The sequence below is a fragment of the Paenibacillus sp. FSL W7-1088 genome (genome assembly GCF_037969855.1).
Taxonomy (GTDB): domain Bacteria; phylum Bacillota; class Bacilli; order Paenibacillales; family Paenibacillaceae; genus Paenibacillus.
Map to the genome: position 1 here is coordinate 6,859,449 of NZ_CP150216.1, position 57,671 is coordinate 6,917,119.

Consider the following 57,671-nt stretch of genomic DNA (forward strand, 5'->3'; position numbering starts at 1 on the left):
AATCAGTTGTATTCCACGTTCTTACGGCATACGCTGCGCCTGAAAATAAACATCGAGCCGGGTCGGCTGATCCGGTTCAACCGATTGGATAACCAGCCGGGTATAACGCAGGAATCGCAGCGGCACCAGCGCTTTGGTCTGGCCTCCGGCGATCACCTCCTGGCTGTCCACAGCATAGTCCCTGGCATTAGGGCTGATCTGAATCTGCACAAGAGCCGGATGTTCGCCCCGATTTACAATGCCATATGTGTACATACTGAGCGATGAGGTGTCTTGAGCCGGAAGAGAATTCATACTACCGTTTGTCTCGGCTCCGACATACGTATGCTCTGTAAAACAGTGAGTAGCACCAGGGAGTGTCGTACGTGAGGAAGTACCCTGCTTGAACCGGGGACGAGTAATCCGAGAACAAGGAGGTTTCAGCAATTTAGCGCGGCAGGAACGACGGGTTTGGCGACGGCTGACATATTTAGTTGGTTGGTTCGTTCTCTTCTTGCTACGCTTCGCTGTTCGACTCATATCGATTTCCCCTTAAAAAATGTGCTTCCGCATCGTATGCCTGCATGTAAAATACGGGCACGGCATACGCCGTTATTTGAGGATTTACTGTTTGTATCCCAAACCCTTACCTCATCCCCCACATACACTGTAAGTACAACCTCTTCACGTTCCTATTTCAAAATTTCCATAAAAGCAGCCCATTCCAAAATTCGCTTTGGTTATCTTTATTCATGCAGATTGGAGGTGGATTAGTTGACCAATTCCAATGTATTTAATCAATCCAACGATCCTTTATATACTCAACTGACCAATACATTCTCCGCCCCCGGCATTGAGTCCTCTCCAGAGGGAGGAGCGGCAGCGGCAGGCAGCTCTTTTACACTAACAACAGGCAGTGTCAGCGTGGGAGCTGGACTAAATCTCCTGTTACAGGTAGTGAATGCAACGGGCAGCGGGCGCACACTTTACGTCTCCCGGATTAGCGGAGGCACAACGGCAGCGGCAACGCTTATTGTCTACTCCGGTGGAACCATAACGGGCGGCACTACATCTGCTCCGGTCAACACATTGCTAGGTAATGCCAATACAAGTGTAATGACAACGAGACAAAATACAGGAACGTTAACGGGAACATTCACAAGCCTGATCAGCATCCCCCTTACGGCAGGCATCTATATGTTAAACCTGAACGGCTCAATCATCGTCCCTCCAGGGCAGACGTTAACCATTAGTGTGGGAACGGGTTCCCAAACCGCGGCAATCAATCTTTCCTGGTGGGAATTCTGAATGGTATATTGAAGAAAGGGCGGTGTATGTACAATGCCGAATCATAACGTATTCAACCCGCAGAACAGCCCTGTCTATACTTCCATCACAAACACGTTTACTTCACCCGGCATTGTCGCTCCGCCTGAGACAAATGCCGGCAGTACGGGAAATCTGTATAATGCAGGTTCAACCAACTCTACGACACTAGGATTGCTGGGTGGCAGTGTTATTGCTACTGTACAACTGACAAACCCCGCCGGGAGCGGTAAAACTGTATATATATCACGGCTCTCCGGCGGAATAACCATCGCACTAAATCTGCTCTCTTCCTTTAGCGGCAGTATGAGTCTAAGCACAAACGGAACGATAACATCACCAACCACTCTAACACCCGTAAACAATAATTTATCAAGCAGTAACACCAGTATTGCAACAGTACGATTCTCCGCAGCTGCCCCCACGGGTAGCACAACCTTATTGGCTATGCCTTTGCAGGTAGGTCCTTTTTTATCCAATGAACTAGGACGCTACGTAATTCCTCCCGGTCAGTCCATTAACCTATCCGTTAGTGGTTCCCTCACTGTTGGGGGACTAATGGCCTCCACCTCCTATTTCTCCTGGTGGGAAGTATGATGTACTGCCCTATTCGATCGAAATAGCCGCTTACGGATAAGTCCGTAGCGGCTGTTGATCGTTTATATTCTTTTTACCGTAACGATGGTAATCATGGCTGTCAGACTGACTTCTGCCCAAGTTCTCCAGTTGACTCCGCCGGATGCGGTTGTTTCCCCTCCCATAAGATTCGTTGCAGCAGCATGCCTGCCAAACCAATAGCCAGTGTCGCCATTCCGATATATTGAAATGTGGGACTCGGTCCCACGCTCCGAATCAAGGCACCGCCTGCAAGTGGAGCTACGACCAGCACGACACTGGAAAGCGAGTTTTGAATACCGAATACACGACCTACATAGGTAGGAGGGGTTTCCTTTTGCAGCAAGTAATTCAACGTCACCATAAACAGGCCATTACCCACTCCGATGCATAAGCCCCAGATGATGATCCAGAACTCGGACGTTTGGGAACTGACCCAGCCAAGCGCAGCGATTCCGGCACCAATCAGTACATATCCTCCACCCAGCCCCCAGCCATATCCGATTCGGGGAAGTCGATTCAACAGTAGAATGATCACAACCGCACCTGCCCCAGCGGATGATCCCAGCCAGCCGATCAGGGCTTCGTTGCCCGGCTTGATCTCACGAAACAGCGTCGTAAACTGGTAATCGATCATCAGGATCGCCATTAATCCAAAGCAACCAAACAGAATCGTACTCAGAAGGGTGCGGCTGCTCTGGATAAAACGCCAACCCTTCTGCCATTGAGTGAATAGGGATTCCGTGGTCTCCCCCGTTTCCAAAGGACCTCCGTCCGATGAAGATGATTCTGGATTCTCTGTTAGACGCCGTAAAGGCCATAATACGGCTCCGGACAACAGACGTGTACAAGCATTGATTAAAATACAGACTTGTGGTGAAAATACGGCCACAATGACTGCACCCAACAGCGGCCCCGCTACTTTGGAGCATTGGTTCACAAAACCGTTCAGTGACGATGCCTGGAACAAATGCTGCTCTGCTACCACTTGGCGCGTAAGTGCCTGCTGCGCAGGAACATGGAATACCCCCATCATCGCTCGTAAAGCAAGAAGCGGCAGCAGCCAAGCCGCACTTGGCGCGAACAGAATTGCAACCGTTAATACAACGGTGATCCCATCACATATCATCATGATTTTCACCTTCTGCAAACGATCAGCCAATGCACCTGCCACCGATCCAAGTACAATACCCGGAACAGCCATACATACCGGAATAAGGGCAATGATCAGCGGATCAGCACCCCAACGATAAGCGACCATTACCTGGATGGCGAGCGCGTCAAACCAATCTCCAAATGTCGCGAGTGAATACGCAATAAACATCCGCATAAAGCGGAAGTTGGCCCATAGGCTTTTGGAGGAGCCATTGGACGAAATGGATGATGGATTGGGTTCATTTGAAATGACGGTCATACGTTATACTTCCTCCCCTGATTACAGCCTTGTTGCTGGCTTATATGTTCCTTGGCTGTAATCATAAGGGTGTTATATCAGAGGAAGATCAGAGGATGGAGCAAACGGGGATAAAAATGTGCGGATTTCATCCACAATTTGCTGTCCATAAACAGGCACGCCGTAACTTTTGGAGATATCCGCATAGACTTGACGGTATTTAGTTCGAAGACGCCCCTCTATGCGATGGTGTGCCATGAACAACAATATCTGGTAGGCCGAATTGAGATATAGCGGTGCGTTCAATGTCATTTTCAATACGTCCAGACCATCGTCCATTCTCGGCTCTGCCTCTCGGATCCTCCCTTGTCTAAGCAGCCATAGGCCTTCCATAACTTGAAAGCGTCCGATTTCCCGCAAGTATGGCGCATCTTTCAACCCGGAACGCAGAGCAGCCATCTTATCCTCTACCGCTTCTCCGCTGCCACCCCACAGTTCCACATACAACGCTGAGAGTTTTACCGGAAGTCTGAAATGGATCAGTTCATCTTGTTCCATCACATGATACGTTTCAATAAGTCGAGCTTTGGCTCGTTCATACTGGCCCACCTCTGCGTAGACTTCAACAATGTTCAGAATACGAAGTTCTCGAAGCTGTTCGGCAGACAATGCGGATGAATTCAGAGCCTTTTCGTACAAGGGCAAGCTCTCCGATGGTTCAATCAGGGTATGTGTAAAAATCAGCAGCCAGTACAAACGTTCCTCGAAGGGAATTTCCGTTGTGGTAATCAGCCATTCCAGATCTCCCTGAATAAAGTGGATATACAACTGATAAAATGGATCAATCTCAATACCCAGCGCTTCTTGCTGATCCAGCAGCGTGAGCATCGATTTGCCCTGCCCATACAGATGGTATTTGCGGAACAATCCATGTATCACTTCTCGCATCTCCTGATCTTGGGCGGAAGGGTTAGAAGGCAATATCGCAACATTCGATCGAATGTTAAGCCGGTAACCATAACCACGCACGGTCTCCAGTGCAATTTCTTCCCAACATTTCAGCTTCTTGCGCAGTCGATACACATGGTCGTCCACGGTGCGTTCAACCGGATATTCCAGGGGCCATACCCGGTCCAGCAGTTGGCTGCGAGTAAAGGCTTTTTCCTTGTTTTCATACAAAAAATGCAGCAGTGCAAATTCCTTCGCCAGCAGGCGAATCGAATCGGTACGCCGGGTTACGGTGTATGTTCCTTCATCGAATTGTAACGACATGCTCGGCCCTCCTATGTATGCTTACTACTTGTAGTCCTTATTCTGTTCAACATACCACAAAAACCCTTTGCGAGAACGCAAAAGGTTTCTGTACTGAGATGTACTGGCTCTCTTGGTTGATCGCAAGATGCTCCTGGATTTAACCCAGCACCACGCGATCATCGGCCATTTTTTTACCACTGATACGTTCAAACTCACCCAATAGCTCAGGTACGGTAAGTGTGCGCTTGCGCTCTTCACTAACGTCCAAAATAATCCGGCCTTTGTCCATCATAATTAGACGATTGCCCAAACGTATGGCCTGCTCCATATTGTGTGTGACCATCAACGTTGTGAGTCTCATCTCACGTACAAGCGTCTCTGTCAGCTCTGTGATCAGCTCCGCACGAGAAGGATCAAGCGCAGCCGTATGCTCGTCTAGCAGCAAAATTTGCGGCTGGGTGAATGTTGCCATCAGCAGGCTGAGCGCCTGGCGCTCACCGCCAGATAGAAGACCCACTTTGGCATTGGGGCGTTTGTCGAGTCCAATGCCGAGTTTCTCCAATTGAGCGTTGAAAATCTCCCGTCTGGCACGGGTCACTCCAAAGCCCAGTCCACGGCCCTTGCCGCGTTTGTACGCCATCGCCATATTCTCCTCAATGGACATATGCGGTGCTGTACCCGCCATCGGGTCCTGAAACACACGGCCAATCCAACTGCTGCGTTTATGCTCAGGCAGGCTTTTGATAGAACGGTCATTGATCAGCACATCGCCCATGTCGGGCTTCATGACGCCTGAGATAATGTTCATCAACGTTGATTTTCCTGCGCCGTTACTGCCAATCACCGTCACGAAATCCCCCGGATTCATGGTCAGATTTACACCAACCAGTGCGGTCTTCTCGTCCGTCGTTCCCGGATTAAACAGTTTGGTTACTTGTGTAATCTCAAGCATGATCACATGCCTCCCTTCGCCTGTTGGCTCGACGAGCCCATCAGCTCTTCGGTTCGTTTGCGAGCCAGACTTTTCTGCTTCATGGAGCGCTGCATAGTTGGGAAAACAAGTGCGATAATAACGATCACCGCGGTGATCAGCTTCAGATCGGATGTGTCAAACCATTCGACCTGGAGTGCGATCGCGACCACAATCCGGTAAATAATTGAACCGACGACGGCCGCAAGCGTGGCCCAGAATACGGTTCTTGCACCCAGAATGGCTTCCCCGATAATAACGGAGGCCAGTCCGATAACGATCATCCCAATTCCCATCGTAATGTCTGCAAAACCGGATTGCTGTGCAATAAATGCCCCAGACAGCGCAACAAGTCCGTTGGACAGACTGACACCAACGATGGTGGTCACATCCGTATTCGCGCCGAAGCTGCGAATCATGCGTTTGTTGTCACCTGTAGCACGCAGTGCCAGTCCGATATCGGTTTTCATGAATAGATCCAGCATGATTTTGAATACCAGCACAACCACGATAATGATAATCATGACATGCTCTCCCGAGAAGGGATTATCCATGCCCATAATGGATTTATTAGGTGCACCAAGAATACGCATATTAATCGAATACAAGGCAATCATCATCAGAATACCGGATAACAGCCCGTTAATTTTGCCTTTGGTGTGCAGCAGACCCGTACAGGCGCCAGCCACCATTCCTCCAGCCATTGCTGCCAAGCAAGCGAGCCAAGGAGAGAAGTCGTTGGATATCATGACCGCCGCGATTGCGCCTCCAGTTGTAAAACTTCCGTCTACGGTGAGATCGGGGAAGTCCAGTATGCGGAATGTAATATATACACCCAGTGCCATCAGTGCATACAACAATCCAAGCTCGATTGCCCCTTCAATTGAACCCCAAGTCAAATTCACATTGCTTCCTCCCTGTCTATCGAAAAGAATGAGGCGAACCCGTCTGCACGTCCGCCTCGAATCCCTACTGCCGGAGGATCTCCGGCCAGATTATTGAATAATGTTGGTATCCTGGTCCTTCACTTCTGCCTTCATCTCATCCGTAACGGTAATGCCTTGAGCTTCAGCCGCTTTCAGGTTCAGAATCAAATCCAGCTTGTCCGGCACGGTGACTTTCATGTCACCGGGTTTCGTACCATTTTTCAAAATGTCCGCAGCCATTTCACCCACTTGGTATCCGTGATCGTAGTATTTGAAACCTACAGTTGCGAAAGCTCCTTTTTCCACGGTATCCCGGTCACTAGAGAAGAACGGAATTTTATTTTTGTTCGCTGTCTGGATGATTGTATCCACTGCGCTAACTACCGAGTTATCCAGTGTGATATAGAAGGCATCTACTTTGCCAACCAGAGAATCGGTTGCCTGTTTTACTTCGGATGTGTTCGTAACTGGTGCTTTGACCAGCTTGATATTATGTGTAGCCAGTGCTTTTTCTGCATTGTTCGCCATCACAACCGCATTCGGTTCGCCCTCGTTAATAACCAGTCCTACCGTCTTCACATCCGGCAAATATTTGGCGATAAAATCAGCCAATTGCACAATCGCCTCCGGGTTCGTATCCGATGCACCTGTTACATTGACGCCTGGCTTGTCCATGTCATTCACCAGTTTGGCACCCAGCGGGTCCGTCACTGCCGCGAACAGCAATGGCTTATCCTTCACTTGTTGAGCCAGAGCCAGTGCGGATGGTGTTGCAATCCCCAGGATCAAATCATTTTTGGAATCCCCGGCAATCTTCTGGGCAATGGACAGGTTGTTCGTTGAATCGCCTTGAGCGTTATTGTAGTCAATCGTCAGATTCTTGTTCTCTTCAAGACCAGCATCCTTCAGCGCTGCAATGAATCCTTCACGTGTGGCATCCAGCGATGGATGCTCGACGATTTGCGAGATCGCAATGCGATACGATTTTTCTGCCGTACCTTCATCTGTTGTGCTGCCTGATCCCTCGGTCGTTGTGCTACCGCCGCTGTTATTTCCGCAACCTGCCGCTACGATCATAGATGCAACCATCATCAGAGACATTAAGAATTTCTTTTTCATGTGTGAGAACCCCTCTCCATCTTCTAAAATGTTGATGCCCTCATCGTTATCCAAGTGACACGATAGGGCGGGACAAAACGAACGCTTCAACGCATTGTTGCTTTGATCGACAAAAGCAGACAAATATAGACTTTTCTCATGCGACTGAAGTCCATGACTCGTGTTGGTATTTTATTGTTTCCCTAATATTAAGGTGCGACATGTTTCCCGTCAATGGTTGAACCGCTTCCAATTTGGATTCATTGCAGATACGTGAGAGAAAACATTACATAAATCAAAAAACCACCCACAATGTTCTGTAGATGGTAATGTTGCACAGCTAATAGATAGGCTATTATTCATATATGTGGAGTATCGAGTCTTTTTCTAATTTCATGTATGAGCATTGTTTTCTCCGCATCCGATATGGCATCCGCGATCAATTTGCGTGCCGCAACAGGCGTAATCCAGGGTTCGATATCTGCATAACCAATACCGGACAGCTTCTCATATTCCTCCATAAAGATGTGGATACTTGCCTCTCTCGTAGCATCAAGAGCAACCATCGCCTCATGTGGCAGATGAGGTGGCAGTATGGCGTATCGAATCATAATGATATATTCGGCCAAGTCAGCTTCGGGATTTCCGGTAGAGGCATTGTTCCAGTCGATAATGACTGCATCATTGTCCCTAAGAAGTATGTTACCCGGATTGGGATCACCGTGACATAGCTGCTGCTTCATTGGTAATCGATCCAATTGGTCAATCACGGCAGCCTTCTCCGTTTCAGTCAGATATTGTGCTGCTAGAATATTATGCTTGAAATTTTCCCGCTGACTCGGCATATGGGCAACCGAATGCGAATGAATCTGGTGAAAGAGCTGTGCTGTAATTCGGGCATTTACAAAGTCCTCCCTGATATCCAAAGGCTGCTGCATACGGTACTGCTCTACTGATCTGTCTACAAAGCGCTTCATGATCGTCTCGCCATCAATCCGTTCAAATACAATACCTGATCGTCCCTCAACAGTCACCAGGTCATATGGCTGGGGAACCGGCAGCCCACACGAGGAAGCTATTCGACAGTGATGAAGTTCGGCCTCCAATGCAGCCGTAACGGTATTGGGCTTCGCCAGCTTGACGATCTTGCTTCCATCTTCCCATTCGAACACCTCCGCACATCCACCTTCACCAATTTTGTGGCCAAGCCTATGGACCATGCTGCTCACCCCTTCAACGGATTTAATAAGTGAGACCTTCCTTATGCAGCAACATCTCGTACATTTCCCGGATCATTTCAATCGCTTCCTTTATGTCCAGCTCCAAGGTGTGCGAGTTCAGAAGTGTTCCGATGCCGATTAAATAGATCATGAGCTTTAAGAAAATGCGCTTGAGTTGCTCGACAGATACATTCTGTAACCGTCTGCTATATCGCATATAGAACGTAGTTAACTCTTCGCCCAGAAACTGATCTGTGTGAGGGTTATATTGCCGATAACCTGATAGATACAAGGCTCGAAATAGCTGCTTCTCGTTCTGTGCAAAGTACAGGAAACCGATGGTCAGGTTCAACGCAGGGGAATTCGCATCGTCCTTATACTCCACCATACTGTGACGGGCAAATTCGGCAGCCTTGTCATACACGTTTGATTTCAACTCTTCGATGTTATTAAAGAGACTATAGATCGGTTGGGTGGAACAATGGAGCGCCTGAGCAACGTTTCGTGCAGTTAGCGCCTCCAAGCCTTGGGTCCGTACAAGCTCAAAGGCGGCAGACAATACTTTGTCCTGCGTAATGTCGGATTTGGGTGGCATTTCTTTCTCCTCCCCTCGTTGATAACATATGTTATATAACGTATGTTATTACGGTTTAATTCATGTGTCAAGTCAACTTACTAGCCGAGATTTTTCATATTAAAAATCTTCAAAAAAAAGAGACTGTTTCGAGTGATCGAAACAATCTCCATACATGCTAATTCCCAGCCGCTTCGCGAATCTGGTACGTGCATTTTTTGCCGCCCTCTGCATAACATTCGGTGCGTTCCACATCAGCCTGTAGCAATGAACGGAACAGCTCCAGTTCACAACGGCAAGCCTGTTTATAGACACTCGCTACCTGCACAATGGGGCAGTTCAGCTCGGTAAGCACATAGGTGCCATCCTCTTCCTTGGAGGCATCCGCCATATATCCGTTTGCATTCTGTATACGCGCGAGTTCCTCGACACGTCCGGCCAGATCCTGACCTTCCATCTGCGGCTGTCCGCTGCGAAGCAGCTTGTCCCGACGGCTCTCGAACAATGCATCCACGACACCGCTGCCCGCTGAATCCGACAGTTCCTCCAGCAGCTCCAGGGTTAGTGATGAATATGATTTTGGGAAAAAGCTATCCCCGCGTACCGTCAGATGGTACACAGCCGATGGACGTCCTGCTGTCGCTCTGGCTTCCCGAACTTCTATCCATCCATCCTGCTCCAGTGCCGTGAGGTGACGGCGAATCGCCATGCCGGTCAGACCAAGCTCAGCTGTCATTTCCCTTGCGGTCATTGTGCCTTGCTGCTTCAGCATGAACAAAATCCGTTCACGCGTCGTTCGTTCCTCTTCGCGCTTCACGTTCAGCACCTGCTCTCCCTGCTTATGCGGTTACCGGTGCTGCCTCCCGGCAGGCATCCGAGCAAAAGCGGTTATGCGTCTCTTCGCAATCCTCACAGCATACATGCTGCAGGTTGCAGGTTGGACAATTAATATAACGGTCATGTGTCGTTCCACAGTGATAACAGCTAGCAATCACGATATCTTCATCCGTCCGGTTAATCGGCACGGAAATACGCTCGTCAAATACATAACATTTGCCATCAAACAGACGACCTTGTACCTCATCGTCCTTACCATAGGTAACAATTCCGCCATCAAGTTGTGCCACGTCCTGGAAACCTTCGTTAATCATGAACCCAGTCAGCTTCTCACAACGGATGCCGCCAGTACAGTAGGTAATGATCTTTTTGTCCTTCATGTCACCCAGGTTCTCCCGAATCCATTCCGGAAACTCGCGGAACGACTCAACGTCCGGACGAATCGCACCTCGGAAATGACCAATTTCGTACTCGTAGTCATTACGGCCGTCAATTACAATAACATCCTCCTGTTGAAGATGCTCGTAAAATTCTTTTGGGGACAACCGTTTACCGCTAATGACGTTCGGGTCCAATTCTTCGTCCACACGGAACGTAACCAGCTCGGCTTTGTGACGAACAAATATTTTTTTGAACGCATGCTCTTCGACATCATCAATCTTAAATACCATATCGCTGAACAGCGGGTTGGCATGCATATCCTTCATATACTGCTCGGTTTGCTCTGGTGTACCGGATACAGTACCGTTGATGCCTTCCGAGGCAATCAGAATACGGCCTTTTACCCCCAGGTCCTTACAGTATTGCAGATGCTCTTGCGTAAACGTTTCAGGGTCTTCAATCTTCACGAACTTATAATATAAAAGCACGCGGTACGCGCTGTTACACATGTGTATCACCTGTTCCTATTCCATGTTGTTATTGGCCGGATCATCCGACAAGACTACAACGTTGCAACCTTGCTTATTAAAAAGAAAAGAAACAGCCGTCCGAAACAATGTCTCGAACTGCTGCTTTGAACATTCGACTTTTATTCCTGCATTCTAGTTTATCGGAAGCGGAATAGCTTAGTCAATATAAATGTATAGAAAGGGATGAAAGTTATGGAACATATTTTACATATATGATGTGCTTCTGGAAAATCCGAAGAATTATTTTAAATTTGGACGAAAAATTTATTTTTTTTTGAATAGGGATCATTTAAACTAAGCTCATCCTTATATGGCCTACCCCTGTGAAATTAGAAAGTGCAGTAGACAGAACTAAGCATAACGTAAACATATTTGTTAGGAAAGCGGGTGTAAAATTGGTACGTTTATCACTATTCAAGAAAATAAGCATCATCGGGCTGGTATTCCTCATTGGACTGAGTGGCCTGTGGAATCTTTCGAGCATTGTACAGCCGGCGCACGCTGCGGCAGCAGTTCCCTATGTTGGTGAGATCCGTTTATTCCCGTATAGCGCCGGCCCGACAGGATGGATGCCCGCCAGAGGACAGACGCTCTCTATAGACCAAAATACAGAGCTCTACTCGCTGCTAGGAAATAACTATGGCGGTGACGGAAAATCAACATTTTCCTTACCTGACCTTACCCACGCTGCACCAGAAGGGATGGGCTATTACATAGCTATGAATGGTACATTCCCTCCCCGAAACACAGACCATCCATTCAGCCAAAATGCGGTGTTAGGCGAGGTTCGCCTATTTCCTTATGCCTACTCTCCTACGGGTTGGTTATCTGCTGATGGCCGGAGCGTTAATACATCCGTATACTCGGCTCTATATGAAATGATTGGTACAACCTACGGATCAGACAAACCGGATGAATTCAAGCTGCCTAACCTCCCAGAGATTAATGGTGTACATTACGCTATATTTACGGACCCAACCAACCAAGCCGAGAAAGGTACAGGTAATGAGTTCATAGGTGAGATTATTCCCATGTTAGTCAATCTTCCGTTAAAAAACTGGATATTGGCGAATGGTTCCACTCTTACCACCAACAATAATCAGCCCCTGTTTAGTCTATTGGGCACCAAGTTTGGCGGCAATGGTTCGAGCGAATTTAAAGTGCCCAATCTGAATGGCAGCCAGCCTGACCTCGTATATTACATTTCAAATGAAGGAACATTCCCCATTTTAGACGGTGTGCGACTTCCAGTAGCAGCCGAAGACACCTATACCACCAACTCAAACTCGGCTTTGGTTGTGCCTGCGCCTGGTTTGCTTGCCAATGATAGCGATGCATCTTCCGTTATTTTGAAAAGTGGCCCGATGAACGGAACACTGGTACTGCATGCGGATGGAGCGTTTACTTATACTCCAAGCACCAATTATGTGGGCAGCGACAGCTTCACCTACAGTGCCAAGAATCAATGGGATACAAGTATTCCAGTGTTAGTGACCATAAACGTTAAGCAAAGCATCCCCCCAATAGTCAGCGGTGTATCGGACGGCGGATTATATAATCATACGGTGACACCAACCTTTGATAACGGTACGGCTACGCTGAATGGCGCTGCATTCACGAGTGGCACTACAGTAATGGCCGACGGCGTTTATACTTTGGTGGTGACCAACAGTATTGGCAGTACAACGTTGACTTTTTCCATTGATACAGCAGCTCCTGTTGTATCGGGTGTCACCGATAATGGAAAATACAATGAAGGCCCAACAATCACTTTTAATGAAGGAACAGCCACTCTGAACGGTTCACTCTTCAGCAGCGGAGAAACGGTCCAATCTGAAGGAGAATATGTACTGATTGTTACCGATAGTGCAGGCAATACCACAAGCCTACATTTCAGTTTTTATACACCGCGTACTGTAATGTTTAACAGTAACGGTGGTTCTGAAGTAACCGAACAAACGGTATATTACGGTGACAAGGTTATTGTTCCAGCAGATCCAACTAAAGCAGGATACACTTTCGCTGGCTGGCATAATGACTCAGCTTTGAACCAAGTTTTCGATTTCGATAATACAACTGTCACCCACAATCTCACCCTGTATGCGAAATGGACGGTCAACTCCTATACCGTTAACTTCGAAACTAATGGTGGGTCAGTGGTTCCTGATCAGACAGTCACGTATGGTGAGTTGGTGAAAGCTCCTGACGTTCCAACCAAAGCAGGACACACTTTCGCTGGCTGGTATACTGAGCCTGAATGGAGTACGCCATTTGACCTGAATACTAGATCGATTGTCCAGGACACCACATTGTATGCAAAATGGACACCAAACACATATAAGGTAACGTTCAATACACTTGGAGGATCAGCAGTATCCGATGCAGCTGTTGAATACGAAAAGAAACTTTCAGCACCTGCTTCGCCAAGCCGTTCTGGCTATACGTTTGCAGGCTGGTATGCAGATCCCGAGTTGAAAACTCCATTCAACTTTACTCAAACAGAGATCACATCCGATCTGACCTTATATGCCAAATGGAGTGTTAATTCCACGCCACCATCAGGTGGTAATGATGGTAACAGCAGCGGCGGCGGCTCTGGTAACCAGAATAACAACGGGTCGAGCAGTCCCCCTTCGCCGCCTGATACCCTAACCCATTCGTCCACGAATGGACGTTTAACACTTGCAGCGGGGCACGCCGGGCAATTAAGTTTGGGCAATGACATTATGATATCCATCCCTGCCGGGGCGATGAACCAGGAACTCAAGGTTACCATTGAACAGATTGCAGATCCTTCTGCCTCGCTGACCCACCAGGTCCAGCTGCTCAGCCCGGTATATGAACTGCTCAAGAACGCTCCTCAAAACTTCACTGTGCCCGTAACCATAACCCTGACATTTGATCCATCAAAGTTGCAGAGCAATCAGCAGGCTAAACTATTCTACTTTGATGAAGAAAAACAGGTTTGGCTTTCCGCTGGTGAACCTACTGTGGAAGGCAAGCACATTCGGGTGAACGTAGATCATTTTACCAAATTCGCCGTGTTGGCGGTTGATCAGCCCAAAGAGCCAGCAGACATTTCGTTTCATGATGTCGAAGGACACTGGGCGAAAGAAGTCATCCAGCAAGCTACTCTTCAAGGCATCGTTAAAGGATATGCTGATGGAACATTCAAGCCGGATGCATCCATTACACGTGCAGAGTTTACGGTGATGCTGATGAATACCCTGAACACAGAGTACACGGAAGCGACATTATCTTTTACCGATCGTTCAAACATAGGAGCTTGGGCACAGTCTGCTGTAGCGCGTGCTTTACAGGCGGGATTTATTCAAGGAGACTCAAAAGGGGCTTTTCGCCCGAATGAAGCTGTCACTCGTGCAGAGATGACTGTCATGGTCGCCAACGCCATGCAATTAAAGGCAGACTCTGGCACCCAATCATCCTTTGCAGATGATGATCAGATTCCGTCCTGGGCCAAAACAGCTGTTGCTGGCTTGCAAAAGTTCGGGCTACTGAACGGCAAAGGGTTGAACTCCTTTGCTCCTAGAGACAACACTACACGTGCAGAAGCGGTTAAATTATTGCTGAGCATGCCAAAATAAAAAACATAGATAAAAGCCTGCGTTCTGGCAGTACCCTTTCGAAGTTTGAGAGGGGCTCCATAGAACACAGGCTCTTTGTTTTTCTAAGAATACTGAATGGCATTCGCAATAAGCATAAATACAATACCCATAGCGATCCACATCACCATCAGCGGCCAGAAGAATCTAACCCATTTCTGATACGGAATACCGGATACCGCGAGACTGCCCATCAATGCTGAAGACGTTGGCAAAATCATGTTGGTAAAACCGTCTCCGAACTGGAACGCCAGTACGGCAGTCTGACGGGTAACTCCGAGCAGGTCCGATAATGGAACCATAATCGGCATCGTTGTTACGGCCATACCTGTACCCGAGGTGATGAACACGTTCATGATATTTTGGAAGAAGTACATACCCAATACCTGCACGGAGGACGGCAATTCGCCAACCGCTGTAGACATCCCGTATACTACGGAGTCAATTACGTTGCCTTGATCGAGGACAACCATAATTCCTCTCGCCAGACCGATGATAAAGGCACCATAGGCAATGCCACTTGCACCTTTGACGAATTCACTCGCAATTCGGCTAGGACCGAACCCGGAGACAAGACCAGCGATCACGCCCATGCTCAGGAAAAGAGCCGCCAGTTCTTCCATCCACCAGCCTTCTTTGGACACACCCCAGATTAACAGGGCAAAGCCAGCTACAATTGTAATGATGGTCAGAATATGTGTGATGCGAATCGTTGGCAGTTTGTTCAGGTCGACCGCAGGTGTATCTGCTGCCTGCTCCTGTTCCAGCTCATGCACCAAACCGCGAGTTGGATCAGACTTCACTCTGGACGCGTACCGCATAATATAGATACTTGTCACGGCGATGAGGCACACCAGTATAATGGCGCGCAGCCACATGCCCGAGAAGATCGGTACTTCTGCAATGGCTTGAGCCAGTCCCACATTGAACGGATTAAGCAATCCCGCGGTAAAACCACACGAGGCCCCCAGCGAGATCATCGCCGTACCCGTTAAAGCGTCATACCCCAGCGCACGCGCAATGGCGATCCCGATTGGTACAAAGACCATGACCTCTGTGGACATCCCCATCGTAAAGCCACCAACTGAGAACAAGGTGATGAATACCGGGATGACCCATAATCCTTTATTCGCGAACGAACGGGCTACCCTACCTGTAAGAGCTTCAATCGTTCCCGTGCTCGTAATGATCTGAAATGCTCCGCCGATGATGAAAATAAAGAATACAACGTCCGCAGAATCAACCAGTCCGCGAACGATAGACTTGGGAATATCCCATAGTCCCGTTGGATTGGCCTCTACATGATGGTAAGAACCCGGAACGAGCAAAGATTTGCCTGTCGCCTCATCCTTGACCCGATCAAATTCCCCAGCGGGAATAATGTAGGTCAGCACGGTAGCTACCAGCACCAAAATGAACAAAATGACGAAGGTGTGAGGCATTTTGAACCATGTACGCCGTTGTTGTGTTTGTTTTGTTATGTTTTCCAATTCATCATCCCTCGTCCTTCTGTTGTTTCCATGCTTCAAACTCATCCCGTACCTGCTGCAATGCTGCCTTGTCTGCGTACAGGTCGAACGCTGTCAGTGCAAGGGCCTTCGCCGCACGGTTTAGCTCAATCATGCCTTCCTCTGCTCCGGCAAGCCGGGCAAATTCAGGTGTGTGTGTTGTCGCATCTCCTAACCGAATATACGGATGGATCGCGGCTGTGATCTGGCTTACGTTACCAATATCCGAGGAACCCACACCGCCTGTTTGCGGTGGATCATGCACTTCAATGCCCATATCCTCCAGGTTCTGCTGGAACAGACCCGCCAGAGTTTTGTTGTTATTCCGCTCGGCATAGATCAGACCTTCTGTAATATCTACCGTAGCGCCAACGCCTTCCGCAGCATGGCGCACGACGCGGTAAACTTTGTCCATGACGACTTTCAGTTCTTCAACGGTCTTCGCCCGAATGATATATACGGCTTCAGCCAGCTCAGGCACCACGTTGGGCGCATCTCCACCCTTGGTAATAATCCCGTTCACCCGAACGTCATCCTTCAAATAAGGACGCAGTGAATTTATTCCCGCGTACGCGTTGACCAAGGCATCTAGCGCACTAATGCCTTTCTCAGGAGATGAGGCAGCATGTGCCTGTTTGCCGTGGAACGTAAAGGTTGCGTCCACACAAGCCAGCGCACCTCTCAGTACCATCGTTTTTTGCTGCGGGTGACACATCATGACGGCATCCATCTCATTGAATACGCCATCGTTCACCATAATGATCTTACCGCCGCCCTCTTCTTCAGCCGGTGTGCCAAGAACGATGATCCGTCCCGGAAGATCAGGGCAAGCTTCCTTGAGCGCAAGTGCTGCACCTACAGCAGAGGTTCCGATCAAATTATGTCCGCAGGCATGTCCGATGCGGGGCAGTGCATCATATTCAGCGAGCAGTGCAATCGTGGGTCCACCTGGCTGGCCTTCCCATACAGCTCGGAACGAGGTGTCGAGGCCTGAAATGCCTTTTTCCACCTGAAATCCGGCTGCTTCCAGCGGTTCGGTTAACCATTGTTGTGCTTGGACTTCCTGAAAGCTAAGTTCAGGGTTAGCGTGAATGCGCAGCGATAATTCCCGCAAGTCGGGGTCCAGCCGATCTACAGTTTCTTTGATTTTTTGCTTCATATGAGCTGGGTCAGGATACATATTGTTTGGCCGCCTTTCTCCAAATACAGCATTTCTATATTCAATTCAATCGAATAAATATACAATTAGGTTGGATATATTGTATGTGCGGCCAAGCCATAAGTAAATTCAAAAAAATTAAGGAATAGCCCATAAAAAATTTTATGGACTCGCTAGATCATGACATATGAATATCATTAGATGTTAGTATAGGACTGGTTTATTTGCATGTTAGCTAAGACTAAACCGGTATACATTTTGATCTTATGTACATCCTTCGAACGGGTACTCCCTATGAAAACGACACTGTCCAATAGCAATAAATCACCCTTTTTCACAATAAAACACCGGATAATTATGCATAAAGCAATGCATCGATTCCGCTATGTCTGTACCTAGCTTCCGTCCACAACATGCTGTGTTCCAGCCGTTTTCATCAAGTCAACAAAGCGACCCACCGTTGCCTGCTGCAGCACACTTTCCTTATACACCAACCACGTATTACGCCGCACTCCCTGTCCATTCTGTCGGATTAGCTCCTGCTGATGAAGGCCATCCGAAGCAGATACGAAAATGCCCGGAATAATCGCATAACCCAGCCCATAACGCACCATTTCCTTGCATGTCTCATAGCTGTCCACACGCATCGCTACAGTTGGTGAACATTCATAGCGCTCATACCACCAGGCCGCCACTCCCTCGCGGAATGGGCTCACGGGAGATCCACCCGTTTTCGTCAAGGGCTCCTGAAATGCGATTTGCGGAAGCTCGGGAAGTTCATCTAGATTGATGGGTTCACGGGATACAATGCAGACCGGTTCATCGTGCAGCAGATGTTTCCCCTCATACCATGGATGCTCCCCCCGTGTGACACCTACCTGAATTTCATCCCGCATCAACAGTTCCATAACCTCCACACTCAGTGCACAGGTCACAGCAAACTGAACCTCAGGGTACAGCTCCTTGAACTGCTTCAATAAGGGAGGAAGCTTGTACAACGAATAATGATTGGCAATCCCGAGGCGCAGCGTTCCTTTGACTTCATTCCGAATGTTCGACAACTGCTCCTTGACCTGGTTAAGCTCATTGAGCATTTTACGGGCATAAATTGCGAGATGTTCTCCTTCGGGAGTGAACCTGGCGCCTTTTAACGTTTTATCGATAAGTGGCACGCCAAATTCCTTCTCCAATTGCTGCAAACGGTATGTCAAAGCCGGCTGGGTCATAAACATGCGCTCCGCAGCCTTGGTCAGACTGCTTTCCTCGGAAACGCTCAGCAGCAGACGGCAGTCCTTTTCATCCATGATCATGTTCCCCCTTCACTTCTCGTCTCTTCAGTATAACCCAGAAAACCAGCGTTACAGGTACAGAAAAAGCCCAACTCAATAGGAGTCAGGCCCGCCCTGCTGATTTGTTTCTTTTTCGATGATGATTTACTGCGAAATCGTAATGACCGAGGTGACAAAGTGGTACGATTCATTTTCCTGCACTGCCTGTGACAGCAAAATTCGGTTGCCCTCCGGACTCCAGCTCAACGGATCAGATGCGTTATCCATTTCGGCCGAGACCTGGAACTGCTCCGCCGATTCCGTATTGGAGACGAACAGCCCTTTCTCCTCATCACTCTCTGAATTGATCGTGTAGGCGATTTTGGAATCGTCACCAGACCAGCTCGTGCCGAAGATCTGCGTGCCTCTGGCAAGTGTGGCTTTTTCATTCCCTTCCAGATCGGTTAGCACCAGCGCCCGTTTGGTATCGGCTGTTTTTTTCACAATCGCCAGTCTTGAGCCATCGTTGGACGGGATTACCCTCTCTACACTTTTCAACACCTGCTTCACTTCCCTGGTCTTCGTATCGTAGCTATTCAACTGTCCGTCCGTGCCTGTGATGTAGTAAATCACATTCCCCGAAACGCTGACACTGCTTATATTGAAATTTCCCGTCTTGACCAGCGCTTTGGTCGTTCCATCTACACTTGCTGATATGATATCTCCATTCATGTTTGGAAAAACGACATGCTCCTTATCCAGCCATGCTCCTTCAAAAACAAATCCATCATCCTGGCCCACAGGTACCACTTCCCCGTTGTGCAGGTTCAGAATGAAGCCTTTGCCTGTCGATTCCTCTGGCTCTCTGTAAAAAATATACTGACTATCCGGTGACACCAGTGGTGAGCCCAGACTCACTTCACTTTCCTTCACGGGTGTATCTGTACCCTTCGTAAGATCGTACATGTATAAGTTATGCGGATAACGTTTCTCACCCTCAACCGTGACAGGCTTCATGGACTCGTTTTCTTTATCCGACAAAATCAAGTCATTACTCAGCCACGCTACCCCGCGCATATTCGGCAGTTTATCGATTTTCTCCAGTTTAAAGCTCTGGTATACCGACGTATTTGTATTATCCTTCACCGTAATATCCGTGCCTGATTTCCCGTTCTGTGTATGATCCCCTGGTTTCGCTGTTCCCCCGCATGCTGTTGCCGATAATAGGACGATTGCCCCGAGCGTGCCCATAGCCGCCTGCTTCCAATTCATCATGGTCCCTCCTGAGTGCTTTCTATAGACCAAGCATACACATCGCATACTTCCAAAGTTATTCAGACTTGTTTCCAACTTGTAAACTTGAATGCGCCAAAGGGAAAACCAGCTGGAACGTTGTTCCTTCCCCATGTTTCGGATCGCCCGGCAACAATGTAATCGTACCGCCCTGCTTCTCTACAAATTGCTTGACGAGGGATAGTCCCAGCCCGGTGCCCCCGGTTTTTCTGGCCCTGTCTTTATTGACGGTGTAAAAGGGTTCAAAGATTTTCTCGCGCGCCTCATCCGGAATGGGCGTACCCGAGTTGAAGATGCGAATCACCGCTTGTCGCTCCTGCATTCGCAGTTCATTGCTTACCCGGATGACACCTCCCGGCACATTATATTTGATCGCATTATCCAACAGATTGATGAAGATATGCATGAGGTTCTCCCGATCGCTGCGGATCACCGCAGGCAGTAACGCCAGCTCTATGTTCAGCGCAAACTTCTCGGCTTTGCCCCGCATGCGGCCACAGGCATCCTCCAGTAGAACTCGCACCTCCACGTCTTCTGCCTGATTCTCAAAATCATATTTCTCCAGGGCTGACAAATGTAATACCTTCTCAACCATCTCGTACAGCCGCTCGGTTTCCTTGCCAATATTGCTTGTGGCATCATCCAGCAATTGTGGATCATCCTTATACATGTCCAGCAGCTCCACATACGCCTTAATTGACGTAAGTGGCGTCTTGAACTCATGGCTGATGTTGCCGATATATTGTTTCTGCTGCTGCTCCAGGGCCTGAAGCTTCTCGATAGCGAGCTGGAGCTTCTGCTGCTCCGCATGCATGGCTTCAATATTTTGCTGAATCGATGTACTCATATAATAAATGCCCTGTCCCAGCTCACCTAACTCATCCTTGCGACTTACGGGTGATTTGGTAATATAATGCCCTTCACGAATGGAATCGGCAGACTTCTTCAAGCGGGTTATGGCAACGGCAAAGCGATTGTAGAAGAGATATCCCAGAATGAAGCTTAACCCAACAACCGCAATCCCCGCCCACATAAACAACTGAAGAATACGGGCATAAAATTCATGATAGCTCTGAACCGGATACTGCATGCGCACGACACCCATCTGTCCATCCGGGCCGTCGAGCGGTGCCATATATAGCAGGGTATCCCCCTGTTCGTGGTAAGCAATTTTATTTTGCAGCGCATAGTTCAGCGTCGCTGTGATATCTGGACTTTCTTCAGACATGATCGATGAACCCACCTGCTGTCCCTTCATATCATAAAGCGCGATGGGCAGACCTGTGGAGCTTGCAAGCTCCTGCGCCAGCCTGCGGCCATTTTGCTGTAAAAAAACCTCCTGCTCCAGACGAACAGACTCGGTATAGTACGACTGCCGCACATTCAGATTAACCAGACGGGTCTGCTGAGACAAAATGGTCTCGATCTGCGTCTGCTGGTTGCGCTCAATACCGCGCAGTACAAGAGAACTGAGCACAACGACGGTCAGGATCAGTAAGGCGGCCAGAAAAACGCTGAACTTCAGCTTGATGCTGACTCTCATACCGAGCCGCCCGGTTCAGGGGCTGAGGCCTTATAGCCAATGCCGTATACCGTCTGCAATTTTTGCTGGTCGGTATCGCCGATCTTTTTGCGCAGCCGCTGAATATGAATATCCACCGTGCGTGTGCCCCCGGCATACTCCATGCCCCACACCCGGTCCAGCAGATCATCCCGCGTGTATACACGCTCAGGGTTGGACATCAGAATGGTCAGCAAATCGAACTCTTTTGGCGTCAGATCCAGCTTCTCCTCATTCACCGTCACGGTGCGGTGGGCGATATGGATACGTAGCGTACCATTGACGATAGCCTGATTCTTGGAATCATCAGAGGGTGAACTGCTTTTCTCTACACGACGCATCAGTGCCTTTACCCGGGCGAGCAGTTCGCGGATCTCAAACGGTTTAGTCATATAATCATCCGCGCCCATTTCCAGGCCTACGATCTTATCCACGATGTCATTTTTGACGGTCAGCAAAATAATGCCGATATCCTCCCGATCCTCCAGCCTGCGGCATACGCCGTATCCGTCCAGTTTGGGCATCATCACGTCCAGAATCATGACCTGCGGATGGAATGAGGCCACCTTGACCAGCGCCTCTTCGCCGTCATTTGCTGTCTCTACTTCATATCCTTCGCGCCGCAGCGCGTAAGCAATGGCACTGACGATGCTTGACTCGTCATCCACGACTAGCACTTTTTTATTCATCGGAATCATCCTCTATATCTGTCATGAGTTATCGTATTCTTTGGATCTATGTTAACAAGGTATCGCCTGATTAGCTATGGAGGACTTTACGAATTGAGGGAAAAACGTGAGAAATGCCTGTATCCTCTCAGCTTGGACTTCGCTCCACTTTTTTTATACCCCAAACACAACAAAAAGAGCCAACCCGTAATTGGATTAGCCCTGGAAAGTGTAAATCCAGTTTCACATCACTGCTTAGGCAGCAGCTTTTTAATTTCCTCTGCAGAGAGTCCGGAGGCTTTCACCACAGCAGACATATCTACGCCAAGTGCAAGCAGCTCACGCGCCATTTCCACTTTACCCTCTACTCTGCCTTCTACTTTCCCTTTGGCCTCACCCTCAGCACGTGCACCTTCTATCATCGACTTTTCATCGCTTAATGCTTTCATCCGTGCATCATAAGCCATTCTCGTAGCTGCATCCTGACTCAGAAATTCCAGCGTGTCCATCGCCTTTTTTAGCATCGGTTCATTCATCGCCAGCACCTCCCAGTTTGATGGATCAATCCCTTTTAAGAATAAAAGCCAGTTCACCAGACCGCCCTTGTCCATGGGGACAGGGTGTTGATCCAGTTTGGTCAATTCCATCACATGAATTTCTATATCATCTGTCAAACCAATACCTGTATGATCTTCGCGTAAATGAAAAACATTGTGATATCGCTCATTGTCCAGACATGAGTAATTTAAAATATTTATCGTCACACATTTTTTCAAAAGATTATAGTTTTCGCCCTTCTTGATCTGGTGAGAGTACATTTCGCTCCAGTAGAACAGCGTCCTTTTTTCCATATTATACGGATTAAACAGCTGCATCTCAATGTTGATTAACTTGCCCTCCACCGTACGCGCTTTGATATCCAAAATGGATTGTTTATCTTCCGGACTATCTTTGTCCGTAAACGTGTTAATAAGTGTAATCTCCGTAAGAGGCGACTCACCGGTTTCAATAAACGTGCTGTTAAGGAAAGCTAACAAAACATCTTTACTTTGCTCACTTCCAAAAATACGTTTGAATACAAAATCCACTCGAGGATCGAGCAAATCCGTCATCCAGCATCAGCTCCATTCTTACCCAAGATTATATCATAATTCCCATACTTTCTTCAGCTTAACGTTGGACCTGCTTTCACATCTAATCACTCCTCAAAGGACAAATTCATTGGCTCGACCGACATCTCATACTCCGTCTCCATATGAGTCAATGGTTTATTCGGATCAACCTCTTCGAAGCGGAACCTATTCACCCACACTTTGCCTTGCCGTTCAAAATAACCCCGAATGAGATGACCGCACTGCCCTGCGGAACACCCGATGATAATGATAGGGTGACAGGAGAACTTCAGATGCCGCTTCTTCAAGCCCAATATCCTCGTACAGATTCGTTTCAATTAAGTAGAGACTTTGCTGAATCAATTCACTGTATGAATTCAAATAAAGTACAGCCCCTTTCCATATCCTTACTATACGTGAGGCTGCACATCTCGTTTTGATCATTTTTGCTAATCTGTTCTGGAGACAAGCTCCGATACAAACCACACCCATGATCTGAACCTCTCCAAGGTAACAACGTAATAACACACAAATTAACGAAAAAAGAGCCAACCATAAGGAGAAATGCTCCATCCCATGATTGACTCTTCTTGAATAAGACTAACGGCTCCAAGTGCGGAGCCTTTTTATTTCTATACCCCGATCAAATCGAAATTATTTTCCAAACCATCATTATACTGCTGGCACCGGCTGAGCTCCAACTTCCTCCTCATGATCCAACAGATCATGTTTCTCCCAAGCCCGGCTCTTCCAGCGGAAATACATAATGACAGCGCGTGTCCACTCGTCTGCGGCAATCGCAAGCCAGACACCGGCGAGCCCCATATGAAGCTTGAACACCAGCAGGTAGCCCAGCGGCAGACTCATGCAGACCATGGAGATCAGTCCCATGTATACCGGGAACTTCGCATCCCCTGCGGCTCGTAGCGAACCAATAATCACAATATTGCAGGTTCGCCCGGTCTCCAGCAGAAGACTGAGCAGGATGACCTGTGCGCCCAGCCTGATAATTTCCGGATTATCCGTGAACACACTCATCAGCGGAACACGGAAGAGAATAATAATCACATCGATCACAATGGTGGCGAGCAGCGCCCACTTCACACTGTCAAATACACGTTTGTATGCATCATTCTTGCGCCGCGCACCGACCAGCCGACCAACAATAATGGATGTCCCCATTCCGATCGCCATGCTGAATAGATAGATATAGCTTGAAATGTTACCCGCATATTGCCGGGTTGCCATCGCTTCAGCCCCCAGATAGGTCACGTACAGTGTGAAGACGAGCTGGCAGGACTGATACACAACGGATTCAAGCGCAGAGGGGATACCGATTCGTAATATTTTGCCAATAAACTTCTTCGAAAGGTTGATGTAATAGCCGAACTCCACCCTTACATCCATAACCCGATAGAGCAACCAGAAGAAAATAATCAAGCAGATCAGACGGCTTCCCACCGTAGAGATCGCTGCCCCTTCCACACCAAGCTTTGGCAAGCCGAAATGGCCAAAAATAAGGGCGTAGTTACCAACGACGTGAATCACGTTCATCAGAACAGAAACATACATTGTTTCTTTGGTATAACCATGCGTCCGAATCGTCGCGGCCAGCGCGTTAATCAGCGCCTGGAGGAAGATCCCGCCTCCGACAATACTTATATAAGAACGGGCAAAATCGTATATTTCACCTTGGATATGAAGCAGTGTAAGCAGATGACCTCCGAACAGAAGGAAGCTTCCGCTCAGAATCAGTCCGACAATCAGATTAAGCGTAATCGCATTACCTGTGACCTGTGCCGCCTCACTCAATTTCTTCGAACCAATATATTGTGCCACTACAATAGCAGCGCCATGTCCAATGACTTCCAGTACAAGAATCGCAATGGAGATAATCTGGTTGGCTGCTCCGACTCCGGATACTGCATTATCGGACACCGAACTGAGCATGAACGTATCCACGCTCCCCATCAACATAAACAAGAAGAGTTCCAGGAAAATTGGCCATGTTAGCCGAATCAGATTCAGATCCTTGGCATCCGAACGCAGGGACTCTTGGGTTGAGGATATTGCTTTCATTTTCTCACCTTTCCCGTGTGGGCTTTAATTCTTAGGGTATGTTAGCACAGGTAGTTTGAAAATGCAGTAGTTTTGCGAAAAAACTTGAAAGTTTTTTGAAATTCCAATAATAGGTATTTTCAGATCTTTCATTTATATAAATTGAACTAATATTATTTACACTTGCCACTCCGATGCCAGAACAACCTTCCGATCGCTGTTATCCTAGATTTTATTCCTTTCAATTTATCTAGCGCCGGGGCGATGAGCAAAAACCCTTACACATCCCTTTAGGATCGGGATATGTAAGGGTCTAAGGTTTAACTCATTTCGATGACAAGTATTTTATACGCAGGGCTTTAAACGCTTACTGATTATCCTTTTACCGATCCGGCAGCGATGCCCTCCACAATTCGATTGCTCAAAACGAGGAAAGCGATCAGGATCGGCAGGATGCTGATCATCAGTGTCGCACCAATCGCTCCCCAATCGGTTGTATACTGTCCAATAAAATTCTGCACCCCAACGGTCAGCGTTTTGTACGCATCTGTGCTAATGAACGTATTCACGAAGATGAATTCATTCCAGTCATAAATCATGTTGATAATCGCTGTCGTGGCGATTACCGAAGCTGTCATCGGCAGGACGATACGGAAGAAAATCCGATGGACAGAACAGCCGTCCATCACCGCAGCTTCCTCCACTTCCCGCGGAAGGGCATAGTAGAAGCCAAGCAGAATCATAATGGTGATTGGCATATTAAACGCGATGTATGACAAAATGACCGACAATGGATGATCCGTAAGATGGAGCTTCAGAAACAGGCTGAACAACGGAATCAACGTAGAATGCACAGGGATCATCATACCCACCATGAACAATCCGAGCACCAGAGAACGTCCTTTCCAGCGCATGCGGGTTATCGCAAAGGTGACCAGACTCGCGAACAGGACGGTGAACACAACGGATACCACCGTGATCCAGACACTATTGAAGAAATATAAGCTGATGTTGCCTTCCGTCCACACCTTCACATAGTTCTCCCAACGCGGAGTCGCGGGAAGGGCAAACGGTGCCATATCGAATACTTCCTGATTGTTTTTTAGCGAGAACAGCAGCAGCCATATCAAGGGCAGAATCTGCAGCAGCGCCACCAAGATCAACAGGCTGTAGAGCAGGACATAGCCGAGCCTTCTCAGCACAGTGGGTCCTGTGCCTGTTCCCGGATAGGCTGGCAACCGAACCGCAGTATCGGTCTTCACAGGGATGAACCTCCTTTCATTTCACTTGACTCAAGAATACTGAATGGTGTCTTTGGATGCTGTAGCTTTCCGAAGCAGCCAGGTAACGACCAGACAGATCACGAGCAGGAAGAAACCAACGGCACTCCCATAACCAAAGTCGAATCCACGGAAAGCCTGATGATACATATAAGAAGCCATCACTTCACTGGAGCCATTCGGTCCACCGTCCGTCATCACATATATGAGGTCAAAGTACTTCAGCGAGCCAACGACAGCCAGCACGATCGTCACTTTGATCACTTCCGTGATCAGGGGCAGCTTGATGCGAAAGGCTATCTGCCAAGGGCTTGCTCCATCAATCCGCGCTGCTTCAATCAACGATTCCGGGATATTCTTGAGCGCAGCATAGTAGATCAGAATATAGAATCCGGCATACTGCCACAAGATCGGTACGAACAGGGCATACAGCACCAGGGATGGCTCCGCCAGCCAGGCTGGCGGATTGGCAACCCCGATTGCTTCCAGAAAGGTGTTTAACACACCATTGCTGGGATGGTAAATCTTTAGCCACAGCTGTGCGATTGCTACAGAGGACAGCAGCATAGGAATCAGATATATTTTCCGAAACAGGTTGGCTCCCTTAATTTTACCTGACAACACCAGGGCAATCATAAGATAACCGATCAGACTCAGTGCAGAGAACAAGGCCAGCAAAAAGGTATGATATGCACTCTGCCAGAACGTTGCGTCATGAAGCAATCTTGCATAATTTTCAAAACCGATAAAGGTCATTGCGCCGATCCCGTCCCACTGCATCAATCCGTAATATCCGGTCAGCACGATCGGGATATAGATCAGTACCAATAACAGCAGCAGTGCGGGAAGCACGTACAACGCAGCGACTAAACGGTTGGACATGACTTTATCCATACAATATCCTCCCTATGAGCGTTGTACGTTAGTTGCCTTTGTCAATCGCTTCCTGATGATTCTTCACAAATTCCTCAGGAGTGACCGCTTTTCCGAACAACGCCTGGATCATGTCCAGATGGACTTGAGCTGCGGTCGGTTTCATCTGCACGTCGGCGAATAATGTCAGGCTGCTGGCCTGATTCAATTCATTCAGCAGGTCAGTGTAAAGCTGCGGCAGTTTTACTTCGGCTGTATCCACTTTTGTTGCCGGAATTACACCCGCCTCGGTTACAGAGCTTTCGCCCCATTTTTCTACAAAATATTGAACGAATTTTTGAGCTTCATCCTTCACCTTGGAGTTCTGTGCGACGAACAAGCCTACACCCGGGCCGCCAACCCAACTGTTAATATCGCTTTTGCCGCCATCCATTGTCGGGAATTTGAAAAATCCGATTTTATCCTTGAACTCCTGCGGGACATCCGGATTGGTGGTATAGTTCGGCAGTTCCCAGGTGCCCATGAGGTACATGGCAGCTTTCTCATTCATGAATTCCGATTTGCCTTCATCATTGGACAGGCCGTTGTAGCCTTTGTTAAAGGCGTTCATATCCACCAGCTTCTGTACTTCGCCTGCCGCCTGGATCAGGGCAGGATCGTCAAACTTGCCTGTGCCGTTGATAGCCTTCTCCAATGCGTCCCCGCCCAATCGATTGGCCAGATACATATACCATAGAGATCCGGTCCATCGATCCTTGTTGCCGAGAGCGATGGGAACCACACCATTGTCTGTCAGCGTTTTCACAACATTCAGGAATTCATCATATGTGGCCGGGGGCTGCAGATTATATTTGGCAAAAATGTCTTTGTTGTAATAGATCGGAGATATGTTCAATTCAATCGGGAGCGCATAGGTTTTGCCGTCTACGGCATACGCTTCGGTTGTTCCGGCAATGAATTTTCCTTCGAGCGAACCACTCAGGAGGTCATCCAGCGGAGCAAACAGATTGCCCTTCACATAAGGCTCCAAAAAACCTGCTGCCCATGTTACGCCTACATCCGGGAGTTCATTGGATGCGGAGAGGATTTTCAATTTGTTCTTATACTGCTCATTCTCCAGCACTTCCTGTTTGATGGTCACGTTGGGATGTTCGGTCTGGTACTGTTTGATGATCTCGTTGACCAGCTTATTCTGCTGTGCAGAGCTGCCTGCTGGCCAAAGATGCATAAACTTGAGGGTCACTTTTCCGTCAGAGCCACTACCGCTCGCTTCACCCTCTCCGTCAGAACCTGAATTGCTGCATCCGGATAAAAACACGGCGAGGATAAGTGTCAATGTCAGTAGCATTGCTATTGGCTTTTTTCTCATATTCCTAACCCCCTGTAATGGTTATTCGGTTGATGTAACCGCTTTAATAAAATTGTAGCATGGGTACATCTCCCCCATAAGACCAGGATGATTTGGAAAAACTCCACTATTTTATGGTAATTCAGTCTCTTTACGAACCGTAATGGAATGACGATATTTGCTTGGGCTGAGCCCTTCGAGACTTTTGAATACCTTAATAAAATATTTATCCGTCTGGTAGCCGACCTGTTCGGCAATCTCCGAGATGGGCAGAGCCGTCTGCACAAGCATCTCCTTCGCCCGCTGAATACGCGTACGGGTTAGAAATTCGCTAAAATTAATCCCGATCTGCTCCTTGAACAGAACGCTAAAATAACTTGAGTTCAAATGCAGCATATCAGCGATTTCCCGCAGGGTAACATGCTCGCTAAGATGGGCTTCCACATAGGCAACAGCTTCACTAATCTGGGGATTAAGCCTCTGATCTCCCCGTTCCTTGGCATCCAGCAGCTTCGGGTCAACCAGCTTCTGCATCGTTTGAATACGCCGCTGTTGGTCCCTGAGTTGCAATGCTTTCTCTACCGTCTGAATCAGCTGTTCCTTCTCAATCGGTTTAAGCAGATAATCCACCACACCCAGTTTGATGGCCTGCTGGGCATATTGGAAGTCGGCATGCCCAGACATAATCAGCACGACTGGCTTGCTCGGAAACTGCTGCACGGCTTCAACGAGCGACAGACCAGAGAATTCTGGCATGCGAACGTCTGTAATTAAAAGGTCCGCCGTCTGTTCCCGGAGCCATGCCGCTGCCTCTACTCCACTTGCCGCAGTTCGAATTTCGTTGCGACCTGCTGACCAACCTTCCAGCGTCTTGCGAATGCCTTCTCGTGTACGCGGCTCATCATCAACGATTAGAATCGTTCTGCCATGAATCATATGCACCCTCCGTATCCTTCGGAATCTCAAAGCAAATAACAGTCCCTTCACCAACCTTGCTCGTAATGGTAAGTCTGCACAATTCCCCAAGCTGACTGCCAAAATAAAGCTTCAACCTGCGATGCACGTTAATCAGGCCCACGCCTGTTCCCTTGTCGGAAACAGCAGGTCCACCATTCAATGCGCGAACAACAGATTGAAGCCGAGAATCATCCATGCCAGGTCCATCATCCCGAACTTCGATATGGACCAGACCCTCCTGCGTGGAAGCATCTACATGGATGCTTACCTTTCCCGGTTCGATTTTGCTCTCAATCCCGTGAAGGATGGCATTCTCCACCAGGGGCTGTATGAGCAATTTGGGAATTCTCACGGTGCGCATCGCTTCACTCAGTCTGATCTCCCATTGCAGCCTTTCTCCCAGCCTCATCTCCATAATTCGAAGATAACGCTCCGCATGCTCCAGTTCTTCGGCAACCGTAACCCATTCATCCTGATTGGGGCTGGAGATAATGTAGCGAAATAGGCGGGACATTGCCACAACCATACGCGCCATTTCCTCATCTCCCTTGTCATCAAGTGACCAGTAGAACGCCTCCAGCGTGTTAAACAGAAAATGAGGATTAATCTGCGACTGCAGAGCTTTCAGTTCTGTTCGTGACTGCATGATTTCCTTCTCGTAGATCTCCTCGGTCAACTCGTTCAGACGATAAACCATCTGATTGTATACTTCATTGAGCCTGTGAATCTCCATCGTTGAGCTGAACATAATGTTAGGCTTCATGGCTCCCGGACGTGCACTGCGCATGGCCCTCATCAGACGGGTGATGGGACGTGTAATCATGGTCGACAAGAGAAATGACATAATGAGGAACAGCACGACGCCAAACAAACCGGAAATAAGCAGTGCCATCCGAAGAATCGATACGCCCTCCGTCGTCTCGCTCACAGGAGTAAGAACCGCGAGTGTCCATCCCGTCATTTCGGAATGCTGTCTGACGACGATATAAGGCTCATCCCGGGTCTGGACAACAGAGCTGTCACTGCTTAGGAGTGCCTCCACATCCAGACTGGCCTCCAGATTGGAAGTAACTACGCTTCCTGCCGCATCCACCAGCAGAATTGAATCCTCTACGTCGTCCTCAGCATCCAAGTCATTCAGTTGAAAAAAGCTGCGCTGCATCCGCACCACGACATAACCGCCAGGTTCAAAAGCCCGGTCCATCAGACTGATTCGCCGAATAGCCATAATGACTCCGGGATCTTCCGGGTCGGGGCCGACCCAGACCAGCCTGCCCTTTTCCGCGTCTGCCTCCGCTATCCAGTTACGTCCGAGCCTTCCATCCAAAGATCGGTCATCCATGGGAAATATTCTGCTGTAAGTTGTCGTATAGATTTCCAGACTCTGCACACCGCTCATAAAGGAGGGATAGCTGCTCACAACCTGCAAGAGCGCTTGACGTTGATTAAACGTAGCCTGTTCCCCACCCTTCTCATTGCTCAGCAAACGCTGCACATAAGAATCATCAGCCACTTGGGCCGTCAACGAGTTAACCTGTGCGATTAAGGCATCCAGTCTGCCATTGGCCTGAACAGCAGTTTGATGGATATGCTTCTCCGCATTGGTTTTCAGCAAACCGGATACCCGATCATAGGCGACGATTCCTGCAATAAATAACACCACCAGCATCACCAGTACAAAACCAACAAAGATCTGATTGCGCAACGAGTTCCATCTGCCCCAATTCACTCGCAAACTCCATTCTCCTCCCCGCATGTAAAAGAAATCGCCACCCGTTTCTCATGTTGGGTGACGATTGAGTACAAGTATGCCGGAATCCATCATCGCCAATTATTGAAGCGTTTACACTTTGGCTTATTGTTCTCCTTCATCGATCTTTGTTTATTGATTAAACTAACGACTAAAAAATAGCACAGATTCCAATCTTAATCAATCACTTAAATACAGGGCAGCACCACAAGCCAGAAGCTCATGAAAACAAAAAAAGGAACGGACTCCAAGAGTCCGCCCCTATTCTTCATTATTTCACTGAGCCTTGCGTTACACCGTTGATGATCCACTTCTGTGCAAACAGATAAATGATGATCATTGGCAGCAGCGCCAGCAGGTACGATGCAAACGCCAGGTTGAAGTCGGTATTGAATTGCCCCTGGAATACATATTGTACCAGTGGTAGTGTGTATTGTGCCGGGTCACTAATAATAATGAGTGGCAGCAGAAAGTCATTGTAAGTAGACAGACAAGTTAGGATACCAACCGTGGCACTGATCGGCGCCATCAATGGGAAAATGATTTTCCAGAACGTGCCCCAAGTTGTCGCTCCATCTACAAAGGCTGCCTCCTCCAGCGCTACCGGAATGGACCGAATATAACCTACATACACAAATACGTTAAAGGCGAGACCATACACCGTATGCAGCAGGATAAGACCCAGCAAATTGGTCATTTCCAGTGATGCAGTCAGCTTAACAATCGGCAGCATAATGATTGGAAACGGAATGAACATCGCGCTGACGAAGTAATAGTACAGCCCTTTGAAAAATTTCCGTTTCTCCATATTACGCGCAATGGCGTAAGCGACCATGGAGTTACTGAGCAAGGTCAGAATGACTGTTGACGCAGTAACAATGGCACTGTTACGGAACGACTGGAAAAAGTTTGTCATGTCAATTGCACTTGCAAAGTTCTCCCAGTGGAGCGTTGTCGGAATGGCAAATACCGATTGGGCCATTTGCTCCGGATTCTTCAATGCGATTGTAACCGTCATATATAAAGGGAACAGAATGAACAAGGTACCCAGAACAATCAACAACATAACGGGCCAGTTGGTACGTAAACGGCTTCTCATTACAGATCCGTCTCCCTTCTTTGCAGGAACCGGATTTGCAGAATCGAAATCACCGCAATAACGATGAAATAGATAACCGAGTTCGCAGATTGATATGCATATTCGCCGCCTTCAAATCCACCCGTGTAGATCAGGTGGGAGATGGACTGTGTTGCCCGTCCCGGTCCACCATTCGTCAAGGCCACGATCTGGTCAAAGACCATCAGTGAGTTTTTCATCGCCAGCACCATATTAATTGTGAAGAACGGGGCAATAAGCGGAAACGTAATGCTCCAGAATTCACGCCATTTGCCGGCGCCGTCCAGATTTGAGGCTTCATACAATGTCGTAGGGATCGTCTGCAGTCCCGCCAAATACAGAATCGTATTCAACGCGACGGATTGCCATACCGCCACAATCACGATCCCAATCCATGCCAGGCTTTCGCTGCCCAGAATGTTGGTGGATAGGGCGTTGATGCCCAAGTTTTGTCCCCAGATTGGGAATACGTTGGAGAACAGGTAGTTAAATATGTAACCCACGATCAATACACTCAGGATATTCGGCAAGAAGTAGATGCCACGGAAAAAGTTACGGAACTTGATCTTGGCATTCAGCCCGAGTGCAATGAGCAGGCTCAGAATATTCGTCAGGATCGTTACAACGATCGCAAACTTGAAGGTAAACCAGTAGGCATTGCCTACATTGTCATCTTGAAACAGATTGAAATAGTTTTTGAATCCAACAAAATCATAACCTTTACCGAATCCGTTGTAGTTCGTAAATGAATAATAAATCCCCTGGAGGGCCGGCAGCGTCATAAACACGAAGAACAATACTACCGCCGGAACCGTCATCCAGTAATAAGGCGCGATGCGCTTGTTCATACTCCATCCTCCTTCGGACAAGGCGTTATCGCCGATTCGCTACCTTGTCCCATTCTTTGTCGAGTGTATCCAGATAGTTGTCGATATTCTTGTTCTGCAAAAAGGACTGTACGATGGAATTCAGCTGCACCGCAGCCGGAATATAGTGATCGGCGAAGTCGATAACCTTGCCCTGCTCAATGTAAGGTGTCAGTTCCTGTACAGCAGGATCGTCTTGTTTTACACCTTCCACCGCAGAGAACAGCGTCTGTTCCTTAATGTACTTGCCTATATTCTCAGGCTCCAGCAGAAACGCGATGAACTGCTCGGCCTGCTCCTTGTTCGGTGTATCTGCTGCAATGGTAAACAGGGAGTCGATTCCGTTCACCAGCTTGATCTTGCTCGGATCGTTGCCTGTCGGGAATGGGAAGAAACCAATGTCCACATTCGGGTTGGCTTTGCGAATCTCGGAGATGGCCCAGGTACCTTGGATGTACATATACGCTTCGCCATTGGCAAAGGCACGGTTACCATCCGAATACGCTTTACCGAAGTTGTCGCCGTGACCGTAATTCATCAGCTCCAGCTGCTTCTCCGCAACCTCGCGGTATTTCTCCTTGAAGGTCACCTTGTTCTCGCGACGCTCCAGGTAGAAATCAATACCAACCAAGTTAGGTCCGAGTGCATTGAACGGCAGATTGGTCTGCCAGTCATCCTTGTATGTGAAGTAAAACGGAATTTTACCCGCATCCTTAATTTTTTGGGCTGTAGCAATCAGCTCGTCCCAGGTCTTGGGTACGTCCAGACCCATCTCTTTAAACAACGTTTTGTTGTACATGATGCCGTTTGCATTTGTTGCGTAAGGGACACCTGTTACTTCATCCATACCCGTGACATCCTTTAGCATCTGTATGTAGTTGGGATCAATCGTTTTCAATAGTTGGCTGTCTGTCAGATCGGCGAAAATATCACTCTGTGCAAGAATGGAATAGGTATCGGTTGCCCCCATTGCCATAATATCTGGCACATCGTTCTTCACCACACGTGTCTTCAGCACCGTCTCCGCGTCAGGTGGATTCACCTGAGTGACCTGAATATCGGAGTGTTCGGCGTTGAACATTTTGATTAACTCGTCAAAGGTTCCTTTGGCTTCGGGTTTATTCTGAAAAAATTCAACCTGCACTTTGCCGTTGGCATGATTCCCGCTGGTGCAGGAAGACAGAAGTACAGCCGTTATTCCACAAAGCAGCATTATCCCGAGTGCCTTGGTAAGCGATGTTCTCATTTTGTACCTCCCTCAGCTTATATACGTAAAGATTTACCCATTAAATTAGTGAAATAACCACGTGGTTAATCCTTCCATCGTTTTATACTTAGAGCGTTGACTATAATGTGTCCTATTATTCCTAAAACGGTTTCGATCAAATTGAATCAGGCCCACTGAGCGCGAGTCCGTTCATCGACATAACAAAAAAGGACATCGGAATATCTCCAATGTCCCTCATGTATTCAGTTACCACTACTTACATCAAAGCTGTTGTTAACTCTTTATCAACGCTCTATTTTCGGCAAAGCATTACGTAAACGCTTGGCTCGGTAACTCTGAAATGCACGGATTAACATGCCGATGACCAGCATAACCACACCAACATTAATGGCTACATCCGCCAAATTGAGAATACCACGTCCCGACGGAAATACAAGAAAATCCGTTACGCGTGCGTAGATAAACCGATCGATTGCATTACCCAAAGCACCACCGACCATGAAACCGGCACCTGCCTGCATCCAGAAACCGCGAATCTCACCTTTTCTCCGATAATACATTATGCCCGCCACGAACAGAATGGCAACCACACCGAACAAACGCGCATTCCCTTGAAACAGGCTGCCTGCCATTCCGCTGTTCTCATAATGCTGCAATTGCATTCCCGAGTCGCCAAGCCTCATCGTGTCGCCAACTTCCATATACATCCTCACCGCCATCTTGGTTCCCTGATCAACCAAGGTCACCAGCAGTGCTACAAAATAAAATAACATCGTGCCACTCCTCCTGCCGGACGCTCCAAAGTTAAACTAAAGGTCTCCGCTGTAACTTTTCCTTCACTTTAACACACCCGAAGCGTAGTCACCAAGTGGGTAGCGCACGCGCATTGCAAACCATCAGGAAGGATTTTTCCGTTTTAATATATGATAGGTATTGCTGAACATGCCGAACAACACACCTGTAATCGGAAATATGGCCCAGTTAACGTCCCATCGCTGGTATACAAAGCCCGTGAACAGAAATAACGCCGTAGCCAATGGCCATACGATTGCCCCCACTGCGCCTACCATTCTTTCCTGCTCCTTCTTATCAGCACTAAAGTGTGGCTCCTCCAGCAATTTCGTGTAAGCCCCCTGGATATTGCCGTAATAAATGAACAGGAACACGCCCACCGCTGCCATTAACATAAAGAGAGAGACACCGTAAGATGCGTAGTCATCGTTAATATATGCACCCGCGAAAATAAAAACGGGTGACAGCACGCACAGACCGACGCTTGTAATGATTGAAACGCGGTACGTCAGCGCGAAATGGGCCTGACTGCGTTGAAGTGACATCTTGAGCGCATAGGGCAACTGAAATCCCTTCTCCATATACTTAAAACGATCAAGCTTCATCCCGCTGTGAATAAACATGCCGACTGCAAAGGCAATCAGTACAAACATCCCGATGAGCCCCAGCAGGCTGCCCGTTTCCATCGACCCTGTCATGGACTTGATATTGTTGTGTTCAAAAAATGTATCAAGGAATATCAGGAAGGCCACCCCGGATGCGCAGAGAAAAACACCAAGTCCTGTCCACAGACCCACACTGCGTTTGACAGCAGCATAATCATAAGCCTCTTCCTCCGTCAGCACAGGTGCTGCTTCCTCAATCCCGGCTGGTTGAATACCAAGCTCAGCTGTTAACTCCTCGATATTGCCAAATTCCGAAATCACAATACCAATCGCCTCATTCTCCGATTTACCCGCCCGCTTCAGTTCCAAGTATTTATCTTCCATCCCCGAGAGAAGCTCCTGTTTCAAATGCTCCACCTCGGAGGTCTTCGGCAGACCAGCAAACATGTTTTCCAGATACACCATAATCGTCTCCATGCTCTGTCACCACTCCCTGATAAATAGATTCACAACCTCCTGCGTAACCTTCCATTCCTCGCATTTTTCCTTGTAATAATCGAGGCCGAGCGGCGTGATCCGGTAATACGTACGCCGCTTCCCAAGACTCTCATCCTGGTAGAATGATTCAATATACCCGTTCTTCTCCAATCGGGTGAAGGCAGAGTATAGTGTCGTCTCTTTCATCACATACTTCTCATCTGTCAGCTGCCTGATGTTTTTGGAAATCTCGTACCCATACGACTCCCCTTCCAGCAGCATATAGAGAATTAGCGTATCGTTGTAGCCGCGTATAACGTCACTGCTGATCACAAAAGGTAATCCTCCTCCGTTACTTCATCTGTCGTAGTAGATGAAGTATATCACAATTTACTACGACAGGTGAAGTAGTTAGACCTAAAATAGGCAAAAAAATCCGTACCTGGAATAGGCACGGATGATATATACGTTTATTTGAGTTGAAATCCACCGTTTTATTGAATAGCAGAGAGCACATCCAGCAGCATGGATTTGAACTTCGGACGGTCAATGGCCTCACAGACGCGTACATTCGGCTCTTTGCCAAAACGTCCGTTGATATCTACAACGCTATATCCACGTGTTAACTCTCCTGCTGCTTCTACATCCACATAATACTGACCGGATTGGGTCATGAGCGACTCATCTGCGGCAACAGCCATCAGCAACGTATCCGGGTGAGTGGTGCCATCCAGTTTATGTACCGATTTGTTAAACTGCATAACCACTTTGTTGATGGCTGTGAAGAAATCGGCACCAGATGTACCCAGTGCTGCAATTTCAGCGTGATCGTCATCATCCATAACAGAATACTGCGTACACATCTCCCAGCCAACCATGGTGATCGGAATGCCCGCGTGCAATACAATTTTGGCTGCTTCCGGATCTACATAGAAGTTATACTCCGCGGCTGGTGTGATATTACCCAGTGCATTATTCGTTCCACCCATGATGTATAGGTGGGCAATCTCCGGAATAATGGTTGGGTCCTTCTGGATTGCCATCGCAATGTTGGTCAGGGGTGCAATGGCCAGAAGCGAGATTTCGCCCGGATGTGCATGTACCTTTTCAATGATAAAATCAACCGCATGCCCTGCCTCTGGACGCTGGTCTGCCTTCGGGAAATGGGCTCCGCCCATGCCGTCATCGCCATGTACGTCTTCCACCGTGCGGTGCTGGGCCTTGCCATAGGCCATCAATGGGCGTTCGCACCCTTTGTACACAGGCACCTTGCCGCCATGTCCTGCAACCTGTACCGTGTACAGGGCATTTTCAACCTCCTGGTCAAACTGTACGTTCCCGCCTGTAATTGTAATGCCCTCCACCTGGAAATGGTGCAGTGCCGTCAGAATCGCAATCGTATCGTCTCCTGCTGTATCTGTATCGATGATGACTTTTCTCATGATGCCGCGCTCCTTCTTGGTTGGATATCATTTAGAACGAACATATAACACTACACTCAGCACTCCGCTTACAGAACAATCTTACGATCGCTGTTATCCTCAGATTTTCTATATACCTTCTCTCAAAGGTAAAAATCCGATGATAAAGGCGAACGCTCCGCTTCTCCAGATTTTTTCTGTCCTCTTCGTTAATGTGTAATTATGATATTCAATCTAAATTATCGTTTATCGCTAGGGTTTATTTTACATCAAAAACGTACCGATGACGATGGAAACGCCGATGATAATGGAACGCAGCAGCTGAGCTACCGCCATATTGCCTCGTGCGATTTCGTCACATACCCGCATCTTGGGGGTAAGGAAGTCAAATATAATATAGACCAGACACAAAATAATGATTCCCAGCGCTGACCAGAGCAGCATATCCAGCCACGAATGCGTGGAAAAGGACACCATGCCTACAATGATACACAGGCCTAGCAATTTGCTGCCCATATACATGCCTGCCGCCTCGTTGCCCTTCGCGATTTCCTCGCTATCGTTATACCGGGTCAATTGGCTAAAAGCGAAATACCCGCATACCAATACAACCAGCAAAATGCCTATACCTACCGCTACATTCAGCAGGTTCAATCCCAAATTGTCCATTCCTTCTCCTCCTCATCATCCATCCGTTCATTGACCACAGCCGCACAATAATAGGCCATATCTCCGGTTACCTTCTCCCCGATCCGGGGCAGCACACCGGCAAAACGTCCACCGATGACAAAGACCCCTGTAAGCAAATAACCGCTGTATTCGCCATCCTCTGTCTGAATCACGGCCTGTTCCATCGGTACCAGCTGCTGATATATTTTAGGCTGATTATTATAGTAGGCTGCGATTTCCTCATCTTCTCGCAGTTCGTCTGTGGTGTTCGAGTTCATCGTGACGTGCAGCTGATAAGAATTAGCAGCTTGGCCCCCATGATGATCCGATCCCTCACCCAGCAGCGAGGTGCCTCGACCTTCACGGCCCCAATAGCTTTTGGCCACATAAGGCATTGCGCTCCATTCAAATGGCCCGGCTTCAAAATAAGTCGGCAGCAGATAACGTGAAATCGTCGCTAATTCTGCATCGTTAAACAGCCGATATCCACAATACTCCGGGGTTTGTTCATTACGTTCATAGAGCGACCAGATCGCCGCCATGAAGCCCTTGCTCTGCATCAGCACATGCTGTACAGGATTCATCAGGCCCAGGCGTCCATCCTGAACCAATTCAAGCAGCGCTGCGCCGATGTCCACGCCGGTCGTTTCATCTCGATCATCGACTAGATATTCCAGGGGGTAGAGACGGTACAACAGGTTGATCTCGCGTCCATGATGGTAGAGCGCCTCCCCTGGAACAATCTCCAACTCCTCCAGTGGAGCGTAAAACGTTTCATACCCCGCCTCCTGGCACAGCTTCATCAGATACTCGGTATTGGTCCGATCCTCCACATGCTCCCCAAACGAAGTAAAGGTCACCGGGCCCAGCAAACCCTGCTGTGCGTAAGCATCCAGCCAGCGGCGAAAGCATTCCCGGATACATTCATCCATTCCTTTGGATGGAGCATGGAGCGATATTTTTTCAGCCATCCCCACCAAAACACCTTCCAATGCAGCTGCTTCAGGTATGCCGGTTGGGGTATCCGTATTATTCTCAATACACTTAGGCCCAGCTTCTCCGATAATCCAGTCCTGCCGAGTGATCCCGCCTGTCACCATCTCCATACGCGCAGTCGGAATCAGCCCGGGATTAATGCCCAACTGCTGCTCCAGAAATGAGTCGGGCATGTATTGCTGAATAAAACGCATCACCTTGCAATAGATCCCGTCTACAGCCTCAACTGCCGTACGCAATTCCTGCATCTCCTCAGGGGAATAGACCGTCAACGCAGGCACACAATATTGCTTGCCATACATCCGATGGTAAGGAACCTGCTGCCCTGCTTGGCCTCTGAATACTTCTTCATGACTGAACGGCAGCTGGTATATATGCCTCATCAGGTTCTAACCTCCCGAACTGCGGAAGAAGCTGCCAAAGCCGCTCGATTTTGAACTGGATTTGCTGTAGGAGCTGCTGTCCTTATTGCTCCGATAGGACGACCCGCCACCGTAGTAATAGTGCCCACTGCTGGAGTCATACTCACATCCGGTATCGTATTCCGGGTCACACTCATCGCTATTGCTGCTACAACCGGATAATACGGCTGGAACCGCAAGCATTAGCGAGAAGGCAACCAGCTTGGCGCGTGATCCAGGTTTGGGTTTGGGATTTTCGTCCATTACAGATCCACCTCCTTCATCAAAAACAACACTTTCTTGCGATCCGCATCCAGCACGGAATACACAAATTCATAGGTCGTACCGCCCCGGACCATGTAATGGTCCAGCAGTTGCTCGGCAAGTTCCATCGTGTACGAGGAGGATTCTGCCAAGTCCAATTCCTGAAATGCACTCCCATTCCACAGCATATATTCCGCACTGTACATAGAGGACATTTTGCACATTGCCAGTGCAGCGTCCGCAATCGCTGTACCGTATTCTGCAGGTTTTTGGTTGTGATACTCGGTCACGTAGACTGCATGCTCCCGACGATCCTCGCATTCATTGGATAAATGCGCCCAAAGCTTATTTTTCATCAGGGTCGCATCGACCAGCTTGCGCACGAACAGCTCATCGCGAGTAACCGATACCTGCTCCAGTACCCCCGTCTCCACCTGCCGGTCATCCGACCAGTTCCGATAAGTCAATGAATAATAAATAAAGATAACCTGCCTTTCTGTGAGCTCTAAGACGAGCCGTTTCAATACACACAAACGTATTAAACGCATGAGAAGGAAAAAAGTTACACTATTCCCGATGACATGTAAAAAAGAACAGGTTATCGATCTCGTTCCCAGAGTATGGGACTCAAGCGTCAACGAATCTCACAAGCCTTATATGGTGATTACATGTGAAATCCAGATTTTAGCGAACCTGAGAGATGCTATTACGGAAAAAAACGGCCTAAAACAACGATAACCTCCACTTTATGAGGGATTAACATCTCTGTGGTTCGTTAGATATTCAATGTGTGGATTTTGAAGCCAATAAGATCTCCTCGGTTCGTTAGAATGTCGGATACTTGAATCCGTTGAATCATGGGGAGTCGTCCCTGAAGCGCAAAAAAACTGTCCCAAAGCCAATACATGACTTATGAGACAGCCTCTTTGCTTGCTCAAGATGCTAGCTCCTATTGCTATTACTGTTCTGTTGCCAATGCCCTTCCAGCTGACACGTATGGCTTATAATTCGGCCCATTGGGCGAGCAGTTCATTGTATTCCGCCGACAATTGCTCTCGCTCGTTCCACATCTGTTCCAAAGCAAACGGATCATTCGCCACCGTTTCGAGCTGTTGATCCAGTTCCCGGAGCCGGGTCTCCAGGTGTGCCATGACCTGCTCCAGCTTCTCCGCAGTACGCTCGCTGTCACGGCTCTTTCCAGTGTTCCCAGCCTGGAAGAAGGATGGATTATTCAGCTTGCCTGATCCAGCCCCGGCCGCAGTCCCGTGAGAAGAACCCCCTGCTCCTGCCCCAACGGCAGTACCTCGGGGTGACGTCTCCGCTCCTGCTGTAGCCTGATTTGCCGCGGCTGCGCGGGCTTGCAGATCAAGCTTCTTCTCCCGATAGGCTTCATAATCTCCAAGATAAGCAGTCATCCGCCCATTCTCCAGTTCCCACACACGGGAAGCGAGTCGATTGACGAAGTAGCGGTCATGCGAGATGGCAAGCACCGTGCCTTCGAAATCAACCAGCGACTCTTCAAGCGCTTCCCTTGAAGCAATATCCAGATGGTTGGTCGGTTCATCCAGCAGCAGCACATTCGGCTTGCGCTGAACCAGGAGAGCCAGCCTTAGCCGTGTCCATTCCCCTCCGGATAACTGTCCTACCGAGCGGAATACATCTGCTCCATAGAATAGATATCGGGCCAAAATCCCGCGTGCTTCTCCTTCTTCCACGCCCGCTTCCAGACGGAAGTACTCCAGCACATTCAGCTTCGGATTGGAAGGCTCCTCCTGCTGGGCCAGATAACCAACATCTACACGTGCACCCCACTCCAGGTTGCCTGCACTGGGCTGTTCCTCTCCAAGCAACAGCTTGAACAACGTTGTTTTGCCTGAACCATTGCGTCCAATAAGGGCAATTTTGTCGCCATATTCGAGTAATCCCGAGACACCGCGCAGAATCTGGCGTTCTCCATAAGCCTTTTCGACCTGTTCCATAACGGCCACCCGTTTTCCCGTACGGTCTGTAGGATGTACATCGAAGTCGGCGTTACGCCGCTCCAATACCGGGCGTTTCACCTGTTCCATCCGTTCGATTGCTTTACGCATCGAAGCCGCGCGCCGGAAGAACTTTTCATTCCCCCCGACTCGGCCCCATTCTTCCAGTTGGCGGATCGTTTCTTTCATTTTTTTGATCACCTTCTGCTGCTCCTTGTACGCCTCAAATTGCTGCAGCAGTCGTTGTTCCTTCACTTTCATATATTCCGTATAACCACCAGCTGACGTCTGCGCTTCTCCATCTTCCAGTTCCAACGTCCGGGATGCTACACGGTCCAAAAAGTAGCGATCATGTGAGATCAGGATAATCGTACCTGTGTACTCGCGCAAAAATCCTTCCAGCCATTCCACCCGCTCCAGATCAAGGTGGTTGGTCGGCTCATCCAGCAATAACAGATCAGGCCTTACAATTAGCTGTGAAGCCAGCACAACCCGGGTCTGTTCACCACCAGACAACGAACCAAAACGCCATCCGTAATGCTCCTTGGCAATATCCAGACCGTCCGCCACCTGATCAATCCGGGCATCCATTTCATATCCACCCTCGCGCTCGAACTGGTCCTGCAATGCCGCGTACCGCTTCAACAGTCGCTCCAATCGGTTCGGATCGGCTGCACAGTCTGGATCGGACATCTGCTGCTCCATATCCTTCATTTGACTCCGGCACGCCATAAGCTCTCTGAATCCAAGACTCAGCACATCAAGCACCGTGTAATCATCCATTCCCTCCGGCACCTGAGCCACGTAACCGATTCGTGTGTCCTTCTTGATCATCAATTGTCCTTCATCTGGCTGGTTCAATCGTGCCATCAGACGCATCAATGTCGTTTTGCCGCTTCCGTTGCGGCCGATCAAGGCGACCTTGTCGCCTTCCATAATTTCAAATGTAATGCCGTCCAGCACCAGATGTGCTCCGTGGTATTGAGTCAGTTGTTGTGCGCTAATTATCATCATAATAAGGTTCCTCCTATGGATTGGAAGATCCTGACCGCAACACAAAAAGAGCCGCAGGAGGTTAGCTCCGCGGCCCTTCAGAATTCAAGCAATATCGCTTATCGTCCGAATGAGGTCAAGGCAGGCATCTTCTCGCAAATGTTAACTTCCGTATATTCAAAATTGGACAGACTTCTCCCGTTGGTCAGAAAAGTATGAACAATGCCAGCCATAGCAATCGGCAGCTGGCTAATACGGTTGTTAAACATCTCGTGATTCACCTGTCTTCACCTCCCTTGTCATAATTAATGTCAATATATCACAGACGAATGTATTCCTGCAACCATCCCGTCCGCCCAATTCACTCTAACTGTACCGCAGCTTAACCCTGCGATTAATTCCTTCTCCGACGCCGAAACACCACATCCATGATCGCCACCGTAATGAGTGTCAACATCCCCGCTGTACCCAGCGATACGCCAAGCAAGGCATAACCAATGCCGTTCCACCCGCCAATATCGATGCTAATCATGATCACAACGGCTCCGCCGAGCAAGGCCACACATGGCAGTATATATTGGACCCCGGTCATTCGACGTCCCTGCAATCGATAGATCACCCACTCGATCAACAGCAGTCCAACCCAAACAAGGAGTATCCATAGAACTAGTCCTGTCATTGAAACGCCCCCTTCTCTTAAGCTCAGCTCGTTTCTCACGATTCCAAACTGAAGCTGATATCCGTTGACTTGAGATATGAATATGACAGGATTGTATCACATCATAAAGCCCTTCATTCCACAAACATTTGAGTTCGTGAATGAGGGCTTCCTGATTTTTATGTGATGATGAGATTGGCCAATTACTCAGGGTTCCTTGCGCCTGGTCACCAGCAAGCGCAAGCCTCAGTAAAGGCTGACACTTTCAGCCTGGCGCTGTTCATAACGCAATCCTTTGTACAAATCGGCTTTGCCGACCGAATGGAACAGCTCCATTTTATAGCGAATGACGTTTCGGGCCTCAGTAATGCATTCCGGGTAAATCGCGTTAGGGTCCCATAACTCGGTTGTGCTTAAAATCTCGCGAGCTTTTTTGAAATATGCGTGCTTCATATCGCTGGATATATTGATTTTGCAAATGCCCAGCTGAACGGAGTCCGATACCTCCTGATCCGGGTTGGCAGAGCCACCGTGAAGAACGAGAGGAATATCGACCAATTGGCTGATTTCTTTCAGAATATCCATTTGCAGCTCCGGTTTGATGTGCTTTGGATATATGCCATGGGCTGTACCGATAGCCACCGCGAGAGTATCGATTCCCGTACGGGCTACAAAATCCTGCGCCTGCGCCGGGTCTGTGTAAGTGACCACCGATACGCCGCCTTCAATCGAGTTGCCGGTCTGACCGATCGTGCCCAATTCCCCTTCAACCGATACGGAAGCAGCGTGCGCAATCTCCACCGCCTTTTTGGTCAACGCCACATTTTCTTCATAAGGGAGCAGAGAGCCGTCAATCATGACAGACGTAAATCCACACTTGATCGCCCGGATGATATCAGCAATGGAGCCGCCATGATCGAGATGGATCACCAGCGGAACATGGCTGGCGAGTGCACGCTGTCTGGCATACGCCAGAAATTCATCCGTCAGAAATTCAAGCTCCGTGGGGTGAATGGCGATAATTGCCGGGGAATTGGAATGCTCCGCCTCCTCAATGACCGCCCTTAAAAAGGTGCTGTCCGCTACGTTAAACGCGCCTACTGCAAATTTGTGTTCTTTGGCTGCTTTAAGCAATTCCTTCATCGTAATCAACATAAGCTCACATCTCCCTTGGATGGTATTCAAATTAATATTCGTCATGAAACATGACCAGCGTGTGCTCGCGCCCGGCCCATCTTTAACAAACCTTACTCTACCTTGAACACAATGTCGTCGAAGCTTACGCTTTCGTCTTCGGTATCGTCGAATTCTTCATCCATCGCTGTAACCGGCTTCTTTAACAGCGATAAGGTTACGCCACAGATGCTGGTTCCAATGAGCAGCGACAACATAAACAGCCACGGATGCGTGAAAAGAGGGACAACAAACAGCCCGCCATGCGGTACCGGAGCTTCAACACCCCAGATCATAATCAGACCGCCCGCTATCGCTGAGCCGATGACACAGGAAGTCACCACCCGAATCAGATCTCTTGCGGCAATCGGAATGACGCCCTCCGTCACCATACAGATGCCCATGGGAAATGCTGCCTTTAATGATTCCTTTTCTGCCGCCGTATATTTGTTTCTCGTCAGGAAATACGACAGGGTAATGCCCAGTGGTGGAATGATTGAGCCGACAAACTTGACCGCCTCCGGCCCGTAGATGCCCTGGACCAACATGCCATCCGCAAACAGCGACATCGTTTTATTGACAGGTCCTCCAAAATCAAAGGTCGCCATCAGGCCAAGAATGGCCCCCAATACAAATTTGGAACCGCCCTGCATCGATTCAAGCACATGGGTAAGGCTGTCCTGCAGCCAGACAATCGGCTGACCGATGACGAGGAAGATACCCAAACCGGATATGAGTGTAGCCAGAAACGGAATCACAAGCACAGGCATTAATCCCTGCATGGACTTGGGCAGCTTCACATATTTTCGGATGGCAACCACGACGTAACCCACCAGAAAACCTCCCAGCATGCCACCAATAAACCCCGCCTGAATCTGACTGCATATAAAACCAACAATCAATCCCGGAGCAATGCCTGGGCGGTCAGAGATCGAATACGCAATCGCTGCGCAGATTAAAGGTACAACCAGCCCCATGCCCCAACCGCCGATCTGGTTGATCATATACGGAATCGTTCCTTCCGCCTTGCCCACATCCGCCCCGCCCAACACCTGACCCAGCGCAATACACAGACCTGATGCAACGATCAGAGGAATCATATAGGAAATGCCTGTTAACAGATGGCCCTTGATGACTGAACCCGCGTGATTGGATTTTGCGCTCATCGTCCTGCCTCCCTTTTATGAGGATATGCCTAAAGTCTGCTCCACCTTTTCAATAAATTTAATCGGGGCTTTAATGACCGTTTCCGTTTTCACTCGAATGATTCGTTTGCCTTTGAACCGTTCTTCTCCACCAATCTTGATATCTGCGGCCACTATAATCACATCAGCATCTCGAATTTCTTCCCGGCTAAGCTCGTTTTCTGTGCCAATGGTGCCCTGGGTCTCCACTTTAATCTCATGTCCGCGGGCCTTTGCACCTTTGATCAATTTTTCCTTGGCAATATAGGTGTGGGCAATACCTGCAGTGCATGCGGCTACAGCTACAATGTTCATCCGTATCCCTCCAAATGATGATGTCGTGCATTTCTTTTTAATCAACGTCAAAATTACGCTCTGTTCTACGACACACTCTCTCTGCGCGCAAACAGATCCATAATCATGGCCGGATCAGGCTCGTGCAGCAAACGCTCCAACACCTCCTCATCGGCAAGCATCTCTGCAACCTGGACCAGCAGTTTCATGTGGGTTGTATTTCGGTCCACCAGCCGTACGGCAAACATAATAATGACATGCACCGGTTTGCCATCCAGCGTTTCCCATTCAAGCGCATGCGCTGTCCGCCCGATGGCGAGCGAGGTTTTGAGTACAGCGGCTGATTTGCCGTGAGGAATAGCGACATGATTCTCCAGACCCGTCTGGCCTTCTTCCTCTCTTAAATACACGTCCTTGATAAAAGCCTCCTTGGAGGACAGGGCGCCGTCCTTCTCCAGCAAATCTGCCAGCTCCTCAATGGCTTCATCCTTGGTTCGCGCCTGGAGATCCAGCTTGATCAACCGTTCATTGATAATTTTGGTGATATCCATACGTCTCCTCCTTCTGGGTATGCCCGGACTTGCCGGACTGACGGGATTGTAATATCTCTGCAAGCTCCAGAGGTGTGTTCACCCTCATAATCTGGTCATATATCCACTTGCACTTGAACAAGCTGTTTATCTCCATCAACAATTCAATGAATGGTCCGTCGTTAGAGAAAGCGATTACAATTTCAAGTTTGCCTTTTCCCGCTTCGCCCTTCGTTACATTAAAACCGACGACCGGATTGGCGGTCAGCTCACTGCGCAGCAGGAAAATGGACAAATGCTTGTTCAGCCTGGCCTCGGCAAACATTCGGTTATGCAGGTTACCGTCCGCACCTGCGGCTGCGAGTACGGATGCAAACAGCTTCCTACGGGATGTTATCTCTTCTGCCGCCTGCTCTTTTGTATTTGTTTCCATATGGAAACAAGAGGGCTGGAAGTACGCTTCGAGCAGTGAAAACGACGGCATCTTGTTGGGATCGGGAATGACCCTTTCCTCATCAAGCTTGGCCTTGATCAGACTGACATCGGTGTCATTCAGGAGTGCTGACACATACACAATCGGCAGATTCTGATGCTCCAGTTTCACGGTCGATATGATCAGATCGATATCTGCCCAATCCTCCATTTGCTTGAACCAGCTTGCTGAAATGACGTCCACGACCTCCCATTCAGGGAATGAACGATTGATCCGGCTTTTCAGCAAATGGGAGGTGCCTATTCCCGTAGAGCAGACCAGAACGACTTTTTTCTTTTTACTGTTTTTCTCAATGGACGCCTGAAAATAAAGGACCAGGTAACTGATCTCATCATCACTGAACGAGTTTAAACCGGAGGCCTCAGCAATGGGCAGCATTCCCAGGCTAACCAAGGTAAAAATCTCGGCATACTCCCTGCGAATATCCTCCAGCAGAGGATTATGAATGGCGATGTTGTATTTGAGACGGTTCAGCATCGGTTTGAAATGAATGATCAGTCCCTTATACAACTGCTCGTCTGTTGTGAGGTCACGATGAATCATTACGGACACAGTCTGAATCAATTCCCGGACCATCGCTTGGGACTGTGCACACGCCTTGTCCATCAGACCCGACAGCTCCAGGTTCAGGGAAGGCAAGCTCATGCCTGAAGAGATCAGATACTGATAGATAAAATAAATTTCTTCTCCCGGCAGCTCCAGCTCGCATTGCTCACTGATCCTTGCGGCCATATTTTTGGCAATGGCATACACACTGGGATCGGTTACCGGATGCTCAGAAACACCGTCGGCCAGGCGAAGGGCTTTGCCATTCTTCAATCTGCGGATGCAAATCAGCAGGTGAGTCAGCAGGTTGATGTAATATGGATCACCGATGGTGTACCCTAATTGCTGCTCGGTTTCTTCCAGAATGCAATGTATACCTTCTACCGGATCGGAGCCAAAATGCCTGACCAGCTCTCCTAGCGTATTGCCATCGATCCGGGCTTCATGCTCCTCTTCCTGCTTCTGGTCCTCATTGACAAGCTCGTGAATCAGAGAGGCCATCGCTTTGCGGATATCGATCTCTGATCCGATAAGACGGGTCCCAAGCTGACTTTTCTCCAGCCGCAGTTGAAAAGGTGCAATTCGTTTTTCAATCGCCTTGAGATCATTCACAATCGATGCCTTACCAATAAAATATTGATCCGACAGCTTGTTGATGGAGGTTTCCTCAGGTGAATCGTATAGCAGATTCGTCAATATTTTGATTCTCCTGGCCTCGACTGAAAGGCTGGGCACCATCTTTTTTCCAGACATCAACTGCGTGCTTCTCAGCTCCATCGTCTGCTCCTGCGTTAATGCAAGTGCAATCCCCGTTCCCGGCTTTCGTTCAAGGTGAATCCCGCGACGATTCAAGCTGTGCTCCAACGCATTCAGTTCCCTGTAAATCGTTTTTTCAGACCAGTTCATCTGACTGGCCATTTCTTTGACCGGAACGAAATCCCGACGCTCCAACAGAAAATGCAGAATCTGATATTCTCTCGCAGATAGCGCTTTCATTAGGAAATCACTCCTTCCTTACGCCCAAAGCATAACACCCGGCCTTTTTTTGATAAATACTAAAATATGTCCATTTCATTCGGGTCAAATTAATACAGCTCCTGTTCAGCGCTATCGGAACACCTATTGATTTCGGCACAACAAAAAGGCTCCTGATCGGGTGCCCTGCCCAATTAGAAGCCTTTTTAGATGTCTTTTTGTCTCCGTTTTCTATTCACCACTGGCTGCTCATCCTGCACCTGTCCTTCTGGCCCTGTTGCCTCGTTGCTATTGTTGCTCCAATAGAACCCGACGTCGCTAGAGCCTGCATCTGCAAGTTTCACTTCAACCAGTTGGCAAAGAACTCCCGATATCCTTCTTTCATGATCGTGCGCGAAAAAGCACCAAAGGCATACTCCCGGTTGTCTTCCGACACACTGCGCGGCGCAGCAGCAGCCATGTTCACCAGTTCAAACCAGTTATCCTCGTTGCCTGCAAAGGCATGCGTTGATCGAATGTGACCATAGCAGGCATGCTCCGGTTTCACCACCATTTTGCCCATCGCCATCGCTTCGGTCAGCGGCATTGCAAACGTATCAAAGGCAGAACAGCTCCAATACACCTTGGACGAGTTCATCAGGGTAAATACTTCATCCTGTGTCAGCGCGAATTGCAATTTTACATTGTCCGGAATGTTGTATTTCTTCATGCTTTCCTCATAGCGGCGACCGCCGAATACCATATATACTTCCTTGTCCGGGTTCTGCCGGGCGTATTCCAGCACCAGATCCGGGCGACGATTCGCTTCATCCCGACCGATCCAGAGCACGCGATTATGCACAACCTGACTCGGGTCGTAGTGGCGGTTTGCGAGCTCTTCGCTGAAGCCAATCGGGATGACGTTCACGTCATGTACACCAAAATTGCGGCCCAGTTCCGTTTTCAAAAACTCTGTCTGCACAATTGCTTTATCCACCATCGTATAAAATGGCTTCATCATCTCGTACCCCGTCAGCGCCGGGTCGGGAAAGCTGTGCGGGAACAACACACTCTTCGGTAAAAACATCTTCAGGAACGTAAACCCGGATACGGTGTAGATGACATGCTCTATATTTTGGCTATATATCTGGTCCAGTACAATATCATAGTTCACCAGGTCGCCCTTCTCATGCTCATAACCCGGCAACCAGTCATACCCGCTGACATGGCGCTCAGGCGAGATGAACACAATCTCCACGCCCAGCTCCAGCCCGATCTGCTTCAGACGATCTGCAAATACGCGCGGGCCCTGGGCCTCCGTGAATTGAATTTTACGCATTACGAGTCCTACTTTACGCATGTTCTGCACCCCTCATTTCTATTCCCTACAACACTGCTTCATGCACTGTTCCAGCGTCTTTGCCGTCTCGTGCCACTGGTTCCGCAGCTGTTCCTCAGGCCATACACAGTCTACACTTCTCAGATCTCCATCAATCAGACGCAGCATCCAGAGCGAGAATACAATGGCATATGCACAGTACCACCTTTTAAAAGAAACCCGGTCAACCTGAACGCTATGCCGCTCCAGCCCGTCCAGATAAACATCGATCATCCGCTCCCGCAGCTCAGACGTAACGGTTCTCGGGAACAGTGGATGTGATAGATCCACCAGATGATACACGTCCCAGAGAGCCGTATTCAGATGCGCATGCTCCCAATCGATAATTACCAGCCTGCCATTCACATTCGCCATGTTGCCGGGATGGAGATCTCCGTGACACAAAACACGAGGTAACTCCTCCTCTGCCGTATGGATTAGCGCGGCGATGTTGTGCCAATCCGATGGTGACAGCGTGATCTCCAGCTTGGACAACAAATCAGCAGTGGATTCCTTCTGCTCAAGCAGATCATCCAGCATGTCTCGGATTGGCGGTTTCTGACCCACCCGGGGCAGTTCACCCCAATCTGTAACAGATAACGTGTGCCACTCCGCCATATGTACAGCAGCAGCCAGCATCGTCTCTTCCCGCGAATCATGCACCAGTTCACCCAGATCCTCATAGATGATCCAGCTCTGTTCCGCGTCAATTTCGCAGTCTGATGCAGCAATTAATTCTGGATATATGGGCGGCAGTACAGACAGCACATGCCTGGACATCCATTGTTCACGTCCATATTGTGCGGGATTGGTCAGTGGTTTGAAAATATAACTTTCCCCGGTATGAACAGTGAAACGCTCCACATATTTACCATTCATTCCTTTGTAGAGCCGTTCCCTGCTTGTTATATATTGTTCATTCAACGTCCCTGCGGGAGTCACCCAGCGATGCGCCTGCACGTCTTCATTCACGCCATTCACCTTCCATTTCGTTCCCCAGGCTTGGAGCTGGTTCTATTCATGCTTGCCTTTGCAGACCTACATCTGCCCATGCTCCGCGCCCGTCTATCCGTTATTATTTCTATCCATCATACGTTGCCGTTCACAAGCCTGCAAGCTTTGAGCGACAGCACTTTTCGTAGCATTAAATAAGAGATTTCAAAATGGCAGTTGCAATTTAGTTAGTAATCACTTACTATACAATCATGAAGAACAAACCTCATGTAGACAGCAAAAAGAAAGACATCCTACAAGCGGCGATGCGCTTGTTTGCAACCAAAGGCGTTGACGGCATTTCCGTCAAAGAGATCGGTGACGCCGCCGGAGTAACGGATGCGGCGATCTACAAACATTTTAAAAACAAAGATGCTGTTGCCCTTGAGGCCTTCACCCAATATTGCGCGGACTATACCGCCTTGATTGACGGGTATGTTCGCCAGGAAGGTCCGGTGCTGGAACGCTTCCGGCAACTGATTACCGAAGTTCTCCACCTGCATGATGAAGATCCCTATGGACTGCTGCTGATTTCACAAAATCATGAGATTTTCATTGAAGCTGGAAGCAGTGAGGATTACCGCCAACCGCTGGATGCGTTGATTGATCTCATCGATCAGGGAATTATGCGAGGTGAACTGCCCGCTCAGGATTCACGGCTCACGGCCGTTCTGGTCATTGGTGCCATTACGCGCATGGCTGTCTCCAGTATGCAAGGTGAACTGCCAGAGCTGCTTGTTCCATACACTGGAGAGACCGTTCACCGACTCGCATCGATGTTGGGACAGGGGGCAACTAATATGGGGCAGAAGCGGGCCGAATAGCTTTGCGAAGGTTGTTCCGGTCTGTCAGGGATCAAGAGATGCATCTAATCGCCCAGTGCTCCAGTGTAAAATCATTCGTTTAAAATAGAAGCTCCGGCTTCAACTAACGTTCAGGAGGTTCCTGAACGATGGCCAGGTCATTCGTGACCTTTTCTTTTTGCACATGAGGTTAGTGTTCATTAACTAAAATAGTCAGGACGTGTCATCATGATGAAGAAAATATTAATTATTCAAGGCAACCCCGTCTCCCCCAGTTACAATGGCGCAATCGCCGAAGCCTATCGTAAAGGTGCTGTGCAGGCAGGTGCCGAGGTTCGCATGATCACCCTGAACGAACTGGAGTTCAACATGAATTTAGAGGGCGGCTATCGTAATAAACTGCCGCTCGAACCGGACTTACTGGAAGCCCAAGAGGCGATTAAATGGGCAGAGCATCTCGTATGGGTGTTTCCGATTTGGTGGGGAGGACCACCAGCTTTGTTCAAAGGATTCATCGACCGCATCTTCATGCCAGGCTATGCCTTCAAGTATCACAAAGGTAAACTTTTCCCGGATCAACTGCTCAAAGGTCGCACCGCACGCATGATCACCACCATGGATGGTCCGAACTGGTACTACAAATGGTTCCAGGGTGAACCTGCACACAAAATGATGAAGATCTCCACCTTTGCTCTAACAGGCATCAAACCTGTGCGTATAACACCTGTAGATCTGGTCGGCAAACAGTCCGAGGAACAGAGAAAGAAATGGTTGGAGAAGATCGAGCAGCTTGGGCGGAAGATGGGTTAAAAACTTTCTGCAAGAAAGCTACATCCGAAGCATATGTTTATCTCCAGATTTTCACCTTTGTAAAGTAAATCAAAAATTTGGGGATAACCGCAATCGAAAGGTATATTTAATCCGTCGTGGCGAGTGTATTCTTAGTTTTCCAACTTATATATGAAAGCAGAATATTGCCTATTCTAGATACAAAAAAGGGATGTCCTCACGTCATGTTCAAGACGGGACACCCCTTTTAGCATTCATGCTGCTCTGACCAACCGTACACACGCTATTAGCCCTCACTCGGTTCGTTAGCGACTTCCACTTAGAGAGAAAAAGCCGCACGGCAGGTCAGCGTAATACGCCAATCCCCCGCCTCTGGAAAGTCGAATTCGCATCAGTAATGCAATGGAGCAACCATGGTAAGCAACCCCAATGAACAGCCATCTACAACAATACAAATAACGCATTACCCAAACGAAATACGACCCGACGGATGCTCAGGCAAAATAGCTGTAACCAACTGCTGCACAGCCGGATGATCCGACTGCAGCACCGAATCACCTGCATCTCCGCTATAAACCAGCTTGCCCTGATCCATTACGGCAATGCGATCACAGATCGTCATGGCGGCCCGAATATCATGCGTGATAAAGAGGTACGACAACCCATACGATGCTCTGAGCTCTGCCAGCAAAGATAGAATTTGTGTCTGGTGCACCATATCCAGGCTGCTGATTGATTCGTCCAGTACGATTAACTTCGGCTTGAGCGCGATAGCTCGTGCGATGTTGACTCGCTGTAATTGCCCACCGCTGAACTGGTGTGGAAGCTTAATCCCATCCTCAGATGTAAGTCCAACCTGTTCAAGCAGTTGTCCAACCACACGCAGTTGTTCTTTTGCCGACAATTGCTCGTAATTATCCAGCGGCTCACCGATGATCTGCGCGGCAGTCATAAGCGGATTCACAGCCGAATAACAGTCCTGGAACACGACTTGCAGATCACGTCGTAATCCCTTAAGTACGGGTTTGCTGGCCCGGTATATATCCTGACCTTGAAATAAAACCTGACCCTTGCTGGGCTTTTCCAAACCAAGAATGATTTTGCCCAAGGTGCTTTTACCTGCCCCACTTGTACCCAGCAGCCCCAGACAAACACCCTTTTCAATCGTAAGCGAAATGTCTGACAGCACAGGAGGACGCGCTCCCGAACGATCCATCCAGTTGCGTTTGCCATAGCTATGGCTTACTTCACGTACCTGAAGCATCAGGTCATCCTCCTCTCTCGTACTTGGCAGAATCAATCTCCGAAGAAGGCGAAATTACACATTACCCTGTCCATTCCAACCTACGCCTACCACTCAAAATACAATTCATACCCGCTCCATATAAACACTCACTGAACAATTCAATTCATTTGTGATTCGCTATCGTCCTAAAGGCAAACTGGGCCTGGCATTTAACAACATCCGTGTATACTCATGCTGCGGGTCATCGAACAGTTGGTACACATCCGCCTGCTCCACAATTCGACCCTTCTGGATAACCGCGACTTCATCCGCCATTTGCGAGATCACACCCAGATCGTGAGAGATGAGCAAGATGGATGTGCCGTATTCCGTACGTAGCCGATCCAATTCCTGAAGCACCTTCAACTGATTCACGACATCCAGTGCCGTCGTTGGTTCGTCAGCAATTACCAAGGCGGGTCGCAGGCACATCGATATGGCAATCATCACCCGCTGTAACATACCACCACTCAGTTGGAAGGGATATCGCTTCATCAGCTTGGCTGGCTCGGGCAGGTTCATGTCTGCCAAGGCAGTAATAGCCCGCTCTCGGGCCGCTGCTTTCGACATCCCCGTGTGCGTACGCAAGGTTTCAATGAATTGAGATCCGATCGTATATACGGGTGTAAAAGCATTCATCGGATTCTGCATAATAAATCCGATATCCTTGCCCCGGATGCGCCGCATTTCCTCACCTGACAACGAGCCAAGCTCCTGTCCATTTAGACGGATGCTGCCCGACACTTCCATCCTGCGCGGATCAAGCAGATGGAGCAGCGCGTTACACGTAACGGTCTTACCGCTACCACTCTCGCCGACCAGACCGAAGACACGGCCTTTTTCCAATTCGAAATCAAGGGGCTCCAGTAACGGGACTAAACCCTCCGCTGTTCTAAGATTCACTTGCAGACCACGAACTTCGAGCACCTTCGCTGCATCATCCATCGTTACGTTCACCCCTTATATGCCTTCGGTTCCGAACCAACTACCTTTTTGCAATGCCATAACGCTCGGATAACGCTTCTCCCAAGATGTTGAACGTAATGACGACCAGCAGAATCAATGCACCCGGGTAGATCATCAACTCCGGATGACTGCGAATATAACCTGTTCCTTCATGAATCATGGCGCCCCATTCTGCATTCGGGGGTTGAATACCGAGTCCCAGGAAGGACAGTGCAGATATATCCATAATCGCCCAACCCATCTCCAGCGTACCCATCACAACGATCGGACGCTGCACGTTGGGGATGATATGTCTGCGGATAATTGTCCACGAAGAGGAACCGCTAATTCGCGCCGCTGCGATGAAGTTCCGCTCCTTCAGACTAACGACCATATTCCGGCAGATGCGTGCATAATACACCCACTGCACCATCATGAGGGCTAGAAGCACCTGCATTAGACCTGGACCAAAGATCCCCACAATGCCCAGAACCAGCACCAGATTCGGAAACGCCATAATGCCTTCACACAAGCGCATCAGCAGACTGTCCACCCAGCCACCAAGGTAACCGGAGATTGAGCCTACAATGACACCTATAAGCAAAGAAGACAGAAAGATCAGGGTCGCAAAACCGAGCGATACCCGCGCTCCATACATCAGCCTGGTGAGATTGTCGCGTCCCAGATGATCTGTTCCCAGCCAATGCTCAAGCGATGGACTCGCCAGCTTCTGTAACAGATTCACCTTCACAGGGTCATGAGGAGCAATCCATGGGGCTAATAACGCCATCACGAAAAAAAGCAATATGATCACCGAGCATATCTGGATGGCTCTCTGTCCTTTAAATACCGCACGCCATTTATTTATCAATGTTCGGCCCGTCCTTTCGCTGAAATCCGTGGGTCCATCACAAACTGCACCAGATCAACGAGCAGATTGCAACCGATGAACAGGCATGCTGCCAGAAAGACATAACATTGTATTACGGGGATATCCCGGTTAAATATCGCATCGACAAAATAACGCCCAAACCCCGGCCAGGAAAATACCTGCTCCACAATAATGGTGCCCGTGAGCAGCTTGCCCATACTCATCCCCATCCCCGTAATGAGGGGCGATATGGCGATTTTCAGGACATGTTTCAGCATGATGACTCGTTCGCGAATCCCGCGTGTTCTCGCGTACTGTACATAGGTCTCCTGCAATTGCTCCAGTACACTGGAACGCAACAATCGGGTGTAGATCGCAATAAGAATCAAGGAGAGTGTAATCGTAGGCAGAACCAGATTCTCCCACGATCCACGCCCCTCCACAGGCAGCCAGTCCAATTTCACCGAGAAAAAGAAGATCAGCAGATAACCGAGCCAGAATTGCGGAATAGATGCTCCAAAATAGGAAATGGCCCGGCTGACCATGTCAATCCAGCTATTCTTGTACACTGCGGCCAGTATTCCCAAAGGGATGCTCACCAGAGCCGATAACAACATACTCCAGAAGGCCAGTTCAGCCGTAGCCGGAAGCCTTAATTTCACTTCATCCCATACGGGTTTGTTGGTGAGATAGGAGGTGCCGAAGTCGAGCTTGGCAATCTTCTGAAGCGTATGCGCATATTGGGTTAACAAGGGCTGATCCAGTCCGAATTCATGCCGCTTTTGCGCAAGCAGCTCCGGTGTTGGATAGATATGAGCTGCTGTCAGATAAGCCTCGGCCGGATCAACTGGTGAGATATGAATAAGCGCAAAGGTAACAAGTGTAGCGATAAAAACGATAGGAATGATCGCGATCATTCGTTTACCAATATAACCGATCACCAAACGTTCCTCCCCTTTATCAAGCTACATGACCTTACCAAGGCCTTACCACTTCCAAAATTAAAGTAATTGCTACTTCTTATTGATTGCCTAATTCAATGCCCACAAACGGATTTTCATCACGGTTCGCCGGGAAAATAAAGTTGGAGATTTTCTTCTGATATACAGCTGTTTTCTTAATATAAGAGATTGGTACGATCGCCGATTGCTCCTGAAGTGTTTTCAGGATAGAGCCATATAACTCCTGGCGTTTCGTCTCGTCTGTAGATGACAGTGCTGCATGCACCTGCTCGTCCAGTTCCTTTTTCATCGGCAGCGCACTCAGGGTCTCGGAAATCCCGAATCCAGGGCTCGCTACAACGTTAATGAAGGAATGTGGATCATACGGAGCACCATAGTTGTACCAGAAATACAGGTCGAAATCATTAGCTTTCAAACGTTTGATCTGTACCGTAAGTTCCAGTC

Annotated in this window: 56 protein-coding genes (1 of these 56 only partly in view); 4 read left to right on the forward strand and 52 right to left on the reverse strand. The window is 48.7% G+C overall.

Annotated features, from left to right (window positions below):
• Positions 1-21: 21 nt before the first annotated feature.
• Positions 22-519 carry a DUF6385 domain-containing protein gene (locus MKY42_RS30880; RefSeq protein ID WP_179262562.1) on the reverse strand — a complete coding sequence of 166 codons (498 nt, stop codon included), beginning with the start codon at positions 517-519 and terminating at the stop codon, positions 22-24.
• A gap of 234 nt (positions 520-753) precedes the next feature.
• Here MKY42_RS30880 and MKY42_RS30885 point away from each other — a divergent pair, with 234 nt between their 5' ends.
• Positions 754-1,287 carry a hypothetical protein gene (locus MKY42_RS30885; RefSeq protein WP_090903237.1) on the forward strand — a complete coding sequence of 178 codons (534 nt, stop codon included), beginning with the start codon at positions 754-756 and terminating at the stop codon, positions 1,285-1,287.
• Between the two features lie 74 nt (positions 1,288-1,361).
• Here MKY42_RS30885 and MKY42_RS30890 read toward each other — a convergent pair whose 3' ends face one another.
• From MKY42_RS30890 to MKY42_RS30935, 10 genes are all read right to left on the reverse strand, one after another.
• Positions 1,362-1,784 carry a hypothetical protein gene (locus tag MKY42_RS30890; protein ID WP_090903235.1) on the reverse strand — a complete coding sequence of 141 codons (423 nt, stop codon included), beginning with the start codon at positions 1,782-1,784 and terminating at the stop codon, positions 1,362-1,364.
• A 218-nt stretch (positions 1,785-2,002) separates the two neighbouring features.
• Positions 2,003-3,334, reverse strand: a complete 1,332-nt coding sequence (locus MKY42_RS30895) for an MFS transporter (protein WP_339847219.1) — start codon at positions 3,332-3,334, stop codon at positions 2,003-2,005.
• Positions 3,335-3,406: 72 nt separating this feature from the next.
• Positions 3,407-4,585: a winged helix-turn-helix domain-containing protein gene (locus MKY42_RS30900; protein ID WP_090903230.1), complete on the reverse strand. Its 1,179-nt coding sequence runs from the start codon at positions 4,583-4,585 to the stop codon at positions 3,407-3,409.
• Positions 4,586-4,724: 139 nt separating this feature from the next.
• Complete coding sequence (locus MKY42_RS30905; protein WP_063567603.1) at positions 4,725-5,519, reverse strand: ATP-binding cassette domain-containing protein; 795 nt, start codon at positions 5,517-5,519, stop codon at positions 4,725-4,727.
• Between the two features lie 2 nt (positions 5,520-5,521).
• Complete coding sequence (locus tag MKY42_RS30910; protein WP_076287402.1) at positions 5,522-6,442, reverse strand: ABC transporter permease; 921 nt, start codon at positions 6,440-6,442, stop codon at positions 5,522-5,524.
• Positions 6,443-6,532: 90 nt separating this feature from the next.
• The gene (locus tag MKY42_RS30915; RefSeq protein WP_339847223.1) at positions 6,533-7,582 is read right to left on the reverse strand and encodes an ABC transporter substrate-binding protein; all 1,050 of its coding nucleotides are present in this window, start codon (positions 7,580-7,582) and stop codon (positions 6,533-6,535) included.
• A gap of 338 nt (positions 7,583-7,920) precedes the next feature.
• Entirely contained in the window at positions 7,921-8,781 is an 861-nt protein-coding gene (locus MKY42_RS30920) for an aminoglycoside phosphotransferase family protein (RefSeq protein ID WP_339847225.1), read from the reverse strand.
• A 22-nt stretch (positions 8,782-8,803) separates the two neighbouring features.
• Entirely contained in the window at positions 8,804-9,376 is a 573-nt protein-coding gene (locus MKY42_RS30925; protein ID WP_090903222.1) for a TetR family transcriptional regulator, read from the reverse strand.
• Between the two features lie 157 nt (positions 9,377-9,533).
• Complete coding sequence (locus MKY42_RS30930; protein ID WP_177185822.1) at positions 9,534-10,181, reverse strand: winged helix-turn-helix transcriptional regulator; 648 nt, start codon at positions 10,179-10,181, stop codon at positions 9,534-9,536.
• A 13-nt stretch (positions 10,182-10,194) separates the two neighbouring features.
• On the reverse strand, positions 10,195-11,082 hold the full coding sequence (locus MKY42_RS30935; RefSeq protein ID WP_062321303.1) for a rhodanese-related sulfurtransferase: 888 nt from the start codon (positions 11,080-11,082) through the stop codon (positions 10,195-10,197).
• A 416-nt stretch (positions 11,083-11,498) separates the two neighbouring features.
• On the opposite strand from MKY42_RS30935, the gene MKY42_RS30940 reads away from it, so the two are divergent.
• Positions 11,499-14,708: an InlB B-repeat-containing protein gene (locus MKY42_RS30940; protein ID WP_339847236.1), complete on the forward strand. Its 3,210-nt coding sequence runs from the start codon at positions 11,499-11,501 to the stop codon at positions 14,706-14,708.
• Positions 14,709-14,791: 83 nt separating this feature from the next.
• Here the strand turns inward: MKY42_RS30940 and MKY42_RS30945 are convergent, their stop codons facing one another.
• From MKY42_RS30945 to MKY42_RS31120, 36 genes are all read right to left on the reverse strand, one after another.
• Entirely contained in the window at positions 14,792-16,216 is a 1,425-nt protein-coding gene (locus MKY42_RS30945; RefSeq protein ID WP_256222239.1) for an AbgT family transporter, read from the reverse strand.
• Between the two features lie 4 nt (positions 16,217-16,220).
• Complete coding sequence (locus MKY42_RS30950) at positions 16,221-17,393, reverse strand: M20 family metallopeptidase (RefSeq protein WP_339847239.1); 1,173 nt, start codon at positions 17,391-17,393, stop codon at positions 16,221-16,223.
• 395 nt (positions 17,394-17,788) lie between these two features.
• Positions 17,789-18,697: a LysR family transcriptional regulator gene (locus MKY42_RS30955; protein ID WP_339847240.1), complete on the reverse strand. Its 909-nt coding sequence runs from the start codon at positions 18,695-18,697 to the stop codon at positions 17,789-17,791.
• Positions 18,698-18,826: 129 nt separating this feature from the next.
• Complete coding sequence (locus MKY42_RS30960) at positions 18,827-19,936, reverse strand: hypothetical protein (RefSeq protein WP_339847241.1); 1,110 nt, start codon at positions 19,934-19,936, stop codon at positions 18,827-18,829.
• Positions 19,937-19,991: 55 nt separating this feature from the next.
• On the reverse strand, positions 19,992-21,497 hold the full coding sequence (locus MKY42_RS30965) for a HAMP domain-containing sensor histidine kinase (RefSeq protein ID WP_339847242.1): 1,506 nt from the start codon (positions 21,495-21,497) through the stop codon (positions 19,992-19,994).
• Positions 21,494-22,204, reverse strand: coding sequence for a response regulator transcription factor (locus MKY42_RS30970; protein WP_339847243.1), 711 nt, complete (start codon positions 22,202-22,204; stop codon positions 21,494-21,496). The genes MKY42_RS30965 and MKY42_RS30970 overlap by 4 nt, the downstream gene beginning before the upstream one ends.
• A gap of 227 nt (positions 22,205-22,431) precedes the next feature.
• Complete coding sequence (locus MKY42_RS30975; RefSeq protein ID WP_090809149.1) at positions 22,432-23,295, reverse strand: Rpn family recombination-promoting nuclease/putative transposase; 864 nt, start codon at positions 23,293-23,295, stop codon at positions 22,432-22,434.
• 86 nt (positions 23,296-23,381) lie between these two features.
• Positions 23,382-23,603 carry a hypothetical protein gene (locus tag MKY42_RS30980; RefSeq protein ID WP_179262545.1) on the reverse strand — a complete coding sequence of 74 codons (222 nt, stop codon included), beginning with the start codon at positions 23,601-23,603 and terminating at the stop codon, positions 23,382-23,384.
• 364 nt (positions 23,604-23,967) lie between these two features.
• Positions 23,968-25,374 carry an MATE family efflux transporter gene (locus MKY42_RS30985; RefSeq protein WP_339847253.1) on the reverse strand — a complete coding sequence of 469 codons (1,407 nt, stop codon included), beginning with the start codon at positions 25,372-25,374 and terminating at the stop codon, positions 23,968-23,970.
• A gap of 353 nt (positions 25,375-25,727) precedes the next feature.
• Positions 25,728-26,591: a carbohydrate ABC transporter permease gene (locus tag MKY42_RS30990; protein ID WP_090903624.1), complete on the reverse strand. Its 864-nt coding sequence runs from the start codon at positions 26,589-26,591 to the stop codon at positions 25,728-25,730.
• A gap of 54 nt (positions 26,592-26,645) precedes the next feature.
• Positions 26,646-27,527 carry a sugar ABC transporter permease gene (locus MKY42_RS30995; RefSeq protein ID WP_179262543.1) on the reverse strand — a complete coding sequence of 294 codons (882 nt, stop codon included), beginning with the start codon at positions 27,525-27,527 and terminating at the stop codon, positions 26,646-26,648.
• A gap of 28 nt (positions 27,528-27,555) precedes the next feature.
• Complete coding sequence (locus MKY42_RS31000; RefSeq protein WP_339847256.1) at positions 27,556-28,875, reverse strand: extracellular solute-binding protein; 1,320 nt, start codon at positions 28,873-28,875, stop codon at positions 27,556-27,558.
• 111 nt (positions 28,876-28,986) lie between these two features.
• Positions 28,987-29,790, reverse strand: coding sequence for a response regulator (locus tag MKY42_RS31005; protein WP_111619467.1), 804 nt, complete (start codon positions 29,788-29,790; stop codon positions 28,987-28,989).
• The gene (locus tag MKY42_RS31010; protein WP_339853186.1) at positions 29,759-31,540 is read right to left on the reverse strand and encodes a sensor histidine kinase; all 1,782 of its coding nucleotides are present in this window, start codon (positions 31,538-31,540) and stop codon (positions 29,759-29,761) included. The genes MKY42_RS31005 and MKY42_RS31010 overlap by 32 nt, the downstream gene beginning before the upstream one ends.
• Positions 31,541-31,832: 292 nt before the next feature.
• Positions 31,833-32,660 carry a carbohydrate ABC transporter permease gene (locus MKY42_RS31015; protein WP_076287389.1) on the reverse strand — a complete coding sequence of 276 codons (828 nt, stop codon included), beginning with the start codon at positions 32,658-32,660 and terminating at the stop codon, positions 31,833-31,835.
• Positions 32,660-33,526: a sugar ABC transporter permease gene (locus tag MKY42_RS31020; RefSeq protein WP_090903199.1), complete on the reverse strand. Its 867-nt coding sequence runs from the start codon at positions 33,524-33,526 to the stop codon at positions 32,660-32,662. The genes MKY42_RS31015 and MKY42_RS31020 overlap by 1 nt, the downstream gene beginning before the upstream one ends.
• Before the next feature lie 25 nt (positions 33,527-33,551).
• A complete protein-coding gene (locus MKY42_RS31025) occupies positions 33,552-34,757 on the reverse strand; it encodes an extracellular solute-binding protein (protein WP_090903623.1) in 1,206 nt (401 codons plus the stop codon).
• 299 nt (positions 34,758-35,056) lie between these two features.
• Positions 35,057-35,545 (reverse strand): signal peptidase II, encoded by a 489-nt coding sequence (gene lspA / locus MKY42_RS31030; RefSeq protein ID WP_076287387.1) that lies wholly within the window; start codon positions 35,543-35,545, stop codon positions 35,057-35,059.
• A gap of 123 nt (positions 35,546-35,668) precedes the next feature.
• Entirely contained in the window at positions 35,669-36,646 is a 978-nt protein-coding gene (locus MKY42_RS31035) for a permease prefix domain 1-containing protein (RefSeq protein WP_179262539.1), read from the reverse strand.
• A 6-nt stretch (positions 36,647-36,652) separates the two neighbouring features.
• Positions 36,653-36,979: a PadR family transcriptional regulator gene (locus MKY42_RS31040; RefSeq protein WP_090903195.1), complete on the reverse strand. Its 327-nt coding sequence runs from the start codon at positions 36,977-36,979 to the stop codon at positions 36,653-36,655.
• A gap of 161 nt (positions 36,980-37,140) precedes the next feature.
• Positions 37,141-38,088 (reverse strand): nucleoside hydrolase, encoded by a 948-nt coding sequence (locus MKY42_RS31045; protein WP_179262537.1) that lies wholly within the window; start codon positions 38,086-38,088, stop codon positions 37,141-37,143.
• 243 nt (positions 38,089-38,331) lie between these two features.
• Positions 38,332-38,736, reverse strand: a complete 405-nt coding sequence (locus tag MKY42_RS31050) for a DUF350 domain-containing protein (protein WP_090903191.1) — start codon at positions 38,734-38,736, stop codon at positions 38,332-38,334.
• On the reverse strand, positions 38,718-40,115 hold the full coding sequence (locus MKY42_RS31055; RefSeq protein ID WP_339847270.1) for a glutathionylspermidine synthase family protein: 1,398 nt from the start codon (positions 40,113-40,115) through the stop codon (positions 38,718-38,720). Before MKY42_RS31055 ends, MKY42_RS31050 begins: the two co-directional genes overlap by 19 nt.
• Positions 40,116-40,121: 6 nt before the next feature.
• Complete coding sequence (locus MKY42_RS31060; RefSeq protein ID WP_063567585.1) at positions 40,122-40,397, reverse strand: hypothetical protein; 276 nt, start codon at positions 40,395-40,397, stop codon at positions 40,122-40,124.
• Positions 40,397-40,864: a hypothetical protein gene (locus tag MKY42_RS31065; RefSeq protein WP_339847280.1), complete on the reverse strand. Its 468-nt coding sequence runs from the start codon at positions 40,862-40,864 to the stop codon at positions 40,397-40,399. The genes MKY42_RS31060 and MKY42_RS31065 overlap by 1 nt, the downstream gene beginning before the upstream one ends.
• 534 nt (positions 40,865-41,398) lie before the next feature.
• A complete protein-coding gene (locus tag MKY42_RS31070) occupies positions 41,399-43,390 on the reverse strand; it encodes an ABC-F family ATP-binding cassette domain-containing protein (RefSeq protein WP_339847282.1) in 1,992 nt (663 codons plus the stop codon).
• A 98-nt stretch (positions 43,391-43,488) separates the two neighbouring features.
• On the reverse strand, positions 43,489-43,650 hold the full coding sequence (locus MKY42_RS31075; protein ID WP_177185820.1) for a hypothetical protein: 162 nt from the start codon (positions 43,648-43,650) through the stop codon (positions 43,489-43,491).
• A gap of 113 nt (positions 43,651-43,763) precedes the next feature.
• Positions 43,764-44,048, reverse strand: a complete 285-nt coding sequence (locus tag MKY42_RS31080) for a hypothetical protein (RefSeq protein WP_179262531.1) — start codon at positions 44,046-44,048, stop codon at positions 43,764-43,766.
• 225 nt (positions 44,049-44,273) lie between these two features.
• Complete coding sequence (locus tag MKY42_RS31085; protein ID WP_090903179.1) at positions 44,274-45,182, reverse strand: ketose-bisphosphate aldolase; 909 nt, start codon at positions 45,180-45,182, stop codon at positions 44,274-44,276.
• 92 nt (positions 45,183-45,274) lie between these two features.
• Positions 45,275-46,366, reverse strand: coding sequence for a PTS fructose transporter subunit IIC (locus MKY42_RS31090; protein WP_090903177.1), 1,092 nt, complete (start codon positions 46,364-46,366; stop codon positions 45,275-45,277).
• Between the two features lie 15 nt (positions 46,367-46,381).
• Positions 46,382-46,699, reverse strand: a complete 318-nt coding sequence (locus tag MKY42_RS31095) for a fructose PTS transporter subunit IIB (RefSeq protein WP_090903173.1) — start codon at positions 46,697-46,699, stop codon at positions 46,382-46,384.
• 65 nt (positions 46,700-46,764) lie between these two features.
• Complete coding sequence (locus MKY42_RS31100) at positions 46,765-47,229, reverse strand: fructose PTS transporter subunit IIA (protein ID WP_090903171.1); 465 nt, start codon at positions 47,227-47,229, stop codon at positions 46,765-46,767.
• Positions 47,204-49,243, reverse strand: coding sequence for a transcription antiterminator (locus MKY42_RS31105; RefSeq protein WP_090903169.1), 2,040 nt, complete (start codon positions 49,241-49,243; stop codon positions 47,204-47,206). The genes MKY42_RS31100 and MKY42_RS31105 overlap by 26 nt, the downstream gene beginning before the upstream one ends.
• Positions 49,244-49,428: 185 nt before the next feature.
• Positions 49,429-49,566 (reverse strand): hypothetical protein, encoded by a 138-nt coding sequence (locus tag MKY42_RS31110; RefSeq protein ID WP_339847289.1) that lies wholly within the window; start codon positions 49,564-49,566, stop codon positions 49,429-49,431.
• On the reverse strand, positions 49,563-50,561 hold the full coding sequence (locus tag MKY42_RS31115; protein WP_063567582.1) for a glycosyltransferase: 999 nt from the start codon (positions 50,559-50,561) through the stop codon (positions 49,563-49,565). Before MKY42_RS31115 ends, MKY42_RS31110 begins: the two co-directional genes overlap by 4 nt.
• A gap of 18 nt (positions 50,562-50,579) precedes the next feature.
• Positions 50,580-51,551, reverse strand: a complete 972-nt coding sequence (locus MKY42_RS31120; RefSeq protein ID WP_339847293.1) for an aminoglycoside phosphotransferase family protein — start codon at positions 51,549-51,551, stop codon at positions 50,580-50,582.
• A gap of 233 nt (positions 51,552-51,784) precedes the next feature.
• Here MKY42_RS31120 and MKY42_RS31125 point away from each other — a divergent pair, with 233 nt between their 5' ends.
• Both MKY42_RS31125 and MKY42_RS31130 read left to right on the forward strand, forming a co-directional pair.
• Positions 51,785-52,396: a TetR/AcrR family transcriptional regulator gene (locus MKY42_RS31125; RefSeq protein ID WP_090903163.1), complete on the forward strand. Its 612-nt coding sequence runs from the start codon at positions 51,785-51,787 to the stop codon at positions 52,394-52,396.
• Between the two features lie 207 nt (positions 52,397-52,603).
• Entirely contained in the window at positions 52,604-53,185 is a 582-nt protein-coding gene (locus MKY42_RS31130) for an NAD(P)H-dependent oxidoreductase (RefSeq protein ID WP_090903161.1), read from the forward strand.
• Positions 53,186-53,627: 442 nt separating this feature from the next.
• Here the strand turns inward: MKY42_RS31130 and nikE are convergent, their stop codons facing one another.
• From nikE to nikA, 5 genes are all read right to left on the reverse strand, one after another.
• Positions 53,628-54,428 carry a nickel import ATP-binding protein NikE gene (gene nikE / locus MKY42_RS31135; RefSeq protein WP_339847298.1) on the reverse strand — a complete coding sequence of 267 codons (801 nt, stop codon included), beginning with the start codon at positions 54,426-54,428 and terminating at the stop codon, positions 53,628-53,630.
• A gap of 159 nt (positions 54,429-54,587) precedes the next feature.
• Complete coding sequence (locus MKY42_RS31140) at positions 54,588-55,394, reverse strand: ABC transporter ATP-binding protein (protein WP_090903157.1); 807 nt, start codon at positions 55,392-55,394, stop codon at positions 54,588-54,590.
• 40 nt (positions 55,395-55,434) lie between these two features.
• Positions 55,435-56,265, reverse strand: a complete 831-nt coding sequence (gene nikC / locus MKY42_RS31145) for a nickel ABC transporter permease subunit NikC (protein WP_090903155.1) — start codon at positions 56,263-56,265, stop codon at positions 55,435-55,437.
• On the reverse strand, positions 56,262-57,206 hold the full coding sequence (gene nikB / locus MKY42_RS31150) for a nickel ABC transporter permease subunit NikB (RefSeq protein WP_090903153.1): 945 nt from the start codon (positions 57,204-57,206) through the stop codon (positions 56,262-56,264). Before nikB ends, nikC begins: the two co-directional genes overlap by 4 nt.
• A 79-nt stretch (positions 57,207-57,285) precedes the next feature.
• Positions 57,286-57,671, reverse strand: partial view of a nickel ABC transporter substrate-binding protein gene (nikA, locus tag MKY42_RS31155; RefSeq protein WP_179262517.1) — the final stretch only. Its footprint extends 1,249 nt past the window's final position; only the last 386 of its 1,635 coding nucleotides appear in the window; its start codon lies off the right edge, out of view; the stop codon is at positions 57,286-57,288.

What these genes read in the sequence shown, in the direction of transcription:
- MKY42_RS31130 (WP_090903161.1), top strand. Translation starts at nt 52,604, where the DNA reads ATGATGAAGAAAATATTAATTATTCAAGGCAACCCCGTCTCCCCCAGT.
- MKY42_RS31020 (WP_090903199.1), bottom strand. Translation starts at nt 33,526, where the DNA reads ATGAACAAGCGCATCGCGCCTTATTACTGGATGACGGTTCCGGCGGTA.
- MKY42_RS31060 (WP_063567585.1), bottom strand. Translation starts at nt 40,397, where the DNA reads ATGGACGAAAATCCCAAACCCAAACCTGGATCACGCGCCAAGCTGGTT.
- MKY42_RS31100 (WP_090903171.1), bottom strand. Translation starts at nt 47,229, where the DNA reads ATGGATATCACCAAAATTATCAATGAACGGTTGATCAAGCTGGATCTC.
- nikE (WP_339847298.1), bottom strand. Translation starts at nt 54,428, where the DNA reads ATGCTTCAGGTACGTGAAGTAAGCCATAGCTATGGCAAACGCAACTGG.
- MKY42_RS30995 (WP_179262543.1), bottom strand. Translation starts at nt 27,527, where the DNA reads ATGGATAAAGTCATGTCCAACCGTTTAGTCGCTGCGTTGTACGTGCTT.
- MKY42_RS30925 (WP_090903222.1), bottom strand. Translation starts at nt 9,376, where the DNA reads ATGCCACCCAAATCCGACATTACGCAGGACAAAGTATTGTCTGCCGCC.
- MKY42_RS30950 (WP_339847239.1), bottom strand. Translation starts at nt 17,393, where the DNA reads ATGAAGCAAAAAATCAAAGAAACTGTAGATCGGCTGGACCCCGACTTG.
- MKY42_RS31005 (WP_111619467.1), bottom strand. Translation starts at nt 29,790, where the DNA reads ATGATTCATGGCAGAACGATTCTAATCGTTGATGATGAGCCGCGTACA.
- MKY42_RS30955 (WP_339847240.1), bottom strand. Translation starts at nt 18,697, where the DNA reads ATGGATGAAAAGGACTGCCGTCTGCTGCTGAGCGTTTCCGAGGAAAGC.
- MKY42_RS30900 (WP_090903230.1), bottom strand. Translation starts at nt 4,585, where the DNA reads ATGTCGTTACAATTCGATGAAGGAACATACACCGTAACCCGGCGTACC.
- MKY42_RS30920 (WP_339847225.1), bottom strand. Translation starts at nt 8,781, where the DNA reads ATGGTCCATAGGCTTGGCCACAAAATTGGTGAAGGTGGATGTGCGGAG.
- MKY42_RS30880 (WP_179262562.1), bottom strand. Translation starts at nt 519, where the DNA reads ATGAGTCGAACAGCGAAGCGTAGCAAGAAGAGAACGAACCAACCAACT.
- MKY42_RS31025 (WP_090903623.1), bottom strand. Translation starts at nt 34,757, where the DNA reads ATGCTGCTTTGTGGAATAACGGCTGTACTTCTGTCTTCCTGCACCAGC.
- lspA (WP_076287387.1), bottom strand. Translation starts at nt 35,545, where the DNA reads ATGTTATTTTATTTTGTAGCACTGCTGGTGACCTTGGTTGATCAGGGA.
- MKY42_RS31035 (WP_179262539.1), bottom strand. Translation starts at nt 36,646, where the DNA reads ATGGAGACGATTATGGTGTATCTGGAAAACATGTTTGCTGGTCTGCCG.
- MKY42_RS30895 (WP_339847219.1), bottom strand. Translation starts at nt 3,334, where the DNA reads ATGACCGTCATTTCAAATGAACCCAATCCATCATCCATTTCGTCCAAT.
- MKY42_RS31070 (WP_339847282.1), bottom strand. Translation starts at nt 43,390, where the DNA reads ATGATGATAATTAGCGCACAACAACTGACTCAATACCACGGAGCACAT.
- MKY42_RS31055 (WP_339847270.1), bottom strand. Translation starts at nt 40,115, where the DNA reads ATGAGGCATATATACCAGCTGCCGTTCAGTCATGAAGAAGTATTCAGA.
- MKY42_RS31105 (WP_090903169.1), bottom strand. Translation starts at nt 49,243, where the DNA reads ATGAAAGCGCTATCTGCGAGAGAATATCAGATTCTGCATTTTCTGTTG.
- MKY42_RS31140 (WP_090903157.1), bottom strand. Translation starts at nt 55,394, where the DNA reads ATGGATGATGCAGCGAAGGTGCTCGAAGTTCGTGGTCTGCAAGTGAAT.
- MKY42_RS31125 (WP_090903163.1), top strand. Translation starts at nt 51,785, where the DNA reads ATGAAGAACAAACCTCATGTAGACAGCAAAAAGAAAGACATCCTACAA.
- MKY42_RS30905 (WP_063567603.1), bottom strand. Translation starts at nt 5,519, where the DNA reads ATGCTTGAGATTACACAAGTAACCAAACTGTTTAATCCGGGAACGACG.
- MKY42_RS31050 (WP_090903191.1), bottom strand. Translation starts at nt 38,736, where the DNA reads ATGGACAATTTGGGATTGAACCTGCTGAATGTAGCGGTAGGTATAGGC.
- MKY42_RS31000 (WP_339847256.1), bottom strand. Translation starts at nt 28,875, where the DNA reads ATGAGAAAAAAGCCAATAGCAATGCTACTGACATTGACACTTATCCTC.
- MKY42_RS30915 (WP_339847223.1), bottom strand. Translation starts at nt 7,582, where the DNA reads ATGAAAAAGAAATTCTTAATGTCTCTGATGATGGTTGCATCTATGATC.
- MKY42_RS31085 (WP_090903179.1), bottom strand. Translation starts at nt 45,182, where the DNA reads ATGTTGATTACGATGAAGGAATTGCTTAAAGCAGCCAAAGAACACAAA.
- MKY42_RS31115 (WP_063567582.1), bottom strand. Translation starts at nt 50,561, where the DNA reads ATGCGTAAAGTAGGACTCGTAATGCGTAAAATTCAATTCACGGAGGCC.
- MKY42_RS30975 (WP_090809149.1), bottom strand. Translation starts at nt 23,295, where the DNA reads ATGACGGATTTGCTCGATCCTCGAGTGGATTTTGTATTCAAACGTATT.
- MKY42_RS31015 (WP_076287389.1), bottom strand. Translation starts at nt 32,660, where the DNA reads ATGAGAAGCCGTTTACGTACCAACTGGCCCGTTATGTTGTTGATTGTT.
- MKY42_RS30965 (WP_339847242.1), bottom strand. Translation starts at nt 21,497, where the DNA reads ATGAGAGTCAGCATCAAGCTGAAGTTCAGCGTTTTTCTGGCCGCCTTA.
- MKY42_RS31045 (WP_179262537.1), bottom strand. Translation starts at nt 38,088, where the DNA reads ATGAGAAAAGTCATCATCGATACAGATACAGCAGGAGACGATACGATT.
- MKY42_RS30935 (WP_062321303.1), bottom strand. Translation starts at nt 11,082, where the DNA reads ATGTGTAACAGCGCGTACCGCGTGCTTTTATATTATAAGTTCGTGAAG.
- MKY42_RS30985 (WP_339847253.1), bottom strand. Translation starts at nt 25,374, where the DNA reads ATGAAAGCAATATCCTCAACCCAAGAGTCCCTGCGTTCGGATGCCAAG.
- MKY42_RS31080 (WP_179262531.1), bottom strand. Translation starts at nt 44,048, where the DNA reads ATGACAGGACTAGTTCTATGGATACTCCTTGTTTGGGTTGGACTGCTG.
- MKY42_RS30970 (WP_339847243.1), bottom strand. Translation starts at nt 22,204, where the DNA reads ATGAATAAAAAAGTGCTAGTCGTGGATGACGAGTCAAGCATCGTCAGT.
- MKY42_RS31095 (WP_090903173.1), bottom strand. Translation starts at nt 46,699, where the DNA reads ATGAACATTGTAGCTGTAGCCGCATGCACTGCAGGTATTGCCCACACC.
- MKY42_RS31090 (WP_090903177.1), bottom strand. Translation starts at nt 46,366, where the DNA reads ATGAGCGCAAAATCCAATCACGCGGGTTCAGTCATCAAGGGCCATCTG.
- MKY42_RS30960 (WP_339847241.1), bottom strand. Translation starts at nt 19,936, where the DNA reads ATGATGAATTGGAAGCAGGCGGCTATGGGCACGCTCGGGGCAATCGTC.